The organism is Pseudomonas sp. 09C 129, assembly GCF_002843625.1.
Classification (GTDB): Bacteria; Pseudomonadota; Gammaproteobacteria; order Pseudomonadales; family Pseudomonadaceae; genus Aquipseudomonas; species Aquipseudomonas chlororaphis.
The window spans coordinates 4,563,619-4,621,289 of the sequence record NZ_CP025261.1 but is presented as its reverse complement, the minus strand read 5'-3'; the positions used below and the strand labels follow the sequence as shown (position 1 = coordinate 4,621,289).

Below are 57,671 nucleotides of genomic sequence, written 5' to 3'. Positions count from 1 at the left end.
AGCGCCAGGGAAGCGATGCAGGTGCTGCAGTGGGAAAACCTGCTCAATGCCCCGGGCGCCCGGGAAAGCCTGGTGGCCCGCTGGCTGTTCGAGCACTGGTTCCTCGCCCATATCTACTTCGAGGGCGGCGAGCCGGGGCATTTCTTCCAGTGGGTGCGTTCGCGCACGCCGAGCGGCCAGCCGATCGACCTGATCAACACCCGCCGGCCCAACGACGACCCGGGCACCCAGGTGTATTACCGCCTGTGGCCGGTGCAGGGGGTGATCGTGCACAAGACCCACATCACCTACCCGCTGAGCGCGGCGAAGATGGCGCGGATCAAGACCCTGTTCTACAGCGGCGACTATCAGGTCACCGCGCTGCCGGGTTATGGCCCGGGCCGCCGCGCCAACCCGTTCGAGACCTTCGAGGCGATTCCGGCCAAGGCCCGCTACCAGTTCATGCTGGATAACGCCGAGTACTTCGTGCGCACCTTTATCCGCGGCCCGGTGTGTCGCGGGCAGATCGCCACCGACGTGATCCGCGACAACTTCTGGGCGCTGTTCCAGGCCCCGGAACACGACCTCTATATCACCGACCCGGCCTACCGCGGCCAGGCCACGCCGCTGCTGGCCATGCCCGGGCAGAACGACGACGTCGGCAGCGTGCTGAGCCTGTGGCTGGCCTACCGCGACAAGCGCAACGAATACGAGATCCTGCGTCGCGATTCCTACGCCGATGCGCCGCCGCCAAGCTGGTCGACCCTGTGGGCGGGCAACGACAACGCATTGCTGAGCATCTTCCGTCACTTCGACAGCGCCTCGGTGACCAAGGGCCTGATCGGCGAGGTGCCGCAGACGATGTGGCTGTTCGACTATCCGCTGCTGGAGCGCACCTATTACCAGTTGGCGGTCAACTTCGATGTGTTCGGCAATGTCTCGCACCAGGCGCAGACCCGGCTGTACTTCGACCTGATCCGCAACGGCGCCGAGCAGAACTTCCTGCGTTTGATGCCCGCCGGCACCCGCGAGGAGTTCCTCGACGATTGGTACCAGAACAGTGGCAAGTTCAAGATGTGGCTGGACTACGAGTCCATCGACGACGACAAGGCCAGCGCCCTGGTGCTGGACGAAAAGGACCCGAAACGCGACTTCGCCAACCAGTTGCTGAACCGCTACGGCGACCTCAATGCGCGGCCCGATCCGATCAACCGCTGTGACGGCGCCTACTGCTCGCGGCCGAATATCGACCCGGCGCTGCAGAATGCCGAACAGGCCCTCAGCGGCCTGGTTTCGCGGCCAGCGGCCGGCATGCGGGTCATCGACCTGTTGCCGGAGGCCACCATGCTGCGTATCCAGGCACCGAGCGGCAAACGGGTGTTCTACAGCATGCTGCGCAACCGCGCCCACAGTAACGTAGCGTTCCTGCTGGGCGAGTCGCTGCGTTACCAGCCGGGCCTGGACACCCTGACCATCTATCCGGGCGTGCTCAGCAGCTACCCGAACTTCATGTTCAACATTCCCGCCGGGCAGGTGCCGGAGTTCGTGGCCGAGATGGAAAACGCCAAGGACGCCCACCGTTTCGAGAAAATCGTCGAGCGCTGGGGGATCCGTCGCAGCCATCCGCAGTTCTGGCAGTACTTCCATGACCAGACCCAGTACATCCTCGAGACCGATCCGAAAGAGGCGGGCGTACTGGACATGAACCGCTACGAGAACCTCTGAAGGCACCAGGCCCTTGAAATTCCGGGCCGCAGCCCTCAGGTTGCGGCCCGGCCCATCCCGGAAAAGCCTTGTAAAAAATCCCAGGCGTTGCGTCGACCACGCAGCGCGGGCCTATCGACCAAGGTCTATCCTGACAAAAATACTAGGACTTTGTCCGGCACGCCGATTGGCGTAAACTGCGCCCACGCCTGCGAGGAATTTCCATGACCGCTATTACCATTACCGACGCCGCCCACGATTATCTGGCTGATCTGCTCTCCAAGCAGAACACCCCGGGCATTGGCATCCGCATCTTTATCACCCAGCCAGGGACTCAGTACGCCGAGACCTGCATCGCCTATTGCAAGCCGGGTGAAGAAAAACCCGAAGACAAAGCCCTGGGGCTGAAGAGCTTCACCGCCTACATCGACGCCTTCAGCGAAGGTTTCCTCGATGACGCGGTGGTCGACTACGCCACCGACCGCATGGGCGGCCAGTTGACCATCAAGGCGCCCAACGCCAAGGTGCCGATGGTCAACGCCGACAGCCCGGTCAACGAGCGCATCAACTACTACCTGCAAACCGAGATCAACCCGGGGCTGGCCAGCCACGGCGGCCAGGTCAGCCTGATCGATGTGGTCGAGGACGGCATCGCCGTGCTGCAGTTCGGTGGTGGTTGCCAAGGCTGCGGCCAGGCCGACGTGACCCTGAAGGAAGGCATCGAGCGCACCCTGCTCGAGCGCATTCCCGAGCTCAAGGGAGTACGTGACGTCACCGACCACACGCAGAAAGAAAACGCCTACTACTAAGGCGTTCGCTGCGAACATGAAAAACGGCGCCCCGTGAGCGCCGTTTTTTTATGCTTGATGCTTGTGATTTCAGGTGCGCCGTGTCGCCTGGATCGCGAGCAAGCTTCGCTCCTACAGAGGCATGCGCATTTTCTGTAGGAGCGAGCGGGCGGAGATCCGACTTGCCCGCGATGCTCTTCAAGGCCGATACAAATGCGCATGCCCCGCGCGATACAGCGACGACTCACTGAAACTGTCCGTGGCCAGCACCCGGCCCACCAGGATCAGCGCCGTGCGCCGAAAACCCTTGGCCTGGACCTTCTCGGCAATGTCCGCCAGGGTGCCCAGCACCCAGTCCTGGTCCGGCCAGGTCGCCCGGTGCACCACGGCAATCGGGCAGTCGGCGCCGTAGTGGGGCAGCAGCTCGGCGACAATCTTTTCCAGATGGTTGACCCCCAGGTGAATCGCCATGGTGGTGCCGTGGGCGGCCAGGCTGGCGAACGCCTCGCCGGCGGGCATCGAGGTCTTGTCGGCATAGCGGGTCAGGATCACGCTCTGGGCGACGTCCGGCAGGGTCAGTTCGGCCCCCAGCAAGGCCGCGCAGGCCGCGGTGGCGGTCACGCCGGGGATGATCTCGAAGGGGATGCCCAGCTCGCGCAGGCAGCGAATCTGCTCGCCGATGGCGCCGTACAGGCTGGGGTCGCCGGAATGTACCCGGGCCACGTCCTGGCCTTTGCCATGGGCGTCCTTGATCAGCTCGATGATCTGCTCCAGGTGCAGTTCGGCGCTGTTGACCAGCTGTTCGGCGCGATGGCCCTGGAGCACCGCTTCGGGCACCAGGGAGCCGGCATAAATGATGACCGGGCAGCTGTGGATCAGCCGCTGGCCCTTGACGGTGATCAGTTCCGGGTCGCCGGGACCTGCGCCGATAAAAAAGACGGTCATGGCGTTCTCCTGTGAAAAAAGGGGCGAGGCAACCTCACAGATGAAGATTGCTCATGATCAGCGGCGGGGATTATCGAAGATTTACCCGGAGCAGGCCAAGGCGAGGGTCGCCTGGGCGTATTTCTGCCGCGGGACCAGCAGCTTTGCCGGGCTTCGGGCCAGCTGTTCGGCCAGGGCCAGGGCGGCGCTTTCGGCGACGCCGTAACAGCCGGTGCGTTCGTAGGCGATCTGCGAACGATGGCTGAGTTGCAGCACATAAGGCGTCAGCTGGTTACTGCTGAAACAGGTCAGGGGCAAGCCCAGTTGCGTGGCCAGGGCCAGCAGCCCGGGTTCCTCGCGTTTCAGGTCGATGCTGGCCAGGGCCTTGATCTGCCCGGGGTCGATGCGGTGGGTGCTCAGGGTCTGGTCGAGCAGGGCGCGCAAGGTCTCCACCGGGCAGCCCCGCTGGCAGCCCAGGCCGACCACCAGGGTCGGCGCTGTGCTGGCCTGCGTCATGCCGAGTACTGATCGTCGCTCTTGCGGCGGAACAGCCAGGCGCTGATCAGGCCCAGGGCCAGCCAGAACGCGGCGTTGGTCAGCTGCGAAGCGATCTTGAACTGCGCCTCCAACTCCTCCGGGGCGAGCATCGAATGCACTTGCGGCTGTGGCGCGCCGATGAGGTGCGGCACGGCGAGGATGGCCACGCCCAGCGCTTTCAGCAGCCAGTTCCGGGCGAAGACGATCAGGGCAATGCCGGCCGCGGTGGAAGCGGCGGTACCGACCCACCAGACCTGCCGTTGCGCCAGGTCCGCGGCGGCGGTGCCCGGCAGTTCGGGCGGCAGGCCGAGGGTCGGCGCCAGGCAGAAAGTGGCATAACCGGCCAGGCCCCAGAGCAGGCCTTGGGAAGTACGGTTCGGCGCGCGCAGGGTGTAGAGACCGGCGAGCATCAGGGCGAACCCCACGGCGACCACCAGGTTGCCGCCGGTGGTGGACAGCACGCGCTGCCAGCCATCTTGCGGCTCCCAGGCTTCGGCGTCGTGGCTGTGGGCGGCGCTGCCGGCGGCATGCTCATGCGCTTCTTCATGCTGGGCGGCCGGGGCCTTCTCATAGGTTTCCGCCTCCAGGATCAGCGGTGCGACCCAGAAGCTTTGCAGCAGGGTCAGCAACAGGGCCGCCAGCAACCCGGTGAACCCCGCGGTTTGCGCGATACGCTTGATCATGTCGGCAGGTCTCAGTGGCAAGGGAAGGCGGCGCTGTGACGGGTATCGTGGGCGGCGTTGTGCACCGCTTCGATATGGGAGAAGCCGGCGAAATACACAAGGCACGCACCGAGGATCGAGGCGCCGATGGCGGCGACCAGGCGTTGGCTCAGGGTGGCGGTACTGCTGCTGGAATGGCTGGTGCTGCTGATGATCGACATGGCGCTTCCCTCTGGTGTGTCAGCGGGTGAATCGAGCGCAGCAAAACCCCGCGAGACGGGCTCGCGGGGAATTAACAGCGCCCGCCCACCGCGGGTTTGTTATGACTGTGCAGCGGGCCGGTCTCCGGGCTCGCGAGGGGCGGGGCTTGCGCCACGCCTGCAAGAATCGCCTTCCCATGCCGGACTGCTGGCACAGTGGATCTGATTCTTCGCTCGCTTACCGTTGCGGGGGCAGCACCGGACTGATCAAGGCTTTTGGCCTGTGACGCACCGGTTTCCCGTTTCACCCTGTGAAGGGCACCCGTAACAAGGTGTGTAGGAGAGCATGGGCGAGGGAGGGGCGTCAATTGGCAAGGGTTCTCGTTTTCGATCGCAATTGGCCTGTCCTCGCGCTGCATGGACATTGACCGCCCCCCAAGCTCTGCGTAGCCTTGCGCTTTCGAGGTTCTTCGGCGTCTGTCGAAGCTAAGAAGGGAACGCGGTCCAAGCCGCGGCTGCCCCCGCAACTGTAAACGGTGATGAACGATGCAAGGCCACTGCCAGGCGGCGGGAAGGCGCATCGTTGGCCAGTCGAACGACCGGCACGCCGTCAGCCAGGAGACCTGCCTCGGACCTGATTCTCACTACAACCGGGCGGGGTGATCCGGTGGCGAACCCTTCCGTGCAGTTGCCTGCGCGGTTCTCGTCCCGTATGCCCGCCACCTTGCCAAAGGGCATCCGATGAAAACACTGGCCAAACTTCCCGTCACCATCGTTACCGGCTTCCTCGGCTCGGGCAAAACCACCTTGCTGCGGCACATGCTGGACAACGCCCAGGGTCGACGCATCGCGGTGATCGTCAACGAGTTCGGCGAGCTGGGCATCGACGGCGAGATCCTCAAGCAGTGTTCCATCGGTTGCACCGAGGAAGAAGCCAGCGGTCGCGTCTTTGAACTGGCCAACGGCTGCCTGTGCTGCACCGTGCAGGAAGAGTTCTTCCCGGTGATGCGCGAGCTGGTGGCCCGTCGCGGCGACCTCGACCATATCCTGATCGAAACCTCTGGCCTGGCCCTGCCCAAACCTTTGGTCCAGGCATTCCAGTGGCCGGAAATCCGCAGCGCCTGCACCGTCGACGCGGTGATCACCGTGGTCGATAGTCCGGCCGTGGCCGCCGGCACCTTCGCCGCCTTCCCGGACCAGGTCGACGCCCAGCGCAAGCTCGACCCCAACCTCGACCATGAATCGCCGCTGCACGAGCTGTTCGCCGACCAGCTGTCCAGCGCCGACCTGGTGATCCTCAACAAGGCCGACCTGATCAGCCCGGCAGACCTGGCCAAGGTGCGCCTGGAAGTGGCCGAGGAGCTGCCGCCGGCGGTGAAAGTCATCGAAGCCAGCAGCGGTCGCCTGCCGCTGGACGTGCTGCTGGGCCTGGGCAACGGCTCGGAAGAACATATCGACGGCCGCCACAGCCATCACGATCATCACCACGATGGCGACGATCATGATGATCATGACCACGACGCCTTCGATTCCATCTCCATCGAGCTGCCCCAGGCCGACGAAAGCCTGCTGCTGGACGCCCTGACCCAACTGGTGGTGCAGCACGGCATCCTGCGGGTCAAGGGTTTCGCGGCGATCCCCAACAAGCCGATGCGCCTGTTGATCCAGGGCGTGGGCACGCGTTTCGACAAGCACTTCGACCGCCAGTGGGGCGCCGATGAAGCCCGTGCCACGCGCCTGGTGCTGATCGGCCAGGAACTGGACGCGACCCTGCTCGAAGCGCAATTGCGCGCCGCGCTTAGCGTGTAAGTCATGCACCTGCTCAGGACCCAGCCCGGCGGTTTCGTGTCGGATGACAACATTGCCGACCTTGGACAAACCCCCGCCGAGCTGGTGATCCTGTGCAGCGGCGACTCCAGCCTGGCGCTGCTGGCCGAAGCGGCGCAGCAACTGCCGGAGGATTACCCGAGCTTTCGCCTGGCCAACCCGATGCAGGTGCAGAACCATGCCTCGGTCGACCTGTATGTCGACCAGGTGCTGCGCCACGCCAAGGTGATCCTGATTTCCCTGCACGGCGGCATCGCCTATTGGCGTTATGGCATCGAGCAACTGGTGCAGCTGGCGCAACGTGGCGTGCAGCTGATCCTGGTGCCGGGCGACGATCGTCCGGACCCGGAACTGAGCGACCTGAGCACGGTGCCCGCCGCCGACCGCGAGCGCCTCTGGCACTTTCTGCGCCAGGGCGGCATGGGCAATGCGTTGAACCTGTACCGCTGCCTGGCCAGTGGCTGGCTGGGGCGTGATTACCCTTGGTCCGAGCCGCAGACCCTGCCGCGCACGGCGATCTACCACCCGCACCAAAGCAGCGCCGCCCTCAGCGACTGGCACGCCGATTGGCGGGCTGGCCAGCCGGTGGCGGCGCTGCTGTTCTACCGCTCGCATTTGCAGGCGGCCAACACCGCCTTTATCGATGAGTTCTGCCGGCGCTTGTTGGCGGCGGGCCTGAACCCGCTGCCGATAGCCCTGGCCAGCCTGAAAGAGCCCGGTTGCCTGGCGGTGGTCGAGGACCTGCTGGATGAAGTGCAGGCAGGGGTGATTCTCAACACCACCGGCTTTGCCCAGTCCAGCCCGGAGGCGCCGCACTTGCGGCCGTTCCGCCGCGATATCCCGGTGATCCAGGCCATCTGCGCCCAGGACAACGAACCCGGCTGGCGCGCCAGCGAGCAGGGTCTGGGCCCGCGGGACCTGGCGATGCACATCGCCTTGCCGGAACTGGACGGGCGCATCATCAGCCGGCCCATCAGCTTCAAGGACCTGGCCTGGCGCAGCGAGCGCAGCCAGTCGGACGTGGTCTGCTACCGCCCGGCCCCCGAGCGCATGGATTTTGTCGCCGAACTGGCGCGGCGCTGGGTCGATCTGGCCCGGCTGCCGAATGCTGAAAAACGCATCGCCCTGATCCTTGCCAACTACCCGACCCGCGACGGCCGCATCGGCAATGGCGTGGGCCTGGATACGCCGGCGGCGGCGCTGAATATCCTGCGCGCGCTGCACGCCGAGGGTTATCCGTTGCCGGCCGAGTTGCCGGACAGCGGGACGGCGCTGATCCAGCAACTGCTCGGCGGCGTCAGCAATGACCTGGACAGCCTCGACCTGCGCCCGTGCCAGCAAAGCCTGGCGCTGGAGGAGTACCAGGCCATGTTCGACGCGCTGCCCGAAGCCAATCGCCTGGCGGTGCTCGAGCGTTGGGGCGGGCCGCAAAACGACCCGATGTTCCGCGGTGGGCGGCTGATGATCGCCGGCCTGCGTTTTGGCCTGACCTTTGTCGGCATCCAGCCGGCGCGCGGTTATCAGGTCGATCCGAGCGCGGTCTATCACGACCCGGACCTGGTGCCGCCCCACGGGTACCTGGCGTTCTACTTCTGGCTGCGCCAGACCTACGGCACCCATGGGCTGATCCACGTCGGCAAGCACGGCAACCTGGAGTGGCTGCCGGGCAAGGGCGTCGGCCTGTCCGAAAGCTGCTGGCCGGACGTGCTGCTGGGGCCGCTGCCGAATATCTATCCATTCATCGTCAATGACCCGGGCGAGGGCGCCCAGGCCAAGCGCCGGACCCAGGCGGTGATCATCGACCACCTGATGCCGCCGCTGACCCGCGCCGAAACTTACGGCCCGCTGCGCGACCTGGAACTGCTGGCCGACGAGTACTACGAAGCCCAGTTGCTCGATCCGCGCCGCGCCCGCGAGTTGCAGAAAGACATTCTCAAGCTGGTGCGGGTGACCCGGATCGACCGTGAACTGCAACTGGACGGGCAGCTCGACGGCGAGGCCGACGCGGCGCTCTGGCTGCCGCGCCTGGACACCTACCTGTGCGACCTGAAGGAGTCGCAGATCCGCGATGGCCTGCATGTGTTCGGCGAATCGCCCGCGGGCCGCCTGCGCATCGACACCTTGCTGGCCCTGCTGCGCATTCCCCGTGGCGATGGCCGGGGCGCGCAGTCGAGCCTGTTGCGGGCCCTGGCCAAGGCCTTCGAGCTGGGCTTCGATCCGCTGGACTGCGCCTTGGCCGAACCCTGGAGCGGGCGCCGGCCACAGTTATTGCAGGACCTCAGCGAGCAGCTGTGGCGCACTGCCGGCGATACCCGTGAGCGCCTGGAGCTGTTTGCCGGGCGCTTGATAGAAGCGGCCTTGGCCGGTGAGGTCGAGCAACTGAACGAGCCCGGCTGGAGCGAGGTCAAGGCGATCATCGACAGCCTGCGCGAGGTAGTGGCGCCGCGCCTGGATGCCTGCGGCCCGGCGGAAATGCGTGGCTTGCTGGATGCCCTGGGCGGGTGTTTCGTGCCGGCCGGGCCCAGCGGCGCACCGAGTCGTGGACGCCTGGACGTGCTGCCCACCGGGCGCAACTTCTACTCGGTGGACGTGCGCAACCTGCCGACCACCACCGCCTGGCGCATCGGTTTCCAGTCGGCCAACCTGATCCTCGAACGGCACCTGCAGGACCATGGCGACCACCTGCGCCAACTAGGCCTGTCGGTGTGGGGCACGGCGACCATGCGCACCGGCGGCGACGATATCGCCCAGGCCATGGCGCTGATGGGCGTGCGCCCGGTGTGGGCCACCGGCAGCCAGCGGGTCGACGACTTCGAGATCCTGCCGCTGAGCCTGCTGGACCGCCCGCGGGTGGACGTGACCCTGCGGGTGTCCGGGTTCTTCCGCGATGCCTTCGCCAACCTGATCCGCCTGTTCGACGCCACGGTGCAGGCGGTGGCCGCGCTGGACGAGCCGGACGACCTCAACCCGCTGGCGGCCAAGGTCCGCGCCGAGCGTGAAGCGTTGCTGCAGTCCGGTCTCGATGCCGAGGCCGCGCAGCGCCAGGCCGGCTGGCGGATCTTCGGCGCCAAGCCCGGGGCCTATGGCGCGGGCGTGCAGGGCGCTATCGACGCTCGCTTGTGGCAGAGCCGCGAGGACCTGGCCGAGGTCTACCTGAACTGGGGCGGCTACGCCTATGGCGGCGCCGACGAAGGCACCGCGGCCCGTGGCCAGTTCGCCCAGCGCCTGAGCCAGGTGCAGGCGGTGCTGCAGAACCAGGACAACCGCGAGCATGACCTTCTGGATTCCAACGACTACTACCAGTTCCAGGGCGGCATGCTCGCGGCGGTGGAAAGCCTCAGCGGCGAAAAGGCCGCCAGCTACCACGGCGACCACAGCCAGCCGGACCTGCCGAAGATCCGCAGCCTCAAGGAAGAGCTGAACCGGGTGATCCGCTCCCGCGCAGCCAACCCGAAGTGGATCGAAGGGGTGAAGCGCCACGGCTACAAGGGCGCCTTTGAAATGGCCGCCACCGTGGATAATCTGTTCGCCTTCGACGCCACCACCGAACTGATCGACGATCACCAGTACGCCTTGCTGGCCGACGCCTATCTGCTGGACCCGGCGACCCGCGAATTCATCCGGCAGCACAACCCCCATGCGTTGCGCGACATGACCGAGCGCCTGCTCGAAGCCCAGCAGCGCGGGATGTGGCAGGCGCCCGGCGAGTACCGCGAGGCCCTGGAAAACCTGCTGCTGGATATCGAAGAAGATGGCTGATGCCCCTGTAGCCGCTGCCGCAGGCTGCGATCGGGTCCGCAGGGCCCGCTGGGGCAGGCAACGCGGTCGGTCAGATAGCAATGCGTCGCCTGTTTTATGCCGACTGCGTCGTCAATCGCAGCCTGCGGCAGCGGCTACACCGATTGATGTTCGTGCATCCCTTTACCGAGAACCGATATGAGCGATACCCCACATTTCCCGCTGTCCGCCGTGGTCGGCGCCGATGACCTGAAACTGGCGCTGTGCCTGACGGCCATCGACCCGAAAATCGGCGGGGTGTTGATCGAAGGCCCGCGGGGCATGGCCAAGTCCACACTGGCCCGCGGCCTGGCGGGCCTGCTGGCCAGCGGGCAGTTCGTCACCTTGCCCCTGGGCGCGACCGAAGAGCGCCTGGTCGGCACCCTGGATCTGGACGCGGCGCTGGGCGAAGGCCGGGCGCAGTTTTCCCCGGGCGTGCTGGCCAAGGCCGATGGCGGGGTGCTCTACGTCGACGAGGTGAACCTGCTGCCGGACCATCTGGTGGACCTGCTGCTGGACGTGGCCGCCAGCGGCACCAACCTGATCGAGCGCGACGGTATTTCCCACCGGCATTCGGCCAGGTTCGTGCTGATCGGCACCATGAACCCGGAGGAGGGCGAGCTGCGCCCGCAGCTGCTGGACCGCTTTGGCCTGAATGTCGCCCTGAGCGGGCAGACGCCGCCCACTGAACGCGGGCAGATCATTCGCCGGCGGCTGGATTTCGACAGCGACCCCCAGGCTTTCTGTGAGCGGTGGGCCGCCGAGCAGGCGGCGCTGCGCCAGCGCTGCCAGCGGGCGCGGTTGTTGCTGGCGGAGATCGACCTGGACGATCGAGCGCTGGAGCGGATCACCGAACGCTGTTTCGCCGCCGGCGTCGACGGCCTGCGCGCGGACCTGGTATGGCTGCGTGCCGCCCGCGCCCATGCTGCCTGGCGCGGTGCCCGGGCCATCGAGGAGCAGGACATAGACGCGGTGGCCGAATTCGCCCTGCGCCACCGCCGTCGTGACTACCCGCCGAGCGCGGTCCATCAGCCGCAGCCGTCTCCCGCGCCATCCCCGGCCCAATCCAGCCCCGCCGAAGGCCAGGGCCAATGGGGTGAATTGCCGGCCCAGGCGCTGGCCACCGGCGCCCGGCGTGAAGTGCCGAGCTGGCCAAAAAAGCCCTAGGCATTCGCCCCCGGTCCGACGCGGGGGCGAATGCCAAGTCCCGCGCCGGGCGGTTGGACAAGGGCAGGCAAGGCCGCGCGCGCGCGGCCGTCCACGGCTCGATCAACTGGCCCGGCACCTTGCTCAACGGCCGGCCCCGCCAGCGTGACGATCTGTTGTGGCACCTGCGCAGCCGTTCGCCCCATGAGCTGTGGCTGGTGGTCGTCGATGCCTCGGCCTCGACCCGCCGCCATCAGGCGTTGAGCGATGCCAAGGGCCTGCTGGCCCAGCTGTTCGACGATGCCTACCGACAGCGCGCACGCCTGGCCTTGCTGACCGCCAGCGGCCGCGCGCCGAACTGGCAAGTGCAGGGGTTGAAGGCCTCGAAGGATTTGCGCGACTGGCTCGACGGCCTGGGAGCGGGCGGCGGCACACCGTTGCTGGCGGCCCTGGCCGAGGCGGGGCAATGGCTGGTTTCGCGGCAGAAGCGTTACCCGGCCGAGCAGCAACGGGTACTGCTGCTCACCGATGGCCGGCTCAAGACCTTGCCGCCCTTGGAGCGCCTGGGTTGTCCGACCCTGTTGATCGATATCGAACGCGGGCCGATCCGCCTCGGCCGCGCTCGCGAGCTGGCGCAGCAGCTGGATGCACAGTACCGGCATATCGATGGGGTGTGATGGGGTGAGGGCAGTCCGGCCGTGAGCCGGCCGACGACTGCCCCCGGATCAGCGTTTCAGCCGCCGAAAGGAGCGGAACGGATGGCTTCGCCTTTCCTGGCGCAGGAAGGCGGGTTGGTCATGCCCAGGGTGAGCAGATTGCCGCCGTTGATGATGCAGTTGAACTCCTTGTTGTCGTTGGTTTTCAAGGCCACGTAGGTGTTGGTGCCTTCGGTGCGACGGCTGACGATGCTGACGTCCGAGGGCGCATAACCCAGGGCGCCGCTGGTCTGGGATTTGATCTGTTCATCGCTCAGGGTATTGGTCTTGCCGGCGATGGAGTTGCAACCGGCGAGTCCGAGGGTGAGGGCGCAAGCCAGGGCAAGGGGGACGACTCTCATGTGTTGCTCCTTATTATTAGGGGGGGAGGTCCGCCAGGAATCCTAGCAGCGGTGTATTTTTTTTGCTGGGTATGCTGCTGGTTTTTTGCGATCCGCTGCGCGAATTGAACATTACCAGCCGACGGACGGATGCGTTTGCTCAGGCGCCCCGTCCGTTCCCTTGAGAGCGGGCAAGAGCACCCCCTTGCTGGCGCTCTTGCATCGGCTATTACCTGGCCATTTCCTGTCGGTACTGGCGCGTGCGCCTGGCGCTGCTCAACTGGTCGAGCAGCAGCGCCAGCCAGGGGCGTACTTGAGGTTTGGGCGCGCGCCCGCGACTCAGGCGATGCATCTGCAGGCGGACGATGGCCATGGTCGCCAGGGAGGCCAGGGGCTTGCGTTTCCAGCGTAGCGGCGGCAGTTGCGGATGGCTGTGCTGGCCGCTGCGCCAGAGCCGGGGCAGGGCTGGCTCGAGGGCCAGGGCGGTGGCGATGCCGGCCATCGCGATACCGCTGTCCAGCACTTGCTGCACCACCGGCAGGCGGCGGATGCCGCCGGTGACCATCACCGGCATCCGCGCCACGGGCGCCAGTTCGCTGGCCATTTCGATGAAGTAGGCTTCGCGCGCCAGGGTCCGGCCGTCGCGCACCTCGCCCTGCATGGCCGGGGACTCGTAGCTGCCGCCGGACAGCTCCAGCAGATCCACCGGCAGGCCGTTGAGCATCTCGATGACCTGGTGCGCGTCCCCGGCATCGAAGCCGCCGCGCTGGAAGTCGGCGGAGTTGAGCTTGACCGAGACACAGAACGTGGCCGAAACCCTCTCCCGTACCGCCTTGATCACCTCTACCAGCAGACGCGCGCGGTTTTCCAGCGAGCCGCCCCATTGATCGGTGCGGCGATTGGTCAGGGGCGAGAGGAACTGGCTGATCAGGTAGCCGTGGGCGGCATGGATCTGCACCCCGGAAAAACCGGCCTGTTCGGCCAGCCAGGCACTGTTGGCGAAGCGCTGGATGATCTCGGCGATGTCCTCTTCGCTCATGGGCCTGGGTTCGGCGAACATTTTCGAGAACTGCCCCATGTCCAGGGCCACCGCCGATGGCGCCAGGGCCTGCTGGCCGAGGTTGGCCATGGTCTGGCGCCCGGGGTGATTGAGCTGCATCCAGAACTGCGCGCCCTTGGCACGACCGGCACGGGCCCACTGGCGGAACTGCTCCAGGTGCTGCTGGTCTTCCAGGGCCACGCCGCCGGGGCCGGTCATCGCGCGGCGGTCGATCATCACGTTGCCGGTCAGGATCAGCCCGGCCTCACCCTCGGCCCAGGTCTGGTAGAGCCGGATCAAAGCCGCGGAGGGTGCCTGCCGGCGGTCGGCGAGGTTCTCCTCCATCGCCGCCTTGGCGATGCGATTGCCGATCGTCTGGCCGTTAGGCAAATTCAAGGCTTGAAAGGGTGACATGCTTGACTCCTCATCAGTGGAGGCCTGAGGCTAAGCTTAAAGTTAACTTTAATGTCAAGCAGGTTATCGAGGTCGAAATGAACATTGGCCAATTGGCACAACTCAGCGGGCTGGCGGCATCGCGCATCCGTTTTTACGAAGCCCAGGGCCTGCTGCCCCAGGTCCAGCGCCAGGCCAACGGCTATCGCCGTTACCCTCCGCAGATCCTGCAGACCCTGGAGATCATCCAGTGCGCCCAGCAGGCCGGGTTCAGCCTGGACGAACTCAAGCAACTGCTGCCGGGCTGCGAGTCGAGTGACCTTGACCATCAGGCCCTGCTGCAAAGCCTGGAGCGCAAGGTCGGGCAGATCGAGGATATGCAGCGGCATCTGGCCCAGAGCAAGGCGCAACTGCTGGAGATCATCGACAACATACGCGATCGTCCGGAAGGCATGGATTGTTCCGAGAACGCCGAGCGGGTCATGGCGTCGATCAAGGGTAGGGGGTTCTGAGCCGCCTGTGTTTCGGGACGCTTGAAACAATTTGGGCGACCATCGCGGTCGCCCAAAAGGTGTTCCAGGTTTGGCGGATCGAACCGCTTACTGCGGCCTATCGTTGCCTTTGCCCCGAATGTTGCCGGACTGGTCCAACAATACCGGGGTGGCGAGCAGGTCATTGTGGTGCGATGCGCGGTTACTGTACGAGTGGATGAGTCGGCGGATCAGGGCGATTGCCACGCCGAGCATCAGGCCCAATACCAGCGACAGCATGACGATCAGTACTCGTTTGGGCTTGACCGGGCTTACTGGCTGCAAGGCCTTGCGATCGATGGTGACCAGTTTCAGCCGGTCCATATCGATGTTCAGGTTGCGCAGGCGAGCCACTTCAGCCCTGAGCGGAAAGACGTCCTTCAGGAAAATGTCCTCGTTGGAACGCTTGTTCAGTTCCTGCACCTGGCGGTTGACCTGCAGCATCTGCAGTTCCTTGCCGATTTCGGCGATACGCTTCTCGGTGAAATCGTCAGAGGTGCGTTTTTGCAGGGCTGCACGCTCGGCCTCGAGGGTTTCATAACCCATGAAGTACAGCGGGATGCTCTGAGTGTTGACCTCGGTGCGCATCACCTGGGTCGAGCCGGCGCGGGAGGCGTCGGACATCGAGGATGGCGTGGTCGGCGTACGGATGCCCATCGACTTGGCGATGGTGATCGCTTCGGCCAGTTCGGCCAGACGGTCCTTGCGCTGTTCTTTCAACTGCCCGCGCAAGGCCTTGAGTTCGTCCTCGAGCTGCGCGCGGCGAATATTATCGCTTTCGAGCAAGGCCGCGATTTTCGATTCCTTGTCGGTTTCATAGTTGGAGCGCGCCGCGGCAATCTTGCCTTTGAGTTCATTGAGCCGGTTGTTGACGATGACCTTGAGGTCGGCGCCAATGCGTTCCCGTTCAGCATCGATGGCGTATTCGACGAAACCGTTGAGGATCTCTACCCCGTTGACATCCTTGGGATATTGCATTTCCAGCTTGATGTAGCTGCTCAGGGCGTTGGTGATCTTCGGATCCGGAAGGATCAGATTGATCGAGTCCCGGTTGAAGTCCTCGAAACTCTGTTCAAGGGTTTGCCCAGGGCGTTTAAAAGCCTGGAACAGATCCTGGTGCGAGCGGAAGAAGTCCAGTCGTGTTTCATAGGACTCAAGTGCTGCGCCGACCTTGGACAAGGCATCTGCGGGCGGCAGTTTGTAGACTTCCGAGCGATTGAGGGCGTCGAGTTCATTCAGGGCGGCTGGGCGTAATACGCTGCTCACCTCATATACACGGGGAGCCAATAGCGCATAAGCCAAGCCCACCAGTGTCACGGCAACGGTACAACCGATTACCAGCTTCTTTTGCTGCCAGATGGATTGGAACAATGCAAACAGATCAATTTCATCCGCGTCAGCATTCATCTGAGGCCGGGGAACAATATTCAAAATCAGCACACCTCTAATTCATGTGAATCCTAACCCTGTCATGCCGTACCCCCGACGGAGCATGCATGCAGGGCCGCCCCCGTGATGAGGCTCCTTGCCGATGGGCGCCACTCGTTGCCAGAAAAAACCATAAGATGGGGCTGTTTTCTTGCGAGAGATAGTTGGCAGGCCACTTTCCGAGGTAGGTCCCGGAAATGGCTGTTTCGATGCCGAGCGCTTTTAACGTAACTCTGAATCCTGCAGGCACTTTGCCATTTACGAATGGTGAAGACGTTAAGTGGGCGAATATTACAGGAATGCTCGGGAGGATAAATATATGAATTTAACCGTACCTTCATAATTCGCCTTATCTATTGCTGTTCGGATGGCAAAGCGGCCTGTTTGCCATATGGAAGTTTATCGGTGCCCCATAAGAGGGCGGGTAGGCTTACAAGTTGTGAGTATTTATCTAATAGCCTGGCAGTTGGCCTCAAAAGAATGGGCGATAGAACACCCTGAGGTTTTATTGGTGCCGGGCAGATCATGACTGGCCTGATACAGAGTTGCCGCACCTTGAACGCGAGAGGGGGCGAGCCCCATGAGTGTTCACTCCACGCTCAGGGTCAAAGGCCGCGGCTGCGGGATGGGATTGCGCATCAGCGTACCCACCGTTACCGCCGCCAGCAGCGCCAGCAGGCCGGCCACCCCGAGCACCACACCGAAACCGTCGACGAAGGCCTGGCGGGCCAGCGGTTCGACCAGCTCTTTCGCCGAGTCGGGCAGCAATGCCAGGGCTGCGGGCATGTCGCCGGCCACCACCCGGGAGGCGATGGCCTGGGCCTGGTCGAGCCATTGCGCGGCGCTTGCGCCCAGGCTGGCGTGCAGGCGTTGCTGGGTATGGCTGCCGAGCAGGGCGCCGAACACGCCGATGGCCAGCATGATGGCGCTGAAGCGCATGGTGGTGCTCAGGCCCGAGGCCATGCCGGCGCGGTCGCGGGGCACGCAGGCCATGATGTTTTTCTGCGTGTCGCCGTTGAGCAGGCCGGCGCCGGCACCGGTCACCGCGATGGCCAGGGCAAAGTTCAGGTAGCCGCCAGCCTGCACGGCCCAGGCGGCGAGCAGGTTGCCGCAACCGACCAGGGTCAGGCCGGCGGCCATCAAAGTCGCCGGGGCATAACGCGTTGCCAGGCGCACGCCGATGCGCGGGCAGATCAACATGGTCAGGGCGAACGGCAGCATGCCCAGCCCCGAGGCGATCGCCGAGAAGCCCAGGCCGTTCTGCAGGTAGAAGGGCAGCAGGGTCATCATCACCTGGGCGCAGCCGGCGTAGGCGAACATTCCCAGCAGGGCACCGATGAAGCGCGGATGGCGGAACAGCTGCAGGTCGACCATGGGCCGGCGCTGCACCCGCTCGATCAGCACGAACAGCCCGAGCAACGCCACGCCGCCCAATAGTCGGGCGTAGGTCAGCGGGTGGCTCCAGCCGATGCGATTGGCTTCGATCAGGCCCCAGATCAGGCACAGCAGGCTGGCGCTGAAGGCCAGGCTGCCCCAGGGATCGAGACGGGCGGCCTGGGTGTCGCGGGACTCGGGTATCGCGCGCAACACCATCAGCACCAGCAGCCCGCCCACCGGCAGGTTGAGGTAGAAGATCCAGCGCCAGCCGATGAACTCGGTGATCAGGCCGCCGACGGTGGGCGCGGCGGTCATCGCCACGCCCATGCAGGCCCCCCAGAACGCCCAGGCCTTGGCTCGTTCGACCTCGTCATGGAAGGTGTGGCCGATGGTGGCCAGGGCCGAGGTCAGCAGCAGCGCCGCGCCGACCCCCTTGATCGCCCGGGCGATATCGAGCAACAGCACGTTGGGCGCGGCGCCACAGCCGAGGGAGGCGAGGATGAACAGCCCGAGGCCGCAGAGCAGGGTGCGCTTGCGTCCGAAGCGGTCGGCCAGGCTGCCGGCCGGCAGCAGCAGCGCGGCGAAGGCCAGCATGTAGGCGCTGACCACCCATTCGATATCGGCGAAGTTGGCCCCCAGGTCGCGAGCGATGCTCGGCAGGGTCACCGCGACTATGTTGGTGTCGAGCACGATCAGCGAGCACACCCCGGAAGCGGTGAGCAGGGTCAGGCGCGGGCTGGCCGGCCTCATGGCTGCACCCGTTGACCCAGCGCGGCGAGCGCGGCCTGGGCGATTTCATCGTCGTGGGCCGGGGTGTCGGCGCTGATGCCGATGGCGCCGATCACCTGGCCGTCGACGCGGATCGGCTGCGCGCCTTTCATCATCAGCAGGCCCGAGGTGATGGCCGCCTGGCGCCCGCCGTTGATGGCGTTTTCCAGGTCGCCGGAAGGGCGCTTGAACAATGCCGAGGTCCGCGCCTTGCCCTGGGCCAGTTCGATACCGGCCACCACCGGCGCGCCGTCCATGCGCGCGCTGAGGATCGGCCAGCCGCCGTCGTCGACGATCGCCACGGCGCAGGGCCAGCCCTTGGCCGAGGCGGTGTCCTGGGCGGCCTTGAGCAGTTGTTGGGCGGTGGCGAAATTGAGGATTGCCTTCTGGGCAACGTCGGCGTCTTTCTCGGCGGCGAAAGTCGTAGGCACGCTGCAGCAAGTGATCATGGCCAGAAACAGTGGTTTGACGTGCATGGCGTGGGCTCTTTACTGTGAAGGTCTGGCCAGCTTATCCCGGGCTTTCGCCCATTCTGTTAGGCGAGCTGGAGCACTTCATTACCTTTGAGCTAACGCACTTATGGAAATCCGTCATTTCCGCTATTTCCTGGCGGTGGCCCGGCAACGCAATTTCACCCGCGCCGCCGAGCAACTGGGCATCGCGCCGCCAACCCTGAGCCGGCAGATCCAGGACATGGAACAGGCCCTGGGCACCCGCTTGTTTGTGCGCCAGCAGCGCGAGGTCAGCCTGACCGAGGCCGGCGCGGCCCTGGTGCGCGAGGCCGAGGCCACGGTGCGCCAGTTCGAGTTCGCGCAACGTAACGCCCAACGCGCCGGGCGCGGCGAAATCGGCCATATCGAGCTGGGATACGTGGCCTCGGCGGTGTATTCGGGGCTTCTGCAAAAACAGGTGCAGCGCTTCAGCCAGGATTGCCCGGACGTCAGCCTGAGCGTGCGCGAAAGCCCGATGGCGGCGTTGCCCGGACTGGTGGCCGAGGGGCGGTTCGACATCGGTTACATCCGCTCGCCCATGACCCTGCCCGAAGGGGTGGAGGCGGTCCGCCTGGATGGCGAAGGTTTTGTCCTGGCGCTGCCCGCCGAGTCCTGGCTGGGACGCTTGCCGGAGATCGCCCCGGCCCATCTGCACAACGAGACCTTCGTGCTTCCGGAACAGATCAGCGGCACCTTGCAGGTCGCCGCCGAGGGCGGTTACGCGCCGAAACTGGGGCCGCAGCCCGGCGGCCTGGTGGCGGTGCTGGCCCTGGTCTCCCTGGGGCAGGGGGTGGCCGTGGTGCCGGAATCGGTGGTCGGGCACGTGGGGCTGCCCAATGTGTTGTACCGGCCGATCCAGGGCAGCACGGCTGCGTCCTGGTTGTCGCTGATCCACCGACGCTTCGAAAAGGCGCCGGCGGTGGCGCGTTATATCGAGCAGGTCAGAAGTGGATTCCGTTAGCGCTCATGAGTAGTCGCATGCACTCAATAGGCTTTTTCGCGAGCAAGCCTGTTCGTGATAGCGCTGCTCCAGGCAGCCCCCGATAAGATCTTGAAATGATTTCCCCCATGGGAAATTCCCCTTGGGGTTGTAGGATTCAAGTCCGTTTTTCTTCACAGGACTTGCATGAACACCCTCTCGGAGCCTCCCAGTCGTCCTTATCCCTGGACGCCTCAGCCTTTCCCCGCTCGATCCGCCTCACGGTGCCTTCCGCCAGTCATAAGGCGCGGCCGTTACCCCGAACTCGCTGTTTTTCGCTGCTCGCCGCCGGTCGTTGCGACCGTTAGGCGCTGGCCTGCGTTCGCCGTTCAAAGGCCTTGTGGCCTTGCCTTGCCGTGTCCGGCTGCCTGAATTCACTGGAGAGGTAGAGTCGTTTTTATGGAATGGATAATGGACCCCACGGCCTGGCTTGGCCTGTTGACCCTGATCGTGCTCGAGCTGGTGCTGGGGATCGACAACCTGGTGTTTATCGCGATCCTCGCGGACAAGTTGCCGCCCCACCAGCGTGACCGCGCGCGGATCATCGGCCTGTCCCTGGCGCTGCTCATGCGCCTGGGCCTGCTGGCGAGTATTTCCTGGTTGGTGACCCTGACCGCGCCGCTGTTCGAGGTGTTCGGCAAGAGCTTCTCCGGTCGCGACCTGATCATGCTGTTCGGCGGTGTGTTCCTGCTGTTCAAGGCCACCATGGAGTTGCATGAGCGCCTTGAGGGGCATGTCAGCCAGCGCGCCGGCAATGCCGCTTACGCGCTGTTCTGGCCGATCGTCGCGCAGATCGTGGTGCTCGATGCGGTGTTCTCCCTGGACGCGGTGATCACCGCCGTGGGCATGGTCGACGAGCTGGCGGTGATGATGATCGCGGTGATCATTTCCATCGGCCTGATGATTGTCGCCAGCAAGCCGCTGACCCGCTTCGTCAACGCCCACCCGACGGTGATCATGCTGTGCCTGGGCTTCTTGATGATGATCGGTTTTGCCCTGACCGCCGAAGGCCTGGGTTTCCACATCCCGAAAGGCTACCTGTACGCGGCCATCGGTTTCTCGATCCTGATCGAGCTGTTCAACCAGATCGCCCGCGCCCGCCGCAAGAAATCCATGCAGGGCCTGCGGCCGATGCGTGAGCGCACGGCCCACGCGGTGATGCGCCTGCTGGGCGGTCGCCAGTTGGCGGTGGAGGAGGTGGGCGAAGAGATCGCCGACCTGCTGGACAATGGCCAAGCGCCGGGCACCGAGCTGTTCGACCGCCGCGAGCGGGTGATGATCAGCGGCGTGCTGCAACTGGCCGAGCGACCGATCCGCACCTTGATGACGGTGCGTGCCGACGTCGACTACATCGACCTGGCCGACGATGCCGAAGCCATCCGCAACAGGCTGATGCATTCGTCCTACTCGCGCCTGCCGCTGATTCGCGACGGCGCGGTGGAAGAGCCGCTGGGCTTCGTGCACAAGAAGGAGTTGCTCAAGGAATACCTGGCCGGCAACGAGCCGAACCTGGAACACCTGGCGCGCACGGCGATCAACCTGCTGGACAGCTTCTCGATCCTCAACGCCCTGGAGCAGATGCGCAAGGCCTCCACCCACATCGCGTTCGTGATCAACGAATTCGGCGATTTCGTCGGCGTGCTGAGCATGACCGACATCCTCGAATCCATCGCCGGCGAGCTGCCCGACGCCAGCGAAATCGAAGGCCCGGACATTGTCGAAGAGCAGGGCGGTTTCATGGTCAGCGGCGCCTTGAACCTGGCGCAGATCCGCCAGCGCACCGGCTTCGACGCCGAACCGACCGAGGACTACCAGACCCTGGCCGGGCTGGTGATGAGCCTGCTGGACCGCTTGCCGGTGATTGGCGACCGACTGCAATGGCAGGGCTGGACGCTGCAGGTGGTGACGGTGGAAGAGCGGCGAGTGACCCGGGTGCTGCTGCACCGGCAGGATGCCGCCTGAGCCATGAGCTGACAGAAAGCCGGACGCGAGTCCGGCTTTTTTTTTGGCCTGGAACATGACCCGAGCCAAGGCCAGGCTCCGGCTGATTAAGTTTTACTTAAAAGCTTTCAACCCCGTGGCTGATTATCATTGCCGGGTAGCTGCCGCAGACTGGTTTCGTATCTCCATGCACCCTCGTTCTTGCAGCGCGGGTCTTGAAACGAGCGGTCTATGTCAGTCAATCCCGCAATACCCCCGCAGCCAGCCTTGGTCGAATGCCCCGCCATGGCGGAGCTTTCCGCCACGGCGGCCGTCCACTCGGCCCTGGCCTGTTGCCAACTGCTGCTGCAACTGACCCAGGAGCGCGCGCCACAGGCCGCCGACCCGGGAACCGAACGCGACCTGCGCCGGGCGCTCAAGGACTACGCCCGGGGCGCCGGTGCCGACCTGCGCCTGGAGCGTCTGGCGCTGGCCCGGCTGACCCCGAAGATGCTGCCCCTGGTCTGGCGCGACCGCAGCGGCGCGTTCATCCTGCTGGCCCGGTTGTCCGACGCGCAGGCGCTGATCCAGCGACCCTCAGCCCATACCCCGGATGTGCTCGATCGCGCGCAGTTGGCCGAAGAGTGGAGCGGCGAGGTGATTCGCCTGCGCCAGGGCGGCCTGCGCTTCGATCTGTCCTGGTTCGTTCCGGAACTGCTGCGCCACCGGCGGATACTCGGCGAAGTGCTGCTGTGCTCGCTGCTGCTGCAAGTGCTGGCCCTGGCGACGCCGTTGTTCTTCCAGGCGGTGATGGACAAGGTCATGGTGCACCGGGCGCTGTCGACCCTCGACGTGCTGGTGATGACCCTGGTGGTGGTCGGCCTGTTCGAGGTGCTGCTCAAGGGCTTGCGCGAATACCTCTCGGCGCACACCGCCAATCGCATCGATATCGGCCTGGGGGTCAAGCTGTTCCGCCATCTGCTCGGCCTGCCGCTGCTGTACTTCAAGCAGCGCCAGGTCGGCGCGATCATCACCCGGGTCCAGGAGCTGGACAGCATCCGCGAGTTCCTCACCGGCTCCTTGCTGACCCTGTGCGTGGATGTGGCCTTCACCCTGGTGTTTTTTGCGGTCATGGCCTGGATCTCCTGGCCGCTGACGCTGCTGGTGCTGCTGACCCTGCCGCTGTATGTGCTGCTGGCCTGGGCCAGCAGCGGCCCGCTGGAGAAGCGCATCGAACGGCAGTTCTACAGCGCCGCGCGCAACACGGCCTTTCTCAATGAGACCGTGAGCAGCAGCGAAACCATCAAGAGCCTGGCGGTGGAGCCGCGCATGCAGCGGCGCTGGGAGGCACAGACGGCGGAGATGGTCGAGGCCGGTTTTGCCAGCCAGACCCTCGGCAGCGCGATCAGCCAGATGGTCACGCTGTTGCAGAAAGTCACGGCGGTGGCGGTGATCTGCTGGGGCGCGAGCAAGGTCATCGACCTGCAGATGACCATTGGCCAACTGATCGCCTTCAATATGATGCTGTCCCACGTCAGCCAGCCCCTGGCCAAGCTGATCGAGGTCTGGCAACAGTTCGTCCGGGTGCGGGTGTCGGTGGACAAACTGGGCGACATGCTCAACCTGCCGGTGGAGCAGGCCGAGGGCGACCAACGCCCGGCGCAGGCCCTGCGCGGCGAGGTGCGCATCGAGCAAGTGACGTTCCGCTACCGCCCGGAACTGGAGCTGGTGCTGCGCGGCCTGGACCTGCACATCGCCGCCGGCCAGACCCTGGGCATCGTCGGGCCGTCCGGGTCGGGCAAGAGCACGCTGACCCGCCTGCTGCAAAAACTCTATACCCCCGATGCCGGGCGCATCCTCATTGACGGCATGCCGCTGCAGCAGCTGCAACCGGCCTGGTTGCGCAGCCAGATCGGCGTGGTGCTGCAGGAAAACTACCTGTTCAACCGCAGCGTGCGGCACAACATCGCCCTGCGCCATCCCACGGCGTCCCTGGAAAGTGTGATCGCCGCGGCGCGCCTGGCCGGCGCCCACGATTTCATCCTGCGCCTGCCGCTGGGCTACGACACGGTGCTGGCCGAAGCCGGCAGTTCCCTGTCCGGTGGCCAGCGGCAACGCATCGCCATTGCCCGGGCGCTGATGGGCGATCCGCGGATCCTGATTTTCGACGAAGCCACCAGCGCCCTGGACGACGAATCCCAGGCGCTGATCCAGGACAACATGGCGCGCATCGCCGAGGGCCGCACGGTGATCATCATCGCCCACCGGCTGTCCGCGGTCCGCCATTGCCAACGCATCATCGCCCTGGAGCAGGGGCGTATCAGCGAGTCGGGCAGCCATCAGCAACTGCTGGCCAACGGTGGTTGTTATGCGCGTTTGTGGACGCTGCAACAGGCGCTGCGCAAGGAGGCCCAATGATGCGCGGCGCATTGACCCCTTTGCGACGCGCCTGGCAGCAACTGCGCGAGGCGCCGGCGCTGCGGGGGCGTAGCCGCGACGAATACGAGTTCCAGCCCGGTTACCTGGAGATCGTCGAGCGCCCGCCCGCGCCTTGGGCCCGCGGCACGGCACTGCTGTTGATCCTGTCGATCCTGCTGGCCCTGGGCTGGGCGATCCTCGGGTTCCTCGACATCCATGCCAGCGCCGCCGGGCGCCTGATGGTCTCCAGCTACACCAAGGTGATCCAGGCCCATGAGGCCGGCGAAGTGCGGGCCATCCATGTGCGGGACGGGCAGCGGGTCAAGGCCGGCGACGTGCTGGTGGCGCTGAACCCGATCGGCATCGACGCCGAATTGAGCGAGTTGCGCGCGCAACTGGCGTTCAAGCGCCTGGAGCTGGCCCGGGCCCGCGCGCTGCTGACTCCGGACCCGCTGGGCAGCTACCAGGCGCCGGACGGCCTGGACGCGGAACAGCTCGCGGCGGCGCGGGAACAGTTGGCGAGCACCTGGAAGGAGATCCGCGCCAACCTCGACAGCCTCAATGCCGAGATCGCCATCAACCAGGCCAGCCAGCGGGCCCGCAACAGCGAGATCGCCGCCCTGGGCAAGCTGGCCAGCAACGTCCGCCGGCGCCTCGATGCACGGCGGGCGATGGCGGCCGAACAGTTGATGCCCCGGGTCGAATTGCTCGAACAGGAAAAGGAGCAACTGGAGGTCGAGCGTTCCCTGGCCCAGCAACATGCCGAGCTGCAGGTGCTCAAGGCCCAGGCGCAGAACCGCCGGGAGCAGCGCGACAGCTTCCTGGCCAGGACCCAGCGCGAACAGCACGACCTGCTCAACCGCAGTCACCAGGATGTCGCGGTGCTCGAACAGCAACTGATCCGCGGCCGCGACCGGCAGCGCCTGCAAACCCTGCTGGCGCCGGTGGACGGGGTGGTCCAGCAACTGGCGGTGCATACCCTGGGCGGCGCGGTGCAGCCGGCGCAGCAACTGCTGGTGATCGTGCCCGAGGGCGCCGAGCTGGATGCCGAGGTCATGGTGCTGAACAAGGACGTCGGTTTCGTCAGGGCCGGCCAGCCGGTGGAGATCAAGGTCGACGCCTTTCCCTACACCCGCTACGGCACCTTGCGCGGCACGGTCGAGCATGTCTCCGGCGACGCCATCAAGGACGAACAGCTGGGCCTGGTGTTCCCGACCCGGATCCGCCTGGAGCGCGCCGCGATCGCCGCGGGGCAGGAGTGGATGCCCTTGCAGGCCGGGATGAGCGTGACCGGCGAGATCCGCACGGGCGAGCGGCGGGTGATCAACTACCTGCTGAGTCCGATTCGCGAGTATCAGTCCGAAGCGTTGCGGGAGCGTTGAGCATGACCACAGCCTTCAATCCCGCGGCCGAACAGTCGCCGACTATCCTCGATACCGGCCTGCATGCACTGGCCTGGGCCGCCCGACGGTTTGACCTGAGCATCAGCGTGGCGCAACTGAACCACCGCCTGGGGCGGGTCGAGGGCCTGGCCGACAGCCTCGACCTGCGGCGCTGCGCCGGCTGGATCGGCCTGCGGGCGCGGGCGCTGCAAAGCCAGGTGCAGCGTTTGCAGCACCTGCCGTTGCCGGCCCTGCTGGAAACCTCCCAGGGCTGGGCGGTGCTGGACGCGGTGGACGGCGACCAGGTGCGGCTGTTCTGGCCGTTGCAGGGGCAGTGCCAGAGCTTGTCTCGCGAGGAACTGGCAGCGCTCTGGCAGGGCCAGGTGCTGCTGCTGGCCGAGCGGCATGTCGAACCCAGGGCGCGCGGTTTCGGCATCGGCTGGTTCCTGCCGTCGATCCTCAAGCATGTGCGGCAGTTTCGCAGCGTGCTGCTGGTGTCGCTGATGCTGCAACTGGTGGCGCTGGTCACGCCGCTGCTGTTCGAGAACATCATCGACCGGGTCCTGGTCAGCCGCGGCCTGTCCAGCCTGCAGGTGCTGGGCATCGCCATGCTGGCGTTGGCGCTGTTCGAGCCCTTGTTCGGCCTGCTGCGTTCCTGGCTGTTCAGCAACGTGGCGAGCAGGATCAACGCCGAGTTGTCCGCGCGCCTGTACCAGCACCTGATCCAGCTGCCGCTGGGCTATTTCCAGGGGCGGCAGACCGGCGAGATCATCGCCCGGGTCGGCGAGATGCAGCAGATCCGCCAGTTCCTCACCGGCTCGGCCCTGACCCTGGTGCTGGACCTGGCCTTCTGCGGGCTGTTCATCGCCGTGATGTATGCCTACGCGCCGCTGCTGACCTGGGTGGTGGTCGGCTCCCTGGCCTTGTACTTCCTGTTCTGGCTGTGCGTGGGGCCCTTGCTGCGCAGCCGGGCCTTGCGCGAATACGAGTTGAACGCGACCAACACCGCCTTTCTCACCGAGGCCGTGACCGGCATCGAGACCATCAAGACCGGGGCCATCGAAAGCGGCTTCCAGCAGCAGTGGCAACGCCAGCTGGCGGCCTATGTGCGCGCGGCGTTCCACACCCGCATCGTCGGCATCTGGGCCGGCCAAGGCATCGGCGTGATCCAGAAACTCACCGCGGCGCTGTTGCTGTGGTGGGGGGTGATGCTGGTGCTGGACGGCCAGCTGAGCCCCGGCCAACTGGTGGCCTTCAACATGCTGGCCGGCCATGTGGTGGAGCCGATCCTGCGCCTGGCCCAGGTCTGGCAGGACTTCCAGCACACCCTGATTTCCCTGCGGCGCCTGGGCGACATTCTCGACACCGAGTGCGAAAGCGGCAGCGGCGGCCTGGCTTCGGTGCCGGCGTTGCAGGGCGGGGTGAGTTTCCAGGGTGTGCGCTTTCGCTATGAGGAGGACGGCCAGGAGGTCCTGCGCAGCCTCGACCTGGAGATCCGGCCGGGGGAATTCGTCGGCATCACCGGGCCTTCCGGCTCCGGCAAATCGACCCTGACCCGCCTGTTGCAGCGCCTCTATGTGCCCCAGCACGGCCGGGTGCTGGTGGACGGCATCGACCTGGCCATTGCCGACCCGGTGGCCCTGCGCCGCAACATGAGCGTGGTGCTGCAGGAAAGCGTGCTGTTTGCCGGCAGCGTGGCCGAGAACATCCGCCTGTGCCGGCCCCAGGCCAGCGATGCCGAAGTGCAGCATGCGGCCAGCCTGGCGGGAGCGGCGGCCTTTATCGAAGCCCTGGCCCAGGGCTACGAGACCCAGGTCGGCGAGCGCGGCGGCCAGCTTTCCGGTGGCCAGCGCCAGCGCATCGCCCTGGCCCGGGCGCTGCTGAGCAACCCCGGGATCCTGCTCCTGGACGAGGCCACCAGCGCCCTGGACTACGAGTCGGAAGCGGCGGTGATGGCCAACCTGCAGGGCATCGCCCAGGGCCGCACGGTGATCAGCGTGGCCCATCGCCTCAATACCCTGCGCCACGCCGACCGGATCCTGGTCATCGATCAGGGCCGGGTGCTCGAACAGGGCACCCACGAACAACTGCTCGCCCTGGACGGGCTGTATGCCCGGCAGTGGGCCTTGCAAATGAAGGATTGAACCCACTGACGGCAGGAGTACGCACGAACCAGGCATGCCTCCCCACCCCGGATATTCATAGCGACAGGCAGCCTTTCGCGACACGAAGGGCTTCGCTCAAAACAGACAAAGGATCACTGCAATGGCTTCCATGTCCAAGGACTTCACGCGCCTGCTCAATACCCTGATCGATCAACAGGTCAAGGCGGCAGGCAGGCAAACCGAATGGTTCAACATGAGCGCCGACGAGCGCGCCGCGTACATCGCCCAGGTCGGCGAGCGCCTGCTGGAAATGCAGCAGAGCACCCTGAGCGTGCTGGCCGCCCAGCACTATCAGATGCAGGACAACCCGGTCTCGGTCGGCGACCAGTTGCAGACCCTGCAACAACGCCGCAAACAGATGAACGCCATTCCCGACACCCCGGCCACCAGCGCCTACAAGCTGCAACTGGACCGCGACATCCAGTTGTACAGCCGTCAGCAGACGGCGATCACCCACTATGACAGCACCTGGAACAAGGCCCTGGGCATGCTCAGCCCCGGTGGCGCCAAGCAGCTGGACATCAAGGGCCTGAAGGCCGATGCGCTGGCCAAGCAGGACAAGCTCAACGGGCGGATCAAGCGCCTGGAGCAGCAGTTGACCATCCAGGTGGCCGACTCCACCTTCAGCCAGGCCTACGTGACACTGTTCTCCGAACTGCAGGCCTACAAGGACGTCAGCGCCCGCTACAACACCTTGCTCAAGGCCACGCCCGAGCAGCAGGCCGCGAGCCTCGGCGCGCTGGCCAAGGCGCCCCGGGCCTCCGACGATCTGCCGGTGAATATTTCCCTGCTGATGATGGAAGAGCGCCCCGGCTATATCCGCATGAACGTGGCGCTGGTCAATGCCAGCACCGATGGGCGTTTCAAGGACTTCTTCCTGGAGAACGGCAGGCTGGTGGTGCCCACCGACGGGGTGCTGAACTTCTCCTTCGGCACCGCGGCCCGCTCCCTGGCCTGGCAGCAACAGTACCGGCTGAAGAACGAGCCGCCGTCCTTCCGCTCGCCGACCTACGCGCCGATTCGCTCGGTGCTGGTCAAGACGTCCTTTGTCGAGCAGTACTTCGCCAACCACCTGGTGTCGGAAAGCTCCTTGCGCGAAGGCTTCAAGGCCCAGGTGCTGGGCAACGGCCACAAGCTGCTGTTGACCAGCGTCGATCGCAAGGTGCCGAACCAGGTCGGCATCCAGGTTTCCGGCCAGTCGCCCAGCACCACCGTCACCCGCGAAGTGCCCCTGGCGGGCGCCTTGAGCGATCTGATCAACCAGAACGCGGACATCGCCAGCTTCCAGACCATCGGCCTGGAAGGTTTTCGCCAGAACAGCTATCACCCCGACCGTGACGGCGTCTTCGTCAATATCCACGAGCTCGAACGCTCGGTGGGCCTTGCCGAGCGCCAGTACCTGCTGGAAATGCCTCAGGGTGGCGAGTACCGCGCTGCGACGCCTTTTGCGCTGATGACCGTCGACGGCGACAAGGTCAGCAGCAGCCACCTGAGCAAGGCACAGACCGACGCCCTGTATCAATACAACGCGGCGTTTTTCGACAAGCTGGAGCAGCTGCGCGACGGTGGCATCAAGGCCAGCCGCCTGTTCGAAGGCAGCCGCGAACGTACGGCCTTCACGCAGCAGCTGACCCGCTTGCTCGAACGCAACCACATCACCCCGGCCGGGGTGCTGATGCCGGAACACAGCCGCGCCAGCCTGCGCGATATCAAGGGCAACAACCTGAACAAGGTGCTCTGGGAGCAGGCCTTCGCCGCGTCGGTCTGGCAGAGCCGCGACAACGACGCGCTGCTGTTCGGCCTGGCCGACAAGCTGGTGAACAACCAGGCGGTGGCCAAGGTCCTGCAAGGCGGTTATGTGCAGAGCGACATTGCCCAGGCCAAGTTGCTGCTGGCCCCGCTGTACGAGTCATGGCGGGCCCGGGCGATCGACGCGGAAACCCAACGGGTCGCCGCGGCCAACGCGGCGCAGCATCCTGGCAACCCGAAAGTGCATGTCTTCGATCAGGTGGCGGTCGAGCGTTCCCTGGACAGTAAGTTGTTGACCCTGTTGTTGCGCGGCCCCGAGGGGCTGGAACCGGCCGATGGCGCACTGCGCCCGAGCGTCGAGGCGGCGTTGTCCAGTGACCAAGGCCGCAGCCTGCGCAAGCAGGCGCTGTTCCATGCCCTGCGCCCGGTGGCCGACAGCTTTTCCAAGGCCGCGGTGCCGGTCAATGCCCATGCCGCGCTGGCGCCGCAGAGTGGCGCCGACAAGGTCATGATCAACAACCGGCTGAATCAGCCCGACCCCTACCTGATCCTCAATACCCACCCGGAGCAGGCCCAGGCCGATGCCACGTTCCTGATCGCGGACGACAAGTACCGCAGCTACAGCCAGTTCCGCCCCGACCCGGGCAATGCCGCCACCCGCTATATGAACGACCTGGACACGCCCTTCGTGGGCGGCATTTCCGGGACCACCCAGACCGTCAGCAATGCCTTGCCGGAGTTGTTCGGTAGTGCACCGAGCGTCAAGCAGTACTGGCAGTTCCAGATGGCCAACGCGGCCTTCATGATCCGCAACGGCTACCACTCGTTCTTCGAGACCCTGTATGTCGCCGCCCGTTATGAACCCCAGGGGCCGGGCAGCATCGGCCAGGACCTGCTGCAGATGTTCGACCGCTACCGCGCCGAAGGCAGCAGGGAGGCGTTGCACGGCGAGCTGTATGACGGGGTGATGGCCCGCGTGCTGCCCATCGTCAATGAAGGCTTGCCGGTGGCCGAGGAGTTCCATCCGCCGCGTTTCACCAGCGTTGGCCCGCTGCCCGCGCTGCTGGGGCAGGCGGCGAAGGACCTGCAGCTCAAGACCGGGCTGGCCTCGTTGGGAGCCGGGTTCGAGCCGCGCCAGGGCAGCGCCGACATTCGTCAGTTCGCCGCCGACCCTGTGCAGTTCGCCAAGACCCATACCCTCAGTGCCGAGGCCCTGGTCAAGTCGGGACGCTTGCCGGCCCAGGGCAACGTGCAGTTGGTCAAGGTCGCGCCGAACCTGTACGAGCTCGAATACACCGAGCACAGCGCCAATGACATTGCCGGCAGCGGCGTCGACAGCGTGCCGGCGTACTTTCTCGGCTACAACGGGCCGAACCAGGCCAATGCCGCGCCAGCCTATGTGGACATTCCCAAGCACGCGGCCGCGGGCAGCTTCCTCTTCACCGGCACCTTGTCGGGCTGCTCGCTGGTGGTGACCAGCCTGGACGCCAATACCTTCCGGGTCTACCACGACGGCCGGGTCAACAGCTCGCTGCTGTACGACAACGTGGTGATGGCGGTCGACTACAAGGACTATCAGGTCGCCGGCACCGCCGAGGGCCTGGCCGCGGCCTACATGCAGTACGTCGACGGCCAGTGGCAGCTGGTGTTCCAGCGCCAGGAGTACCAGCGCGACGGCCAGATGGTCTGGCCGAAGCTGCGCGACGGCGCGCAACCCCTGCAGATCCAGAACGCCGACCCTCAGGTGGTGGAACGCAACCGGGCCGAGTTCGCCGCCTACCGCGAGCAGGTGCACCAGAACCTGAAGAAAGTCGCGACCCAGTTCGGCGTGTCGGTCGACGGGGTGGCCGACGGTGTCTACCGCGATGGCGCCTTTTCTCCCGAGCATCCGGCGATCGCCGCCTGGAACCAGCTGCGCGAAGCGGTCCAGGCCAAGGTCAACGCCGACATCCAACAGCTGGCCGACAAGCGCTACCAACTCCAGCAAGACCGGCGCGGGGCCAGCGACAAGGGCCTGATCGACCAGCAGATCAAGCAGCTCAACCTCACCCAGGACTACTACCGGGCGCAGTACGACCCGGTGTTGCGCGAAGCCGGCTCGGTGGAAAAGACCTGGCTCTGGCAGCAGATCAAGGCCAAGGACGGCACCACCGCGGTGGTGCGCACCGACGATACGGCGATCCAGGGCGCAGGCGAGGAGCGCGCCAGCAGCGTCGGCGAGCGTTATGCGATTGCCGAGGCCTATCAGCGCGGCGCGCGGGGCACGGCGTTCAGCGACGGCTTGCGGGATTTTCGCGAGATCAAGATTCCCGGGGTGGACGACCGGATGTCGGCCCTGAAGATGAAGCAGCTGTTTCTCGACGGCACCCTCACGCCCCGCGAGCGTGGCGCCCTGAGCGGGCGCATCACGGAAACCGCCCAGGCCGAGTACATCGACAAGGTGCTGCGCCAGACCGCGGTGTTCAGTGAAGACTTCCACAAGGCCGGCAGTGTCTTCGACCGGCTGGCGCCGCAGGACTTCTACCTGTCGCTGGTGGGCGACCGCTCCGGCGGCCGTTGCTACCCCCTGGTCCGGGCGATGGCCGTGGCCCTGGCCAGCGGTGGCGAGGCGGGCGTCAACAGCCTGGTACAGAAGCTGTTCCTGGCCTCCGCCGACCCTCAGGCGGGCAGCTCGACGCTGCTCAAGAACAGCCTGATCCGCCTGCATTCCAATGTCGAAGCGGTCCAGGCTTCCAGGGAGCTGGGGCAGGTCAAATTGTCCGAGGTGGTGTCGCGGCTGGCCGCCGGCAGCGGCACCTCGATGTTCGCCCTCAATACCCAGAACCACTCGATGATGGTGGGCAGCACGCAGACCGCCGAAGGCCGTCGCTACTACTTCTATGACCCGAACGTGGGGATCTTCGCCTTCGACTCCAGCAAGGGCTTGGCCAAGGCCATGCAGCAGCACCTGGTGACGCGCAACCTGGCCGCGCACTATGGCTCGTTCGGCACCAAGTCGCTGCCGGCGTTCAACCTGATCGAGATCGACACCGGCAAGATGGCCGAGGTGCCGGTGGGCAACGGGCTGAATGTGGCCGATCTGTCGCGGCCCGAGGAACTGGCCGGAGTCATCGGCCAGCGCCGCCAGGTCGAGCAGGCGGTGGACGCCCGGCAGCGCGTCAGCGAAGACCTGCGCCTGGGGGCGGCGTTGACCACCTTCGACGCCGAGCAGTGGGGCGCGCGCTTCGAAGTCGCCAGCACCCGGCTGGCCCGGGAGCACCAGTTGGGCAGCCAATGGATACCGATCATTGCCAACATCGAGGCACAGCAGGAGGGCGGCTATCGGGTCCAGTTCATCAACCGTGACCAGCCCGAGCAGACCCGCTGGCTGGCCACCGACGATGGCACCTTTGTCGAGTTCCGGCGTTTCGTCGACGAGCACATGCGGGTGTTCAACCAGCACTTCACCCTGGAGCACGGACAGATACGGCCGCGTGCCGGCGTTAGCGAAGCATCGCCGGTGGATGGCTTGAACGCCGGCTTCGCGGTGCAGACGCTGATCCAGTGGTTCGCCGACAAGAACCGCAAGGACACAGCCCAGGGCACGGTTTCGCCGGACCTGGCCACCGCGCTGAAGATCCACAGCTACCTGGGCCTGGCGCAGATCGGCCATGGCACCTTGCAGGACGTGGCCAAGGTCACCGAACTGGTGCAAACCGCGTTGCGCGGCGAAGCCATGGCCGCCGAAACCTCGCTCAAGGACTTTGCCTCGACCCTGGGCCACACCGTCAACGAAGGCGCGGGCGTGCTGTTTGGCGGGGCCATGGTCGGCCTCGATGCCTATGAACTGGCCCATGCCGAGAACGATGTGCAGAAGGCGGTGTTCGGCACCCAGCTGGCCTTCGATTCGGCCAGTTTCGTCACCGGCGCAGCCGGAGTCGGCGCCGGACTGCTCGGTGCCTCGACGGCGGCCGCGGTGCTCGGCGGCGCGGGGGTGATCCTCGGCGGCCTGGCGGTGGGCTTCACCGCGCTGGCCCAGGCCTTTGGCGCGGTAGCCGAAGACGCCAAGGCGGTCGGGCGCTATTTCGATACGCTCGACAAGGCCTACAAAGGCAACGGCTACCGTTATGACGCGGACAAGAAAGTGCTGGTGCCGCTGGCCGGCGCGGTGGTCAAGCGCCTGGACCTGCGCAACAACCAGATCGGCTTCGACAGCCAGTACATTTACCGCACCCATCACGGCTCCACCGGTTCCGGGGCGATCAACTACTTCTTCTGGGCCGGGGATTTCCCGCGGATGATCCACGACCGTGGCCAGGCGATCGAGGTGCGCAGCGGCATCGGCTACAAGGACGCCACGCGCACGCTGGAGCATGGCGACAGCACGGCGGTGATCCTGCCGGGCACGCCCAAGTCCTACATCAGCTACGAGTACATGATCCTGCCGGGGTCCACCACCCGGCATGACACCGGCTTCGACGTGATCCGCCGGCTCGAGGAGGACCGGCGCTTCGACTACGACTTCTACATTTTCCCGAGCGAGGAGACGATCCGGCGGATTCGCCAGGAATACGTCGAGACCCCGATCGAGGTGCTGCTCGACTCGCGCGACCGGCAACTGGTGATACCCGAGCTACCCAAGGAGTTGCACGGCTATCTGAACTACCAGATCAAGGGTGCGGGCGGGCGTTATCTGGTGGGCCTCAATGAAGGCACCCGGGTCGATCTCGCCAGCGAGTCCGGCACGCCGTCACGCTGGATCATCGACAGCAGCCAGTTGGCGAGCGAGAGCATCAGCGTGTCCAAGGACCAGCTGGTGGTCGGCGGCGTGGTGGTCAAGCTCGACCCGGCGCACAACGGCCAGGTGCTGGTGGTCAACGCCAAGGGCGAGGTGCGTGAAGTCGATTTCGCCGGCATGAGCGCCCGGGTGGTGGAGGAAGACGCGAGCAAATGGCAGCTGCCTGGCCAGCGTATCGAACAGCACCTGAGCGAGCTGGCCAAGGCCCACCAACTGCATGGTCAGTATGTGGTCGTCGATAACTACAGCCATGAAGGGCGTAATGTCGGCCGGGCGTTCTACGACGTCGTCAACGACCGCATGCTGTTCACCGACACCCAGGTGGAACAGGCCAGGAACGCCCAGTTGGGGGCGGTCATCGGCGAGCACGCCTACTTCGTCGACGCCGAGAACGCCGCGGCGTGGCGGGTCGAGATTGCCACCGGCAAGGTCGACGCGCAGTTCGCCCCGTCGTTCAACCAGAGCGCGGGCCGGATCAGCCGGTTCTGGCAGGAGGGCGAGGCGGTCTACCTGGCCCGTCGTTATCAGCTCAAGGAGCGCGAGGCTGAGTTGAACTTCCGCATCACCGGTGACCGGATGGAGCTGGTCGGGGTGGTCGGCGATGACGCATTGCTGCAACTGTCGGCCCGCACCGACCAGCATGGCGATGCGCTCAAGGCCCTGCTCCAGGGCTACCAGAGCCAGGTCACGCAGCGGGCCACCCCGGTGTACAGCCTGGGCGCGCCGATGATGGAGCCGAGCGCCGCGGCGCTGGTGACGGTGTTTGGCCTGGATAACGCGAAAGTCGCGCACCGCTACTGGGTGCGCACCAGCGACGGCACGGTGATCAAGCCGAACCTGGCGCCCCCGGCGGGTCAGCAGCCGCCGCTGGATGCCCAGGGCAAGCCCCAGAGCGCCTGGCCGATTCCGGCGGACCTGGTGTTCGCCGGCAGCATGCCGCAGCCGGCTGGCCAGGAGGTGTTTTTCTTCTACAGCCAGAAGCAGAAGGTGCTGTTCCGCCAGGAAGGGCCGGGGCAGAAGGTGCTCGACGGCAGCCAGCCGAGCGCCTTGCGCCTGGCCACGCCGACCCTGGCCAATGTGCTCGAACTCAACGGCCATCTGCTGGCCGTGACCGAGGATGGGCTGGTCGCGCGGATCGAGGCGACAGGGCGCCTGAATTATGAAGCGGTCAACGAGCATTGGCTCAAGGGCCGCAGCACCTGGTGGCAGGACCTGGCCAGTGTCAACGGCGGCAGCGCCACCCTGGCGGTATTCGGGGCCAAGGCCGCCGACGGCAAGAGTGCGCTGCCGGTGTGGTACCACAACGGCCAGGTGGTCGTGGCGGCGTCCTCGCTGCAAGGCAAGCCGCTGCAATTTCTCGGCTTCGACAGCGCCAGCTCCAGCGCGCGGCTGTTCGAGCCCGAGAGCGGCAAGCTCTACCTCCAGGCACCGCTGACGTCCGAGGCGTTGGCCGCTGCGTTCGGCGGCGACGAGGTGCTTGAGGCCTCGGCGCAATTGCCCGCCGCCACGCTGCCGATGCCCGAGGCGCAACTGCGCTCGGCGGTCCAGGTGGATGCCGGGCTGCGGTTGACGACGGTGCAGGGCGAAATCCTGCTGCGCGCCAACAACGGCGATGTGCAACTGGTGGCGCTCGACAAGGGCTGGCAGCAGCAACATCTGGGTAATCTGCCCCAGGCGCTGGCGCAAGTGGCTGGCCAGTGGCGAGCCAAAGGCGTGCTGACCTTGCAAGGCGCCGAGAGCCAGGGCTGGTTCGATGTCGCCAGCGGGCGGATGTTCGCCAGCACGGGCATTCCCGCCGCAAGCGACCTGCGTTTTATCGGGGTGGCCGCCGAATCGCAGCGCTCGGCCTACGTCTACAGCCCGACGGAACAGGCGCTGTACAAGGTCAAGGAAGGGGCTGCGCAGAAGCTCGGTCACTACGCCAATGTCGAGCGTATCGGCTCGTCGTTGCTGCTGCAGGGCGGCGGCGGTCGTCAGGACGAGCTGGCGCCGCCGCTGATCGCCGGGGTCGACAGCGTGGTGCTGCATGGCGGCGGTGCCAACGACACCTACCGCTTCAGCCCGGCGATGTGGGCGCATTACCGCACGGTGGTGATCGACAACGATGACCCGGGCCAGGCCCTGGACCGCCTGGTCCTGCCGGTGGCCGATGGCAAGAACATCCTCGTCAGCCGTCGGGGCGAGGATGTGCTGCTGACCGACGCCGGCTCTGGCACGGCCCTGGTGCTGCGCCAGGTGTTGGGCAGTGAGGCCGCGGCGCACCGGCATCTGCAGATCGAGCTGCAAGGCGACTCATCGGTGATCAGTGTCGATCATCTGGTGAAGGGCTTTGCCCAGGCGGGATCGGCCAAGGACGGGTTGTTCGAGCTGTCCTCGCGCGAGCGCCAGGCCGTGCCGATGGCGAACGACATCGCCTCGGTGACGGAGGCCGAAGGGCCCAGCCTGGCCAAACTGAGCGGGGCCATGGCGGCCTTCGCCGACACCGGCGGGGCGCGTGAGCACCTGCCGCAAAACCGTCAGGCCGCCCAGGCGGTGCTGGTGCCTTCACTGACCTGACCACGCGGGAGCAACCACAGGAGGGGCGCCAAGCCTCTCCTGTCTCCTGGCCCACCTTGTTTGGAAACAGAAACAGACCATGACCAACCCCATGATTTCGCGGCAGCGAGCCCTTGCCGGCTGGCTGCCCGTCCTGCTATCGCTGGCCGCGTTGCCGGCGGCCTCCCTGGCGGTGGCCGCCGAACAGCCGCGCCAGGCCATGCCCAGCGACCTGTGGCGGGTGTACCTGGATGCCCAGCACAACAACAGCGAGCTGGCGGCGGCCCGTGCCGACCAGGCCGCCCGCGCCGAGGCGGTGCCCCAGGCCCGGGCCGGGCTGCTGCCCACGCTGTCGGCCAGCGCCGAGCTGAATGGCACCAGCACTTCCCTGCAACAGCCACGGCAGGACACCCGGCGCAGCGGCACCAGCTACCAGGCGGTGCTGAACCAGCCGATCTTCCGAGCCGATCGCTGGTTCAGCCTCAAGGCCGCCGAAGCCGAGGACCAGCAGGCCCGGCTGGAGCTGGCGGCAGCCGAACAGAAACTGATGCTCGACAGCGCCCAGGCCTATTTCGGCCTGCTCAAGGCCCAGGACGCCCTGGCGGCGGCCAAGGCGGAAGAGGCGGCGCTCAAGCGCCAGCTGGAACTGGCCGAGAAGGGCTTGCAGCTGGGCCTGTCGGACCGTACCGATGTGCTCCAGGCCGAGGCCGGGCATGACACCGCGCGGGCCAACCGGATCGTCGCGCAGAAGCGCACCGACGATGCCTTCGAGGCCCTGGACACCCTGACGCACCAGCAATACGCGGCGATCCAGGGCGTGCGGCACGACATGCCGATCTTGTTGCCCGAGCCCAACGATGCCCGGCGCTGGGTCGATACCGCGGTGCGCCAGAACCTGACCCTGCTGGCCAGCCAGCAAGCCCTGGATGCGACGCAGCAGATCCTGAGCGCGCGCAAGGCCGGGCACGCGCCGACCCTCGACGCGGTGCTGCGTTACCAGACCGGCGACAACGACAACCTGGGGTATGGCAACAGCGATATCCGTGGCAGCGGCTACGGCGGCAATGTCGAGCAGCGTTCCGTTGGCCTGCAGTTGAACATTCCGCTGTTCAGCGGCGGCCAGACCTCTTCCCAGGTGCGCGAGGCCCACCAGCGGATGAATCAGCGCGAGTACCTCAACGACAACCTGCGGCGCCAGGTGGTGGAGCAGACCCGCAACCTGCATCGCGGCCTCAACAGCGGCGTCGATCAGGTCAAGGCCCGGCGCCAGTCGATCATCTCCAACCAGGGCGCGGTGCTGGCCTCGCAACTGGGCTTCCAGGTCGGCACCCGCAATATCGTCGATGTGCTGGAAGCCCAGCGCCAGTTGTATAACGCCGTGCGCCAGTACAACGACAGCCGTTATGACTACATTCTCGACACCCTGCGGCTCAAGCAGTCGGTGGGAACCTTGTCGCCCCAGGACCTCAAGGCGCTTGGTGATTACCTCAAGGCCGACTACGATCCCGACCGCGATTTCCTGCCGCCGGAGTTTCCACGCCGGCTGGCGGCGCGTTGAGCTGTTTGTCAGGGCACAGGCGTATGCGCACGGGTTTATCAGGTAAAGGGGCGAGGTGTTGCACAGGCTAACCAACTTCTTCGACAGCCACAGACGGTGTTGCTACGCCCTGGGCGTGGTGCTCGCGGTCGGTGCCGCGGTGGCGCTGGGCAACTACTACCGCCTGCAGGTCGAGGACGTCTACCAGGCCAGTATCGAGATGCAGACCCAGGAGTACGCGGCGGATCTGCAGCAGTGGAAGTCCGACGGTTTTGCCATTGGCGCGCTGTCGATCCTGGGGCGCCACAACCCCTCGCTGAAACGGGTGATCCTGGAGCGCGAGCCCTCCGCGGAATTGATGGCGCAGGCGGCGATCCCGTTGAAGACGCTGTCGATGGTGGTGGGCGCCAACCACGCCTTTGTCCTCAACCGCGACGGGGTGGTGGTGGCGGCCCACGATCACCAGGGCCAGGCGCCGCTGGGGCTGAATGTGGCCTTCCGGCCCTACTTCAAGGTGGCGCTCAACGGCGGCAGCAGCGTCTATGGCGCGATCAGCGTCACCACCGGTACCCGCATGTTCTACATGGCGGTCCCGGTCTACGAGTCGCGCACGCGCCAGGATCAGGTGATCGGGGTCCTGGTGGCGCGTTTCGACGGCAAGATGCTCGACACCAGCCTGAGCAAGCAGTATGGCGACGACCTGAAAATGATCCTGTCGCCCAGCGGCGTGGTGCTGGCCGCCAGCACCCCGGATTTTCTGCTCAAGGCCGATCGCGCCTGGTCGCTGCGCGAATTCGGCGGCGAGATCCGCCGCCAGTTCGGCGACTACCCGTTCGCCCACGGGGTGCCCGAACGCTTGCCCTTCGATGCCCATCAGCCGCAGGTCAAGCTGGACGGCCGGCGCTACAGCCTGTCCCGGGCCGATTTCGACTGGAACGATCCCAGCGGTCCCTGGACCCTGGTCACCCTGGGCGACCTGGATACGGTGCTGCCGGCCGAGCAGGTGCTGCTGATCAAGGGCTTGAGCGCCGTGGTGTTCCTGCTGTTGCTGTGGGGCGGCCTGCGGCGCCTGGCCGATGCCCGGCGGCACAAGGCCGACGTGGCGCGGATCGAGCAAAGCGAGCGACGCCTGGACATGGCCCTGCAAAGCGGCGCGCTGGGGCTGTGGGACTGGAACGTCAGCCTGGGAATCGTCATCAACAACGATGTCTGGCTGCGGATCCTCGGCTACAGCAAGGAGGAGTTGGACCAGACCTTCGGCAATGGCCTGGATCGCTTGGCCTGCCTGGTCCATCCCCAGGACCATGAGCCGGTCATGGCCAGGCTCAGGGCGCACCTGAACAACGAAGTCGAGGAGTACCGCGCCGAGTACCGCATGCGCAGCAAAAGCGGGCGCTGGTTGTGGGTGCTGGACATCGGCCGGGTCATGCAGCGCGATGCCCATGGCACGCCGACGCGGGTCACCGGCGTGCTGCAGGACATCACCCAGGCGGTCGAGGTGCAGCAGTCGATCGTCGACAGCCAGACCAAGTTGCAATCGATGATCGCCAACATTCCGGGGGTGGTGTTTCGCAGCCTGCCGGACGCCTCGCGGACCATGGTGTTCGTCAGCGAGGCCATCGAGGGCCTGAGCGGTTTTGCGGCGGCGCATTTCCTCGCCGGGCACAGCTATCGCGACCGGGTCCACCCCGACGACCTGGAGATTTTCGCCGGCTGCCTGGGCAGCGCCAGCTACATGCTCGAATACCGGATCATCACCGCCAGCCAGGAGGTGCGCTGGGTCTACGACAAGGGCCAGACCATTGTCGTGGACGGGGTGCCGCAGTACCTGGACGGGGTGATTTTCGACATCAGCGAGCGCAAGGCGGTGGAAGCCCAGGTCCAGCAATCGCGGCGCGACGCCGAGCTGGCGACCCAGGCCAAGTCGGAGTTTCTCGACAGCATGTCCCATGAAATCCGCACGCCGCTGAACGCGATCATCGGCATGGCCCACCTGGTGCAGGACATGCCCCTGGAGCGGGTGCAGCGCGACTACATCGAGAAGATCGACCGCGCGGCGCGCAACCTGGTGGGCACCATCAATGGCGTGCTCGACCTGTCGAAGATCGAAGCCGGCAAGCTGAGCATGGAGCAGGTCTGCTTCGACCTGCGCGAACTGGTGGACGATGTGTTGCTGCTGGTGCGCCAGCGCGCGGAAGAACAGGCGCTGCAGCTGCGCCTGGACATTCCGGCCCTGCTGCCGCGCAGCTATGTCGGCGATCCGCTGCGCCTGGCCCAGGTGCTGACCAACCTGGTGGACAACTCGATCAAGTTCACCGAGGCCGGCCATGTGTGCATCGGCGTGTGCCTGGTGCGCCAGTGGAACGACAAGGCTCTGCTGTGCTTCAGCGTCACCGACACCGGGGTGGGCATCAGCGACGAGCAGCAGGCGCGGCTGTTCAATGCCTTTGTCCAGGCCGACCTGTCGATCAGCCGGCGTTACGGCGGCAGCGGCCTGGGGCTGACCATCTCGAAAAAAATCGTGCAGATGATGCAGGGCGACATCTGGGTGCACAGCAAGCCGGGGCAGGGCGCAGTGTTCAAATTCACCGTGCAGTTGAACGTGCCGCAACAGCGGCCGCAGGCGTTGCCCGCGGCGAGTTGCAGCGCGCCGGCCACGCCATCGGTGGCGGGTGCGGCGGGGCTGTGCACGGTCAACGACTATGCGCGGTTGCTGGCGGGGACGCGGGTGCTGGTGGTCGAGGACAACCGGCTGAACCAGGATGTGTTGCAGGGGCTGTTGCAGCGCGCCGGGGTCCAGGTGGTGCTGGCCGCCAACGGCGCCGAGGCCTTGCAGCGGTTGCTCGAGGACGGGCGCTTCGACGGGGTGCTGATGGATTGCCAGATGCCGGTCATGGACGGCTACGGCACCACGCGCAAGATCCGCGGTTACCCGCACCTGCGCTCGCTGCCGATCATCGCGGTGACCGCCAGCAGCCAGGCCGATATCCAGGGCCGGGTGCTGGCCGCCGGCATGAGCGACCTGGTGAGCAAGCCGCTGGAGGTCACGGCCTTCTATCGGACCCTGGTGCGCTGGATCAAGCACCTGGAACTGCCACCGGGGGAGATTGCGACAAGCCTGCCCAGCGCCGTCTCGACCCCGGGCTACGAGGGCATCGACTCGGCGCTGGGGCTGGCGGTGGTGAACCAGGACCTGGCGCTGCACCAGAAGCTGCTGGCGGATTTTCGCGATGACCAGCAGCAGGTCATCGAGCGCCTGTGGCTGGCCCACGCCGCCGAGGACTTGCAGGCCATCGGCTTTCTGGCCCACAGCCTGCAGGGGGCGGCCGGCAACATCGGCGCCACCGCGGTCCGGCAGGCCGCCAGGCAACTGGAGGAGCAATGTGTCGGGCAGGCCGACCTGGTGCCCTTGATCCGCCAGCTGGCGCGGTGCCTGGAACCGCTGCTGGCCGGCCTGGTGGGCTTGCCAACGGCGGGTGTCGAGCCTCCGGTCCGGGAGAACCAGGCACTGGGCACTGAGCAGCTGTTAAAACTGGAGCGGCTGGCCAAGCTGCTGCACAACCATAATGCGCAGGCCCTGGCGCTGATCGATGAGCTGTGCGAGCAGAGCCGTAGCGGCGCCCTGCGGGCGATTCAGGAGCGGATCTACCGGCTGGAGTTCCAGCAGGCCTATGCGCTGCTGGTCGAGTTGCGCGCGGCCCAGGGCTAGCGCCCGGCGCGGGTCAGTTCGAGGTAGCGCGCCATCCGGTCCGTGCAGTGCTCCACCAGGCACTGGTGCAGGGCCCGCAGCGACTCGGTGATTTGCGAGCGGTGCGAAACCACCAGGCTCAGCGGCGCGGCGTCGGCCTGCCAGCCGGGGAGCAGGGGCAGCAGGCGCCCGGCGAGCAGGTCCTCGACCACGTTCAACAGCGGCAGGTAGACCACGCCGTGGCCGGCCACCGCCCAGCGCCGCGCGGCATCGCCATCGTCGCAGCAGAAATGCCCCTGTACCCGCACGTCCTCGACCTGGCCCGGCGCATGGAAACGCCAGCGGCTCTCTGGCCGGCCAATGCTGTGGCAGATGATGCACTCGTGCTCGCTCAGCTGTTCCGGCGATTCGGGCGTGCCATGTTCGGCCAGGTAGCCGGGCGCGGCGCAGGCGATGAAGTGGTGCTGCTTGAGCACCGGCAGTTCGACCAGGTCCAGCGCCAGGCTTTTGCCGTAGCGCAGCGCCGCGTCGAAGCGGCCCTTGAGCAGGTCCTCTTCCTTGTCGCTCAGGGCCAGCTTGATATACAGCCGCGGGCGTTCCTGCTTGAGCCGGGCGAGCAGGTCCAGCAGCAGGTTGCGGCCCAGGTCGGAAGACACCGTGAGCTCCAGCATGCCGTCGTCGTGGGTCAACGAGCGCTTGCCGTTGGCCAGGATCTTCAGGGCGTGCTGCGCGCTTTCCAGGTAACGCACGCCTTCGGGTGTGAGTTTCAGGGTGCGTGTGGAGCGGGTGAACAGGCGCACGCCGAGACGGTTTTCCAGGCGCTTGAGCGCCAGGCTGGCGGCGGCCGGGGTGATCGACATGATGCGCGCCGCGGGCGACAGGCCCTGCAGCTCGGCAATCAGCACGAACAGTTCCAGGTCGGCGAGGTTAGGCATGGGCAAGGCTCACTGTCCGTTCACAGGCCGAAAAAGCTCTGTGACGAACTCAGCAAGGCCGCCGAGAGCGACGCCGGGCCGCAGGCGATGCATTGCTCGAACCCCGGCTGTTGAGACATCCGCGCCATGGCCTGAGCGTGCCGGCCGGGAAGGTCGCCGCCGGGTTGCAGCAGGCTCAGGTGGTAGTCCAGCGCCAGGGCGAACAGGCGGGCCGAGAGCGGGAGATCGAGGCTTGCCGGGCTGCGGTCGCCCTGGAGCAGCGCCTCGGCATGGGTGATTTTCCAGGCGAGGTTGAGGATGCGGTCTTCCGGGTCGGCGTGGGCGAGGATCTCCTCGATCAGCACCCGGCTGTGGGCCAGGGCCTGGCCGATGCTGCCGCCGGGCTGGTTGAGGCCCATCAGGGCCAGGCAGGCGGCGCTGCGAAACGCCGCGGGGTCGCTCTGGGTCACGCCGCTGTCGAGCAGGATCGACAGGGTGTCGAGCAGCGCCTCGAGGCGGATCCGTGGGTTGCCGGTCAGCTGCAAGGCCAGGGCGCCGACGAAGCCGTCGCGCATGTCGCTGCCGGCCGAGGGCTCGGCCGCCGGTTGCGGGCTGTGCAGGGGTTTGTCGCGGTAACCCAGTTGTGTCGCCACCCGGGCCAGCACCACCGGCGGCGAAATCGGCTTGGCGATGTAGTCGGCGGCGCCGAGCAGCAGGCCCAGGCGTTCGTCTTCGACGCTGCTGCGCGAGGTCAGGAAAATCACCGGGATGGCCGCGGTCGCCGGGTGGCGCTTGAGTTCGCTGAGCACCTGGAAGCCGTCCATCTCGGGCATCAGGATGTCGAGGATGATCAGGTCGGGGCTGGCGCTGCGGGCCAGGGCCAGGCCACGCTCGCTGTTCTTCGCCAGCAGCACTTCATATTCGCTCGTCAGGGTTTTCGAGAGCACGATCAATGACTGCGGGTCGTCGTCGATCGCCAGGAGGGTATAGGGCTTGGGGGCGTGCTCTGCGGGCATGACGGGGGCGCCTGATCAAGAGAGGGCGGCAGTTTATCTTATTTGATCGGCCGGTCGCGCTGGTGCGTTGCCGCAGGGGTCACGGGTGAAAGGTGTAGCGATCCTTGCCCGTGTGCTTGGACTGGTACAGCGCCTTGTCGGCCTTGAGCAGCGCCTGGTTCAGGCTGTCGTCGTCCTCGACCCGGGCCAGGCCGATGCTGACGGTCACCGGGTATCGGGCCTGGGCTTGGCGCACCACCTGGCACAGGCGTTCGGCCAGTTGCTCGACGTCGTCGCGCCGTACCCCGCCCAGGTAGATGGCGAACTCCTCGCCCCCCAGGCGCGCATAGTCGAAGCCGGCCATGACCGTGCGGATATCCGTGGCCACCCGCTTGAGCACCTCGTCGCCGATGTCGTGGCCGTACAGGTCATTGATTTTCTTGAAGTTGTCGACGTCGATCATCGCCAGGTAGTGGTCATGCTCCCGGGGCTGCGCCGCCAGTTGTTCGCCGGCGCGGGCCATGAACGAGCGGCGGTTGGGGATGCCGGTCAGGCTGTCGTTGTAGGCTTGCTCGAGCAACAGCTTGGACATGATGTAGGTGTGCAGCTTGGCCTGGCGCAGCTTGATGAAGCTGTAGAGGGTCAGGGCGGTGAGGAACAGCGCGTAGATCAGCAGCATGGCGCCCTTGAGTTCCAGCACCGAGGTCTGGGTCATGATGAACGGGTCGAGCACCACCCAGGTCAGCACGAGGGTGGCGAAGAACGACCAGCGCCGCAGGGGCAGCACCGAGGCGCTGTAGAGAATGCTCGAGGCGCCGAGGATCAGCCAGTCGGGGCGCAGGTCCAGCGGCATGCCTTCGATCACCAGGCGGATACCCGCGCCGATGATCAGCACGAAAAGCAGGTTGAGCCACTGGAAGTACCGGGCGTTCTTGATGAAGGCCAGCATGATCGCGTTGATCGCCAGGGCGACCAGGAACGCCATCGAGTACAGGGTGAAGCCCTGCTTGCCGGGGAAGCTGACGATCAGGTTGAACAGCAGCCAGATGCTGATGCTGGCGACGTAGATCAGCAGGCAGAAACCGTGCAGCCGTTCGAAGTCGTACTGGGCGAACTCGGCCTTGAGGGCCGGCGGCGTGGCCTGTTTCAGCACTTGCGCTTCAATGGTCTTGAGCATTACGGGCCTTGGACGTGAACGGGTGGACGGGAGCGATAAGCCTCCTGGCGAGCGCGCGGACTGCGCAGGGCCTCGGGGCTGAATGAAAGCAGTGGGCGTGGGACTTGTCCAACCGCGGCGGGCGCCGGTGTGGGCGTCCTTCAACGTTGTGGTGCGGTTTGTTCAAGGTGGGGCGGCTTGGCGATCAGGTTACGCGCTTGAGGGCGCCGCAGATACGTGATGGCGGCTGTCGGAGCGCGTAAGCGCGCGGAGCATGCCGGTCGACATGCGCAGCAGCAGAGGCCTCGACGAGACCTCTGCGCCTGGGTTTCAGCCAGGCTGACGCTGTTTCAGCGCCGCATCCTGGGCATTGAAAGTACGCGCCGCGGCGGCCACTTCCTTGCGCACGATGGTCTTGCCGATCGGCGCCAGGGCGATGCCCGCCAGCTTCAGGTGCTGGATGCCGAAGGGAATGCCGATGATGGTGATAAAGCACAGCAGCGCCGACATCACATGCCCCAGCGCCAGCCAGATCCCGCCGAACACGAACCACAGCACGTTGCCGATCACCCCCAGGCCGCTGGTGCCGATATCGTCCTTGTTGTTCAGCTCGCGTCGGCTGATGGCTTCCTTGCCGAACGGAAAGAACGAGAAGGCACCGATCACGAAACAGGCCCGGCCCCAAGGGATGCCGACGATGCTGATAAAGGCCAGGATGCCCCACAGCCACCAGCACAGGCCCATGAAAATGCCGCCGAGGATAAACCAGAGAAAATTGCCGATGGCGCTCATGTAAAGCTTCCTTGTTTGAACCGTGAAAGGTATCGCACAGGCCCCGTTCGAGGCCCGTGCAGGTATAGACGCTTATTCCTTGCGCCGAGTCAGGCCGGAGACGATCGCCACCAGCAACAGGCTGATGCCCCAGCCGATCAGGGTTTCGAACCACACCAGAAAGCGGATGCTATGTCCCCAATCCCAGTTCCAGAACTCCACCCAGGCGTTGGGGGAAGGGGTAGTGGTGATCGGTCCCCAGTCCTTCTCCTGTTGCAGATCGACCAGTGACAACAGGATGTCCAGCGAATAGGCACCAGGGCTGAAGCCAGTGTACTCACCACGCAAGGCATCGCAGGTGTACCAGTTGCCGATCCCTGAAGGGATGGGCGTATCGGGCGAGCGCTTTTGCCAGCCTTCTCCATACTCCTTTCGGCAGGTGGTATAGGCGTCGCTCTGGAACACTAGCGGGTTGCTTGGGGCGAACACGTTCTGCTCGACGGCGGCGTACCAGTAGACGGTGGTGAAGGCTAGCCAGATGCCGAGAATCCAGGCCAGCAGGCGCATGGGGCGATAGCCGTAGCCGGTGAGGGCGCCATAGAGCACATGGGGGACAATACCAAGCCAGCGAAATCCCCGAGGCCAGTGAGCCGTTCTCTTGCCCACGGAGCCTACCTCGCGCAAACGCCTCTCGAAGGCGATCCCGACTTCCTGGGCTTCATCGGCATGTCCCATTTCTTCGAGCTTGTGTTTCAGGTGTCGCCAGGGCTGTGGGCGAAACCCGCTCTTTTCGCCTCTTGAACCATCGGTTCCCGCAGCAGACGGTATTTGTTTATCTAGCCAGGCAAGTCGGGTTTTGGCTTTTGCTCCATTACTCAGGAAGTCATAGGTAAACCCGTCCAGTTGCAAACCCTCTCCCCAAGACTGTGCATCATCGGTCAGCGTCCTGACTTTTGTATTGTTGAGAAGGGCTTTTTGGAGGGGGATCGCCAGTCCCTTAACAATTAACGAGCCTGCGATAAATGCGGATTGGGCAATCAGGGCGTAACCGCCCCTACCATCGAGTCGCGCGCCGGTGAAATTGAGCTGACCTCCGATGTTGGCTCCTGAAAGTCGAACGGTACCTTCAGATCTGAAGTCGGTTGACAGATTGACGTTGCCTTTAATGACAGAGCCGTCCATTGCCAATGAGACATCTTTAACCGCAATGATGCGGCAGGATGTGCAATTCAACTGGCCATTCAGGGTAATGCCCGCCAGGCTAACTTCACCAATGGAGGAGAACCCTCCTCGCATGTTCAGGTTTCCGCTGATCTGGATGCGGTCGGCGCGTATGGCTGCAAAACCTCGGCCATCGATAGAACTCTCGCTAAGGGTTAATGAACCTTCAATCTTGGCGCCGAGCAGGTTGATCGATCCGAAAGAGAACAGCTGCCGTATGGAAAAAGAGCCTGCTATTGACACGAGTGGGGCCTGGATTCCTGCCCAGGCACTACCATCCAGGCTCACTCGACCATCGATGGACGCATTGTTCAAAAAGAGCGTATTGAAGCAAAGGCAGTTTTGCAGCAAGAAGGCGGTAGGTATCTTGCTTGAGCGAAGGTCCAGTATTCCCTCGATGTAAGCTCCACGGAGCCTTACACCCTGTTCATGCACGATGTTTACCTTGTCCCCTCCCATAATCAGGAAGCGAAGGAAGTCCGCGCGAATGGTATTTTCCGATGTCGCCTGTTCCGGTCGGTGTGCGCTGAAGCTGGCGACTTTTCCTGAAAGCGTACATCTCAGCAGTTTTTCTTCAGCAGGCTTTAAAGGTCGAAAGTCATTCAGCACACGACTCATTTGGCAGCCTCGTCGACTTGAGGCGTGCCGGTAGGCAGTACCTCAATCTGCAAGCCGTTGGCCTGCATGGCATCGCGATTGGCCTCGGCAAAGCCTGGGTGAACTCCTGCAACCAGGGTTGATTCGACGGGGGTAACCTGTTGTTCGATGCTGCAACCAGCAAGAAGGGACAACGCGCAAAGTGTGAGCAAGGAACGCATAAAAACATCCATGTAAGATCGCCGACCGGCAAAAAAGTGGCGCTATGCTATCGGCTTGTCGCCCCTGACAAAAGCGCAAACCCTGGCTTCCCCCAGAAGTAACCGCTTGATGCTTCTACAGATTGGCCACGACCGGTCGACACAGCGACCTTTGGCGGTTGCCGGGGCGAATACTAAATAACGCACGCTTCACTCGTTAGTGAAAGGACGCATTTAGTCCTGCGCACCCGCACGACTTCCCTCTTTGATCCGAGAGTTTCGAACAAATGGAATTGAGCCCGTTGTCCAGTCCATCCCGTCTTGTCGCCCCCTGGCTGAGGCTACCGTTGATCCTGGCCAGCCTGTTGTCCCTGGCCGGTTGCCAGATGCCAAAAAGCACCGCGCCGGCCCTTCAGACCACGGCAGAAGCATCGCTACAGCAGAACGCCCAGGCCTTCAGCGATCAGTTCAGGGCTTTGATGGTGCGCAATGCCTTTGCCGCCAACAGCCAGGCGTTGGTAGGGACAGTGGATCTGGTGGTGAAGATCGATCGCCAGAACGAGCTGCGCAGTTGCGAGACCCGGCCCAACGCCCACCTGGCCCCGGTCCCGGCCCTGGAAAGCCTGGCCAGGCAAGTGTGCTGGGATAGCCTGTTTCCCAAGGTGCCGGTCGAAATGTACGGAACCGAGGAGGAGATGGTGATTGTCGCGCCGCTGGTATTTCCGGCCCTCGACGAGTCCGAACCTGAGCGTCAGTGGCGAGCGCGGACGGTCCAGGCTTATGCGCAAAGCCGCTTCTTCTGGACCCAGGCCCTGGGCCAGCAGCCCGTCGACAGCATTGGCAAGGCCCATGTGCGGTTTGTCGCCAATGCCCAGGTGCAGGTGCAGGAGTGCCTGGTGAACCTCGATCCGGTTGCCGAGCGGCGGGACGCTTTCAAGCTGGACAGCGACCTGCAGGCGCGCCTGACTGCGCAGTGCAAGCAGCTGAACCTGAGGCAGATGCCCGGCTTCAAGGTGGATGACAAGGGGCTAGCGCGGGGCAGTGTGCTGGTGGAATACGCGCCGTGGAAAGGCGGTCCGAAATACAACTGACCGCCGTCACAGGGATCTGCAGGAGGAGCCGCTCGACCCTCGATGGCTTGCGATCAGCGAAGCTGAGGCGGTCAGGCGCAGCGCGTTTTCGTTGACGATTTATCGCGAGCAAGCTCGCTCCTACAAAGGCGACATGCAGTTCAGGCGCCGCACTCAGGGATCGACCTGGGCCATCAGCTCCGGGATCGACTCCGGGCGTTTGGCGTAACGCTGGGCCAGCACCGCGCAGACCATCAGCTGGATCTGGTGGAACAGCATCAGCGGCAGGATCAGCACGCCCATGGTGCTGCCGGCGAACAGCACCTGGGCCATGGGCACGCCGGTGGCCAGGCTTTTCTTCGAACCGCAGAAGAGGATGGTAATGCGGTCTTCCTGGTTGAAGCCGAAGAGCTTGCTCAGCAGGCTGGAGGCCAGCAGCGCCAGCGCCAACAGCACGCAGCAGGCCAAGACCAGCCCGCCCAGGTTCCACAACGGAATCTGGTGCCAGATGCCTTCGTTCACCGCCTCGCTGAAGGCGCCGTAGACCACCAGCAGGATCGAGCCCTGGTCGACGAACTTCAGCCAGTTCTTGTTGCGGCCGACCCAGGCGCCGATCCAGCGGCGGGCGATCTGCCCGGCGATGAAGGGCAGCAGCAATTGCACGCTGATCTTGACGATGGCATCCACGGTCGAGCCGGCATCGCCGTGTACATTCAGCAGCAGGGTCACCAGCAGCGGCGTGAGGAAAATCCCGAACAGGCTGGACGCCGCGGCGCTGCAGATCGCCGCCGGCACGTTGCCCCGCGCCAGCGAAGTGAAGGCAATCGCCGACTGCACGGTGGCGGGCAGGGCGCAGAGGTAGAGCATGCCCAGATACAGGTCGTTGCCGATCAGCGGCGACAGCAGCGGCTTGAGCGCCAGGCCCAGCAGCGGGAACAGCACGAAGGTCAGGCTGAAGATCAGCAGGTGCAGGCGCCAGTGGCCGGCCCCGGCGATGATCGCCTCGCGCGACAGCTTGGCGCCGTGGAGGAAGAATAGCAGGGCGATGGCGGCGTTGGTCAGCCAGCCGAAGCCTAGGGCCACCTGGCCGCTGGCGGGCAGGAAGCTGGCCAGCAGCACCACGCCGATCAGGGTCAGGGTGAAATTGTCGGGCAAAAGACGTGAGCGACTCATAACGGGATCATCCAGGGGTTGCCAGGGCGGTGGGCTGACTCTAACGTGATGGCGGACTGCCGACTAACGCCAATGAGCCAGTAAATGCCGCCTAAAGGACATGAAAAGATCGTCCGCCGCAGTATTCCCGGTCTGCCGAGCCTGCCGCGACCGGTGTACGGGCGCACCGAATCCCTGCCCAACCGGGCGCTGACCCGGCGCCACAGCCACCCTTGGGTGCAATTGTCCTACGCCATCCAGGGCGTGCTGGAAGTGCAGACCAGCGCCGGGCGTTTCATCGCCCCGCCGCAACGGGCGGTGTGGATTCCCGCCGGCATGCCGCACAAGGTGTTCAGCTCGCCGCGCACTGAAATGCGCAGCCTGTACCTGGATTGCCGTGTCACTGCCTGGGCCGGCGAAACCTGCCAGGTGCTGGCGGTGAGCGGCCTGCTGCGCGAATTGATCCGCGCCTTCAGCGAGCTGCCGGTGGAATACGCCGAAGATGGCGCCGACGGGCGCCTAGCCCAGGTCCTGCTGGATCAACTGGCCGCCGCGCCGCAACTGGACTTGATGCTGCCGCTGCCCCAGGACCCGCGCCTGCGGCAGATCTACCGCAGCCTGCAAGCGCACCCGGACCAGCCGACCACCCTGGGGCGGTGGAGCGAGAAACTGGGGGTGACGGAGAAAACCCTGAGCCGCCTGTTCCTGCGGGACACCGGCCTGACCTTCCGCGCCTGGCGCCAGCGCTTGCGCCTGCTGGGCGCCCTCACGCCCCTGGAGAACGGCGAGCGGGTGACGGACGTGGCGCTGGCCTGCGGCTACGACTCAACCTCGGCTTTTATCGCCGCGTTCCGCCAGCAGTTCGACGCCACGCCCGGGGAGTTCTTCCGCCCGTAACGGTAGGAGCGAGCTTGCTCGCGATGGCGGTGCATCTGACCCACCGCGGCGCTTGCATCGCCAGCAAGCTGGCTCCTACAGGTTCGGTAGTGGTCGTGATGGCAGCGCCGTACCCGAGCCTTTGTAGGCGCGAGCTTGCTCGCGATGGCGTCGGCGGCTGCAACCTCAATCTAAGCCGGCGTCAGCCGCTCGGCCCTGGACGGCGCGGCCACGGCCAGTGGCGCGAAGCTGTGGGGTTGGGCCATGTTCCACATGCGCGCGTAGAACTCCGAACTGATGGGGCGTTGCAGCAGCTCGCCGGGTTCGAGGAACACGTGGATCTGCGAGAACAGCCGGACCTCGGTGGTGGTCAGGCGCCGTACCAGGTGCTTGGCCTGCAACTGCGCCGGGTGGTCGAGGCCGGCGGCGCTGAGCATCTCGCCGAGGGCGACCAGGGTGTTGCGATGGAAGTTGTGCACCCGCTCGGCCTTGTCCGTGACCTGCAGCGCTTTCTGGCGCAGCGGGTCCTGGGTGGCGACGCCGGTGGGGCATTTGTTGGTGTGGCAGCTTTGCGACTGGATGCAGCCGATGGCGAACATGAAACCGCGCGCGGCGTTGACCCAGTCGGCGCCGATGGTCAGCACGCTGGCGATGTCGAAGGCACTGATCACCTTGCCGCTGGCGCCCAGCTTGATCTGCGAACGCAGGCCGGCGCCGACCAGGGTGTTATGCACGAACAGCAGGCCCTCGCGCATGGGCATGCCGATGTTGTCGGTGAACTCGCGAGGCGCGGCGCCGGTGCCACCTTCCTTGCCGTCGACCACGATAAAGTCCGGCTGGATGCCGGTCTCGAGCATGGCCTTGACGATGGCCATGAACTCCCAGGGATGACCCACGCAGAACTTGAAGCCCACCGGCTTGCCACCGGACAGGTTGCGCAGCTTGACGATGAACTCCAGCAACTGCATGGGCGTGCTGAACTCCGAGTGCCGCGCCGGCGACACGCAGTCATGGCCCATCTGCACGCCACGGGTCTTGGCGATTTCGGCGGTGACCTTGTGCTTGGGTAAGATGCCGCCATGACCGGGCTTGGCGCCCTGGCTGAGTTTGATCTCGATCATCTTCACCTGCGGATGGCTGGCCTGCTCGGAGAAGCGCTGGGCATCGAAACGGCCGTCCAGGGTGCGGCAACCGAAGTAGCCGCTGCCGATTTCCCAGATCAGGTCGCCGGCGAATTCCTGGTGATAGGGGCTGATGCTGCCTTCCCCGGTGTCGTGGGCGAAGCCGCCGAGCCGGGCGCCTTTGTTCAGGGCGCGGATGGCGTTGGCGCTCAGCGCGCCGAAGCTCATGGCCGAGATGTTGAACACCGAGGCGCTGTAGGGCTGCAGGCAATCCGGCCCGCCGACCACCACGCGAAACTGGCTGGGGTCGCAGGCATCGCCCGGGACCATGGAGTGGCTGATGAATTCGAAGCCGGGCTGATAGACGTCGGCCAGGGTGCCAAAGGCCTTCTCCGCGGGCTGGTTCTTGGCGCGGGCGTAGACCATCGAACGCTGCGAGCGGGAGAAGGGCAGCTTCTCGTCGTCGCCTTCCAGCAGGTACTGGCGGATCTCCGGGCGAATCGACTCGATCAGGTAACGGATATTGCCGATGATCGGATAGTTGCGGCGCACCGCATGGTGGCTTTGCAGCAGGTCGTTGAGGCCGACCAGGCTGAGCACCCCGGCCAGCACGATCAGCCCCTGGCCCCAGAGGCTGGCGGGCCAGAACAACAGGCCGAACAAGGTGAGGGCAAGGCAAAGGATCAGGGTCGCGTAGCGACTGAGCAGCGATATCTTCATGGTCGTTCCTTGGGCAAATCGCAAGACATGGGTTCAGGCGGGCAGGGCGGGCTCAATCCGAGTTGCGGATCTGCCGATAGCGCTCCTGCAGCTCCTGGCGCTGCTGTTTACGCAGCAAACCCTGGGCGTAGCGGCGTTGTTCGGTGGCGGTTTCCGGCACGAAGGCGCGCACCGGGTGCGGGCGCCCGTCGGGGTCGACGGCGACCATGGTGAAGTAGCAACTGTTGGTGTGGCGCACCGTGCGTTCGTGGATGTTCTCGGTCATCACCTTGACCCCGACCTCCATCGAGGTGCGCCCGGTGTAATTGACCGAGGCGAGGAAAGTCACCAATTCGCCGACATGGATCGGCTCCTTGAAGATCACCTGATCCACCGACAGCGTGACCACATAGCGCCCGGCATAGCGCTTGGCACAGGCGAAGGCCACCTCGTCGAGCAGCTTCAGCAGGGCGCCGCCGTGCACGTTGCCGGAGAAATTGGCTTTGTCGGGCGTCATGAGCACGCTCATGCTCAATTGATAACTGCCTGGTTCCATGGGTGACCTCATCAGTAATCGATGCTGTCCGCATAGGCAGGCTAGAGCCCCGCGGACAGTATTTGGCTGGAGATCGGAGGGTAATAAGAAGTCTTGATAGTTAGCTAGCTATCTTTTGCAATGAGCTGTTGTGGGGATTGCAATAATGAGTGGGGGGGGCGATACCTAGCGCTTGTTATTCAACGGTGAGTCGCTTTGGTTGCAGTCAGGGCTAACAACCCTGCCGAGTTCACGCGCATGGGTAGCAGATTCGTTCAAGCCTATCGGTAATACCGCGAACTCTGTAGCCGCTGCCGCAGGCTGCGATCAGGCGCTTGCGCCTGCCAAACCTGATCCACGACTTGAACGACTGTTTCTTTGCATGACACCGACCTGTAGGAGCGAGCTGGCTCGCGATAGCGTCCGTGCTGGCGCTGCCGTTTTTTGGACGGTGTCATAGATAGCCAAAGAATCGAATACAGGGTCAATAATGATAACGACGGATTGCTTGTTCAAGACGGAATTCCGTCTTCGGAGGATTGTCCACGAGCCGCGCAACAATGAAGAGCTTATCGACATCATCGACCATGTGTCGCATGTAACAGTTGACCATTCGATAGCGTTCTATGGCGAAATAGGTGTTCATTATTTTGATTTTTTCGTCCATATCACCGTCATCGCCTACGTTGCCAGCACCTGGCCCGAAAACATTGTGGCTTTCAAACAGTAGGTAGCCACCCGGCTTTAGAAACGACACCAGGCGCTTCATGTAGTTTTCAAACCCCATATTGAGGTTGCCATCAATGGTGTGATGATTGGAAAACGACAGCACCACATCAAATTTTTTATCTGTGGCAAATACCGAAAAATCGCTTTCTATAAACTCTATATTGTCGCGCTTCAAATAACGCGCGGTATCCTTTGCCACTTTATTGAGAAAAGGGTTGAGTTCGACGGCTGTCACGGATTTTGCCAGTCGCGAACAATAAGCTGAGACAAAACCGCAGTTGCTGCCGATGTCCAGTACGTCAGCGCCCTTCAATTCTTCATCGATGGCGTATTGCTTGAACCGAAAGCCCGTAGGCTTCAGGCCTGTGATTCCCAGTTCTTCCAAGCCCTGATAGAAATATCCTTGGCTGTATTGTTGCTTCTTCGGCCAGTTCTTCTGCTGCTCCTTCAAATGCCCTCGCAAACGTTTCTGGATGAAAAGCGTGCCTTTGAAGAGCCCCTTCCAGAAATCAAAAAATGAAAGCCTGACGCTGTATGGAATTTCCATTGATAACCCTGAAATAAGACGTCGATACTGGTGAACCTTCCAGACTATCGGCCGCAGGTGGATTCACATTAGGCGTGCAGCCTTAACAAGATGACCACGGCGTTGCCGGATCGGCTGACACACCACTGCCACATCGTCGAAACAGGCAGCAACGAGTCCTACCGCCTGCAACACAGCAGGTTGGTCGCCCAGACAAAGATCAAATCACGACATATCCATTGCTGCGGTCACGGCGGCTTATGGTTTCGCCCTTACGGCGGGGCACGTTTTACACGCTTCTGTAGGAGCGAGGCTTGCCCGCGATGGCGGTGGTGGCTTCGCTGGTGATGTTGGACGGGGTACATATCCATTTCTGCGGTCACGGCGGCTTATGGTTCCGCCCTTACGGCGGGTCACTTTTGGCAAACGCCCCAAAAGTAACCAAAAAGTCTTGCCCCTGCGTACGGCCTTCGCTGCGCTCAGGTTCCCTCGCTCCGGTCCTGCTCCGTGGGCCGCCGCCACAGGCCATCCATGGCCTGGGGCGGCTAACTCGGCATCCCTGCCGAGTTGCCCACGGCGCAGAACCTCCACTCGGCCTCCCGATGGGGCGGGTGGATCAAGATCAAAAACAAAGCCAAAGCCAAAGCCAAAGCCAAAGCCAAAGCCAAAGCCAAAGCCAAAGCACAGCAAGAGCAAAGGCTAAGGCGGTTCGGTTAAGGCTCTGGCAGGTCCATCGCTCGTTGCTCTGCCAAGTGCAACACATCGCATCCGTCCTGCAACAACAAGGTTGCCACGCTGGAGAAGCGCATCAGGTCGAGGTCGTCGGCGTTGCGGCTGGTCATGCCGGATACGCTGTCCAACATGTCCCGGGCAGCGCGGATGCGCAGGCCGGCGTAGCTCAGCAGGTCAAGCAAGGGGGCTTGCGGGTTGATAAAGGCGACGGGGTGGTCGGTGGTGTTGGAAGAGGTGAGGGGTTGGAAATCCATGACGGTGACGCTCCATGAAGGAATTTTAGGGTGTGCTCATGGAGATTCGGACGGCCAAATCCGGTCGCAGCGTTGGGAGCGACGAAACGGAATATAGGAGGCGTATCGCGGGGTAACAAGCCTGGAGGGCATGTTTACACCAGATACAGAAACGCCTTACACGAGCCGTCATTAATGGCCGAATAAATGGGGGTAGTAGCATTTATTTCAGGCCTGTTCTCTATCTCCTTGGTTCCAGATGTGTTGCCTATCCTCTGTTATCCCTCTCTTTCCCATGGCACACTCTTCGTGAATTTTCCGTTGTTGTATATTTTGATCTGTTATAGCGGAATAAATGTCTCCTGGAATTACGCGAAGCGCCTTTTTAGGAACGGCTTATTCTGCTCAACCTTCCCTTTACTTAGGAGAACACCCCATGAGCATCACTCGCTACGGTACCGGCAGCACCGCCGGCGGTGGCCAACCCCGTCCTTTCGCTCGTGCCGTTGAGGCCGATGGTTGGTTGTATGTGTCCGGCCAGGTGCCGGCACTGGATGGTGAAATTATTCATGGCGGTATCGTTGAGCAGACCCATCAGACGATGCGCAATGTGGTGGCGATTCTGGAGGAGGCGGGGTACGGGCTGGAGGATGTGGTGCGGGTTGGGGTGTGGCTGGAGGATCCGCGGGATTTCTGGAGTTTCAACAAGGTGTTCGGTGAGTATTTCAAGCCGGAACATGCGCCGGCGCGGGCCTGTGTGCAGGCCAGCATGATGGTGGATTGCAAGGTTGAGATCGATTGCGTGGCTTACAAGAAGAAGTAGGGCTGTAGGCCGCTGATCGCGAGCAAGCTGCTCCTACAGGGGCGGGTTCGTTCGTTGTAGCCGCTGCCGAGTTTTGGCGAGGCTGCGATCGATCTGGGCGGCATTCCGACGAAGCGGGCGCGCGGTCTTGAGATCGTTGAAGGTCCTGCGGACCTTATCGCAGCCTCGCAGCCTCGCAGCCTCGCAGCCTCGCAGCCTCGCGGGCTCGGCAGCGGCTACGGGGATAGGGGCAATGCCGGGGTTTTGGGGCGCCGGAAATTTCGCAGTTTTTTGCAAAAGGCACAAAGATGACCGAAGACACCATCAAGCGTCGGGCCAAGGGGTTGGACCGGGCGTTCGATATTCTCGATTTCCTCAAGGAGATCGGCCAGCCGCTGCGGCCCCACGATATCGCCAAGGGGATCGGCAGCCCCAAGTCCACGGTGTACGAGCTGGTGGCGTCCTTGCTGGAGCGGCGGGTTCTGGAGCCGGTGGGCCAGGACGGGCATGTGTACCTGGGCCGGCAGCTGTACTTCCTGGGGCAGGCCCATCTGCGCCATTTCGACCTGACCCGCGAGGCCGACTCGGCCTTGCAGGAGATCGTCAGCCAGACCCGCGAGACCGCACAGATGTGCCTGCTCAACGGGCGCAAATACACGGTGGCGCTGATGAAGGAGGGCGAGCGGCATTTCCGCATTTCCTCGAATATCGGCGAGAACGCGCCGATTCCCTGGACCGCTTCCGGGCGGCTGTTGCTAGGGCATTTGAGCGATGAGCAGATCGTCGAGTTGATCGACGAGCGCGACTTCATGCTCCCCGACGGGGAACGCCTGCCTGTGGCGACCTTCCTCAAGGAAATCCGCCAGGCCACGCAGGACGGTTTCTTTTCCTTCGACAGCGTGGCCGACACCTTTACCCATTGCTTCGCCGCCCCGGTGCGGGACGAGCGCGGGGTGTGCATCTGCACCCTGTGCATCGTCGCGCCACGGGCCGATGCCCAGAACAATTACGCCGACTACCGCCGGGTGCTGATCGACAGCGCGAATCGCCTGGCCCGTCGCATCAACGACTAATGCCAGCCCCTGTGGCTGCGCCGTAAGGAGTTCGAATATGTCTTCTGCCTTGATCAATGCCGCGGTGGAAAAGGGCGCCGCCCAACCGGGTGTCAGCCTGGTGCGCGATGTCAGCCTGCCGGCCCTGGTGCTGCACCGCGCGGCGCTGGAACACAACATCCGCTGGATGCAGAAGTTCGTCAGCGACAGCGGCGCCGAGCTGGCGCCCCACGGCAAGACCAGCATGACCCCGGCGCTGTTCCGTCGGCAGCTGGAGGCGGGCGCCTGGGGCATCACCCTGGCCACCGCGGTGCAGACCCGCGCGGCCTATGCCCACGGTGTGCGCCGGGTGCTGATGGCCAACCAGCTGGTGGGCACGCCGAACATGGGGCTGATCGCCGAGCTGCTGGCCGACCCGACGTTCGACTTCTATTGCATGGTCGATCACCCGGACAACGTCGCCGATCTCGGGCAATTCTTCGCCGCGCGCGGGGTGCGCTTGAACGTGATGATCGAGTACGGTGTGGTCGGTGG

The 57,671-nt window shown here is 64.7% G+C and carries 39 protein-coding genes, 2 pseudogenes and 2 riboswitches (2 of these 43 only partly in view); of the genes and pseudogenes, 21 read left to right on the top strand and 20 right to left on the bottom strand.

What is annotated here, in order from left to right:
- Window positions 1-1,704, top strand: partial view of a fatty acid cis/trans isomerase gene (locus tag CXQ81_RS20620; protein ID WP_101338399.1) — the 3' portion only. 588 nt of this gene lie to the left of the window's left edge; the window shows 1,704 of its 2,292 coding nt (coding positions 589-2,292); the start codon falls outside the window, past its left edge; its stop codon occupies window positions 1,702-1,704.
- Between the two features lie 203 nt (window positions 1,705-1,907).
- Complete coding sequence (gene nfuA, locus CXQ81_RS20615) at window positions 1,908-2,492, top strand: Fe-S biogenesis protein NfuA (RefSeq protein WP_007921862.1); 585 nt, start codon at window positions 1,908-1,910, stop codon at window positions 2,490-2,492.
- Between the two features lie 177 nt (window positions 2,493-2,669).
- Here the strand turns inward: nfuA and cobM are convergent, their stop codons facing one another.
- The 4 genes from cobM to CXQ81_RS20595 all read right to left on the bottom strand — a co-directional run bounded on the left by cobM (window position 2,670) and on the right by CXQ81_RS20595 (window position 4,815).
- Complete coding sequence (gene cobM, locus CXQ81_RS20610; RefSeq protein WP_085534276.1) at window positions 2,670-3,416, bottom strand: precorrin-4 C(11)-methyltransferase; 747 nt, start codon at window positions 3,414-3,416, stop codon at window positions 2,670-2,672.
- A gap of 81 nt (window positions 3,417-3,497) precedes the next feature.
- Window positions 3,498-3,911 (bottom strand): cobalamin biosynthesis protein, encoded by a 414-nt coding sequence (locus CXQ81_RS20605; RefSeq protein ID WP_101338398.1) that lies wholly within the window; start codon window positions 3,909-3,911, stop codon window positions 3,498-3,500.
- Complete coding sequence (locus CXQ81_RS20600; RefSeq protein ID WP_101338397.1) at window positions 3,908-4,615, bottom strand: CbtA family protein; 708 nt, start codon at window positions 4,613-4,615, stop codon at window positions 3,908-3,910. Before CXQ81_RS20600 ends, CXQ81_RS20605 begins: the two co-directional genes overlap by 4 nt.
- 11 nt (window positions 4,616-4,626) lie before the next feature.
- Window positions 4,627-4,815, bottom strand: a complete 189-nt coding sequence (locus tag CXQ81_RS20595; protein WP_007921866.1) for a CbtB-domain containing protein — start codon at window positions 4,813-4,815, stop codon at window positions 4,627-4,629.
- A gap of 97 nt (window positions 4,816-4,912) precedes the next feature.
- Window positions 4,913-5,135, bottom strand: a riboswitch (cobalamin riboswitch).
- A 105-nt stretch (window positions 5,136-5,240) separates the two neighbouring features.
- A riboswitch (cobalamin riboswitch) is annotated at window positions 5,241-5,440 on the top strand.
- Between the two features lie 95 nt (window positions 5,441-5,535).
- On the opposite strand from CXQ81_RS20595, the gene cobW reads away from it, so the two are divergent.
- The 4 genes from cobW to CXQ81_RS20575 all read left to right on the top strand — a co-directional run bounded on the left by cobW (window position 5,536) and on the right by CXQ81_RS20575 (window position 12,221).
- On the top strand, window positions 5,536-6,603 hold the full coding sequence (gene cobW / locus CXQ81_RS20590) for a cobalamin biosynthesis protein CobW (protein WP_053261739.1): 1,068 nt from the start codon (window positions 5,536-5,538) through the stop codon (window positions 6,601-6,603).
- A 3-nt stretch (window positions 6,604-6,606) separates the two neighbouring features.
- Complete coding sequence (gene cobN, locus CXQ81_RS20585) at window positions 6,607-10,380, top strand: cobaltochelatase subunit CobN (RefSeq protein WP_101338396.1); 3,774 nt, start codon at window positions 6,607-6,609, stop codon at window positions 10,378-10,380.
- Between the two features lie 177 nt (window positions 10,381-10,557).
- Window positions 10,558-11,565: an ATP-binding protein gene (locus tag CXQ81_RS20580; RefSeq protein WP_101338395.1), complete on the top strand. Its 1,008-nt coding sequence runs from the start codon at window positions 10,558-10,560 to the stop codon at window positions 11,563-11,565.
- Between the two features lie 53 nt (window positions 11,566-11,618).
- Entirely contained in the window at window positions 11,619-12,221 is a 603-nt protein-coding gene (locus tag CXQ81_RS20575; RefSeq protein ID WP_178081076.1) for a VWA domain-containing protein, read from the top strand.
- 56 nt (window positions 12,222-12,277) lie between these two features.
- Here the strand turns inward: CXQ81_RS20575 and CXQ81_RS20570 are convergent, their stop codons facing one another.
- Entirely contained in the window at window positions 12,278-12,601 is a 324-nt protein-coding gene (locus tag CXQ81_RS20570; RefSeq protein WP_009044456.1) for a hypothetical protein, read from the bottom strand.
- A gap of 208 nt (window positions 12,602-12,809) precedes the next feature.
- Window positions 12,810-14,033 (bottom strand): NADH:flavin oxidoreductase/NADH oxidase family protein, encoded by a 1,224-nt coding sequence (locus CXQ81_RS20565; protein WP_101338394.1) that lies wholly within the window; start codon window positions 14,031-14,033, stop codon window positions 12,810-12,812.
- A 77-nt stretch (window positions 14,034-14,110) separates the two neighbouring features.
- Here CXQ81_RS20565 and CXQ81_RS20560 point away from each other — a divergent pair, with 77 nt between their 5' ends.
- The gene (locus CXQ81_RS20560; protein ID WP_101338393.1) at window positions 14,111-14,524 is read left to right on the top strand and encodes a MerR family transcriptional regulator; all 414 of its coding nucleotides are present in this window, start codon (window positions 14,111-14,113) and stop codon (window positions 14,522-14,524) included.
- A gap of 87 nt (window positions 14,525-14,611) precedes the next feature.
- On the opposite strand, the gene CXQ81_RS20555 is transcribed toward CXQ81_RS20560, so the two are convergent.
- The 3 genes from CXQ81_RS20555 to CXQ81_RS20545 form a co-directional block, all read right to left on the bottom strand.
- Complete coding sequence (locus CXQ81_RS20555) at window positions 14,612-15,949, bottom strand: Wzz/FepE/Etk N-terminal domain-containing protein (RefSeq protein ID WP_256593407.1); 1,338 nt, start codon at window positions 15,947-15,949, stop codon at window positions 14,612-14,614.
- A 609-nt stretch (window positions 15,950-16,558) separates the two neighbouring features.
- Window positions 16,559-18,097, bottom strand: a complete 1,539-nt coding sequence (locus CXQ81_RS20550) for an MFS transporter (protein ID WP_101338392.1) — start codon at window positions 18,095-18,097, stop codon at window positions 16,559-16,561.
- Window positions 18,094-18,591, bottom strand: a complete 498-nt coding sequence (locus CXQ81_RS20545) for a heme-binding protein (RefSeq protein ID WP_085534293.1) — start codon at window positions 18,589-18,591, stop codon at window positions 18,094-18,096. The genes CXQ81_RS20550 and CXQ81_RS20545 overlap by 4 nt, the downstream gene beginning before the upstream one ends.
- A gap of 103 nt (window positions 18,592-18,694) precedes the next feature.
- Between CXQ81_RS20545 and CXQ81_RS20540 the strand changes: the two genes are divergently transcribed.
- The 8 genes from CXQ81_RS20540 to CXQ81_RS20505 all read left to right on the top strand — a co-directional run bounded on the left by CXQ81_RS20540 (window position 18,695) and on the right by CXQ81_RS20505 (window position 41,777).
- Window positions 18,695-19,567, top strand: a complete 873-nt coding sequence (locus tag CXQ81_RS20540; RefSeq protein WP_101338391.1) for a LysR family transcriptional regulator — start codon at window positions 18,695-18,697, stop codon at window positions 19,565-19,567.
- A 417-nt stretch (window positions 19,568-19,984) separates the two neighbouring features.
- A complete protein-coding gene (locus CXQ81_RS20535) occupies window positions 19,985-21,547 on the top strand; it encodes a TerC family protein (RefSeq protein ID WP_101338390.1) in 1,563 nt (520 codons plus the stop codon).
- A gap of 264 nt (window positions 21,548-21,811) precedes the next feature.
- Window positions 21,812-23,923, top strand: a complete 2,112-nt coding sequence (locus tag CXQ81_RS20530; RefSeq protein WP_101338389.1) for a type I secretion system permease/ATPase — start codon at window positions 21,812-21,814, stop codon at window positions 23,921-23,923.
- Complete coding sequence (locus tag CXQ81_RS20525; protein ID WP_101338388.1) at window positions 23,920-25,305, top strand: HlyD family type I secretion periplasmic adaptor subunit; 1,386 nt, start codon at window positions 23,920-23,922, stop codon at window positions 25,303-25,305. Before CXQ81_RS20530 ends, CXQ81_RS20525 begins: the two co-directional genes overlap by 4 nt.
- A 2-nt stretch (window positions 25,306-25,307) precedes the next feature.
- The gene (locus tag CXQ81_RS20520) at window positions 25,308-27,449 is read left to right on the top strand and encodes a type I secretion system permease/ATPase (RefSeq protein ID WP_101338387.1); all 2,142 of its coding nucleotides are present in this window, start codon (window positions 25,308-25,310) and stop codon (window positions 27,447-27,449) included.
- Between the two features lie 121 nt (window positions 27,450-27,570).
- Complete coding sequence (locus CXQ81_RS20515; protein ID WP_101338386.1) at window positions 27,571-36,552, top strand: TcdA/TcdB pore-forming domain-containing protein; 8,982 nt, start codon at window positions 27,571-27,573, stop codon at window positions 36,550-36,552.
- Between the two features lie 79 nt (window positions 36,553-36,631).
- On the top strand, window positions 36,632-38,089 hold the full coding sequence (locus CXQ81_RS20510; protein ID WP_101338385.1) for a TolC family outer membrane protein: 1,458 nt from the start codon (window positions 36,632-36,634) through the stop codon (window positions 38,087-38,089).
- Between the two features lie 118 nt (window positions 38,090-38,207).
- Window positions 38,208-41,777: a PAS domain-containing protein gene (locus tag CXQ81_RS20505; protein WP_101339453.1), complete on the top strand. Its 3,570-nt coding sequence runs from the start codon at window positions 38,208-38,210 to the stop codon at window positions 41,775-41,777.
- Here CXQ81_RS20505 and CXQ81_RS20500 read toward each other — a convergent pair.
- From CXQ81_RS20500 to CXQ81_RS20475, 6 genes are all read right to left on the bottom strand, one after another.
- A complete protein-coding gene (locus CXQ81_RS20500) occupies window positions 41,774-42,691 on the bottom strand; it encodes a LysR family transcriptional regulator (RefSeq protein WP_053261728.1) in 918 nt (305 codons plus the stop codon). The genes CXQ81_RS20505 and CXQ81_RS20500 overlap by 4 nt on opposite strands.
- Before the next feature lie 20 nt (window positions 42,692-42,711).
- Window positions 42,712-43,686 carry a two-component system response regulator gene (locus CXQ81_RS20495; protein WP_101338384.1) on the bottom strand — a complete coding sequence of 325 codons (975 nt, stop codon included), beginning with the start codon at window positions 43,684-43,686 and terminating at the stop codon, window positions 42,712-42,714.
- Window positions 43,687-43,765: 79 nt separating this feature from the next.
- The gene (locus CXQ81_RS20490; RefSeq protein ID WP_101338383.1) at window positions 43,766-44,842 is read right to left on the bottom strand and encodes a diguanylate cyclase; all 1,077 of its coding nucleotides are present in this window, start codon (window positions 44,840-44,842) and stop codon (window positions 43,766-43,768) included.
- A gap of 309 nt (window positions 44,843-45,151) precedes the next feature.
- On the bottom strand, window positions 45,152-45,613 hold the full coding sequence (locus CXQ81_RS20485; protein WP_009044436.1) for a YccF domain-containing protein: 462 nt from the start codon (window positions 45,611-45,613) through the stop codon (window positions 45,152-45,154).
- A 72-nt stretch (window positions 45,614-45,685) separates the two neighbouring features.
- A complete protein-coding gene (locus CXQ81_RS20480) occupies window positions 45,686-47,431 on the bottom strand; it encodes a hypothetical protein (protein WP_101338382.1) in 1,746 nt (581 codons plus the stop codon).
- A complete protein-coding gene (locus CXQ81_RS20475) occupies window positions 47,428-47,631 on the bottom strand; it encodes a hypothetical protein (RefSeq protein WP_101338381.1) in 204 nt (67 codons plus the stop codon). The genes CXQ81_RS20480 and CXQ81_RS20475 overlap by 4 nt, the downstream gene beginning before the upstream one ends.
- 281 nt (window positions 47,632-47,912) lie before the next feature.
- Here CXQ81_RS20475 and CXQ81_RS20470 point away from each other — a divergent pair, with 281 nt between their 5' ends.
- Window positions 47,913-48,701 (top strand): hypothetical protein, encoded by a 789-nt coding sequence (locus CXQ81_RS20470; protein WP_157832262.1) that lies wholly within the window; start codon window positions 47,913-47,915, stop codon window positions 48,699-48,701.
- 153 nt (window positions 48,702-48,854) lie between these two features.
- On the opposite strand, the gene CXQ81_RS20465 is transcribed toward CXQ81_RS20470, so the two are convergent.
- Window positions 48,855-49,853, bottom strand: a complete 999-nt coding sequence (locus tag CXQ81_RS20465; protein ID WP_101338379.1) for a bile acid:sodium symporter family protein — start codon at window positions 49,851-49,853, stop codon at window positions 48,855-48,857.
- A gap of 84 nt (window positions 49,854-49,937) precedes the next feature.
- On the opposite strand from CXQ81_RS20465, the gene CXQ81_RS20460 reads away from it, so the two are divergent.
- Complete coding sequence (locus CXQ81_RS20460; protein ID WP_101338378.1) at window positions 49,938-50,729, top strand: helix-turn-helix transcriptional regulator; 792 nt, start codon at window positions 49,938-49,940, stop codon at window positions 50,727-50,729.
- Between the two features lie 170 nt (window positions 50,730-50,899).
- Here CXQ81_RS20460 and CXQ81_RS20455 read toward each other — a convergent pair whose 3' ends face one another.
- The 3 genes and pseudogenes from CXQ81_RS20455 to CXQ81_RS20445 all read right to left on the bottom strand — a co-directional run bounded on the left by CXQ81_RS20455 (window position 50,900) and on the right by CXQ81_RS20445 (window position 54,339).
- Window positions 50,900-52,549 (bottom strand): FMN-binding glutamate synthase family protein, encoded by a 1,650-nt coding sequence (locus CXQ81_RS20455; RefSeq protein ID WP_101338377.1) that lies wholly within the window; start codon window positions 52,547-52,549, stop codon window positions 50,900-50,902.
- 33 nt (window positions 52,550-52,582) lie between these two features.
- Window positions 52,583-53,084, bottom strand: a pseudogene (locus tag CXQ81_RS20450) (acyl-CoA thioesterase).
- 463 nt (window positions 53,085-53,547) lie between these two features.
- A complete protein-coding gene (locus CXQ81_RS20445; protein ID WP_007930528.1) occupies window positions 53,548-54,339 on the bottom strand; it encodes a bifunctional 2-polyprenyl-6-hydroxyphenol methylase/3-demethylubiquinol 3-O-methyltransferase UbiG in 792 nt (263 codons plus the stop codon).
- Window positions 54,340-54,426: 87 nt separating this feature from the next.
- Between CXQ81_RS20445 and CXQ81_RS31630 the strand changes: the two are divergent.
- Window positions 54,427-54,549 (top strand): annotated as a pseudogene (locus CXQ81_RS31630) (ATP-binding protein); the annotation flags it as partial.
- A gap of 482 nt (window positions 54,550-55,031) precedes the next feature.
- Here CXQ81_RS31630 and CXQ81_RS20435 read toward each other — a convergent pair.
- Window positions 55,032-55,304 carry a hypothetical protein gene (locus CXQ81_RS20435; protein ID WP_101338376.1) on the bottom strand — a complete coding sequence of 91 codons (273 nt, stop codon included), beginning with the start codon at window positions 55,302-55,304 and terminating at the stop codon, window positions 55,032-55,034.
- 415 nt (window positions 55,305-55,719) lie between these two features.
- Here CXQ81_RS20435 and CXQ81_RS20430 point away from each other — a divergent pair, with 415 nt between their 5' ends.
- From CXQ81_RS20430 to CXQ81_RS20420, 3 genes are all read left to right on the top strand, one after another.
- Window positions 55,720-56,106 carry a RidA family protein gene (locus CXQ81_RS20430; RefSeq protein ID WP_007927369.1) on the top strand — a complete coding sequence of 129 codons (387 nt, stop codon included), beginning with the start codon at window positions 55,720-55,722 and terminating at the stop codon, window positions 56,104-56,106.
- A 287-nt stretch (window positions 56,107-56,393) separates the two neighbouring features.
- The gene (locus CXQ81_RS20425) at window positions 56,394-57,158 is read left to right on the top strand and encodes an IclR family transcriptional regulator (RefSeq protein ID WP_101338375.1); all 765 of its coding nucleotides are present in this window, start codon (window positions 56,394-56,396) and stop codon (window positions 57,156-57,158) included.
- 37 nt (window positions 57,159-57,195) lie between these two features.
- Window positions 57,196-57,671, top strand: the start of a protein-coding gene (locus CXQ81_RS20420; protein ID WP_101338374.1) for an amino acid deaminase. The gene runs 742 nt beyond the window's last position; 476 of the gene's 1,218 nt are visible here — the first part of the coding sequence; its start codon is at window positions 57,196-57,198; the stop codon falls past the right edge of the window.

Excerpts from the sequence above, each read along its gene's own strand:
- nfuA (WP_007921862.1), top strand. The coding sequence starts at position 1,908 with ATGACCGCTATTACCATTACCGACGCCGCCCACGATTATCTGGCTGAT.
- cobM (WP_085534276.1), bottom strand. The coding sequence starts at position 3,416 with ATGACCGTCTTTTTTATCGGCGCAGGTCCCGGCGACCCGGAACTGATC.
- CXQ81_RS20605 (WP_101338398.1), bottom strand. The coding sequence starts at position 3,911 with ATGACGCAGGCCAGCACAGCGCCGACCCTGGTGGTCGGCCTGGGCTGC.
- CXQ81_RS20600 (WP_101338397.1), bottom strand. The coding sequence starts at position 4,615 with ATGATCAAGCGTATCGCGCAAACCGCGGGGTTCACCGGGTTGCTGGCG.
- CXQ81_RS20595 (WP_007921866.1), bottom strand. The coding sequence starts at position 4,815 with ATGTCGATCATCAGCAGCACCAGCCATTCCAGCAGCAGTACCGCCACC.
- cobW (WP_053261739.1), top strand. The coding sequence starts at position 5,536 with ATGAAAACACTGGCCAAACTTCCCGTCACCATCGTTACCGGCTTCCTC.
- cobN (WP_101338396.1), top strand. The coding sequence starts at position 6,607 with ATGCACCTGCTCAGGACCCAGCCCGGCGGTTTCGTGTCGGATGACAAC.
- CXQ81_RS20580 (WP_101338395.1), top strand. The coding sequence starts at position 10,558 with ATGAGCGATACCCCACATTTCCCGCTGTCCGCCGTGGTCGGCGCCGAT.
- CXQ81_RS20570 (WP_009044456.1), bottom strand. The coding sequence starts at position 12,601 with ATGAGAGTCGTCCCCCTTGCCCTGGCTTGCGCCCTCACCCTCGGACTC.
- CXQ81_RS20565 (WP_101338394.1), bottom strand. The coding sequence starts at position 14,033 with ATGTCACCCTTTCAAGCCTTGAATTTGCCTAACGGCCAGACGATCGGC.
- CXQ81_RS20560 (WP_101338393.1), top strand. The coding sequence starts at position 14,111 with ATGAACATTGGCCAATTGGCACAACTCAGCGGGCTGGCGGCATCGCGC.
- CXQ81_RS20555 (WP_256593407.1), bottom strand. The coding sequence starts at position 15,949 with ATGAATGCTGACGCGGATGAAATTGATCTGTTTGCATTGTTCCAATCC.
- CXQ81_RS20550 (WP_101338392.1), bottom strand. The coding sequence starts at position 18,097 with ATGAGGCCGGCCAGCCCGCGCCTGACCCTGCTCACCGCTTCCGGGGTG.
- CXQ81_RS20545 (WP_085534293.1), bottom strand. The coding sequence starts at position 18,591 with ATGCACGTCAAACCACTGTTTCTGGCCATGATCACTTGCTGCAGCGTG.
- CXQ81_RS20540 (WP_101338391.1), top strand. The coding sequence starts at position 18,695 with ATGGAAATCCGTCATTTCCGCTATTTCCTGGCGGTGGCCCGGCAACGC.
- CXQ81_RS20535 (WP_101338390.1), top strand. The coding sequence starts at position 19,985 with ATGGAATGGATAATGGACCCCACGGCCTGGCTTGGCCTGTTGACCCTG.
- CXQ81_RS20530 (WP_101338389.1), top strand. The coding sequence starts at position 21,812 with ATGGCGGAGCTTTCCGCCACGGCGGCCGTCCACTCGGCCCTGGCCTGT.
- CXQ81_RS20525 (WP_101338388.1), top strand. The coding sequence starts at position 23,920 with ATGATGCGCGGCGCATTGACCCCTTTGCGACGCGCCTGGCAGCAACTG.
- CXQ81_RS20520 (WP_101338387.1), top strand. The coding sequence starts at position 25,308 with ATGACCACAGCCTTCAATCCCGCGGCCGAACAGTCGCCGACTATCCTC.
- CXQ81_RS20515 (WP_101338386.1), top strand. The coding sequence starts at position 27,571 with ATGGCTTCCATGTCCAAGGACTTCACGCGCCTGCTCAATACCCTGATC.
- CXQ81_RS20510 (WP_101338385.1), top strand. The coding sequence starts at position 36,632 with ATGACCAACCCCATGATTTCGCGGCAGCGAGCCCTTGCCGGCTGGCTG.
- CXQ81_RS20500 (WP_053261728.1), bottom strand. The coding sequence starts at position 42,691 with ATGCCTAACCTCGCCGACCTGGAACTGTTCGTGCTGATTGCCGAGCTG.
- CXQ81_RS20495 (WP_101338384.1), bottom strand. The coding sequence starts at position 43,686 with ATGCCCGCAGAGCACGCCCCCAAGCCCTATACCCTCCTGGCGATCGAC.
- CXQ81_RS20490 (WP_101338383.1), bottom strand. The coding sequence starts at position 44,842 with ATGCTCAAGACCATTGAAGCGCAAGTGCTGAAACAGGCCACGCCGCCG.
- CXQ81_RS20485 (WP_009044436.1), bottom strand. The coding sequence starts at position 45,613 with ATGAGCGCCATCGGCAATTTTCTCTGGTTTATCCTCGGCGGCATTTTC.
- CXQ81_RS20480 (WP_101338382.1), bottom strand. The coding sequence starts at position 47,431 with ATGAGTCGTGTGCTGAATGACTTTCGACCTTTAAAGCCTGCTGAAGAA.
- CXQ81_RS20475 (WP_101338381.1), bottom strand. The coding sequence starts at position 47,631 with ATGCGTTCCTTGCTCACACTTTGCGCGTTGTCCCTTCTTGCTGGTTGC.
- CXQ81_RS20465 (WP_101338379.1), bottom strand. The coding sequence starts at position 49,853 with ATGAGTCGCTCACGTCTTTTGCCCGACAATTTCACCCTGACCCTGATC.
- CXQ81_RS20460 (WP_101338378.1), top strand. The coding sequence starts at position 49,938 with ATGCCGCCTAAAGGACATGAAAAGATCGTCCGCCGCAGTATTCCCGGT.
- CXQ81_RS20455 (WP_101338377.1), bottom strand. The coding sequence starts at position 52,549 with ATGAAGATATCGCTGCTCAGTCGCTACGCGACCCTGATCCTTTGCCTT.
- CXQ81_RS20445 (WP_007930528.1), bottom strand. The coding sequence starts at position 54,339 with ATGGAAATTCCATACAGCGTCAGGCTTTCATTTTTTGATTTCTGGAAG.
- CXQ81_RS20435 (WP_101338376.1), bottom strand. The coding sequence starts at position 55,304 with ATGGATTTCCAACCCCTCACCTCTTCCAACACCACCGACCACCCCGTC.
- CXQ81_RS20430 (WP_007927369.1), top strand. The coding sequence starts at position 55,720 with ATGAGCATCACTCGCTACGGTACCGGCAGCACCGCCGGCGGTGGCCAA.
- CXQ81_RS20425 (WP_101338375.1), top strand. The coding sequence starts at position 56,394 with ATGACCGAAGACACCATCAAGCGTCGGGCCAAGGGGTTGGACCGGGCG.